Raw genomic sequence first — 44,489 nt, 5'->3', positions numbered from 1 at the left:
GATACGTGTGGTCTGGAATTTTCAATGGCCGTATCGACATGCCTGGCCACGACGCTATGCTCGAAGTCGTGCCAATGCACCGTTTCGGCACGAATGACGAGATTGCCAGCACGGTACTCTTCCTCGCCAGCGACGCCTCCTCGTACGTTACTGGCACTGATATTCGCGTAGATGGCGGCTACAGCGTCTTCTAACCTCTAACAACCATCTAGCACGTTGAGGCCGGCCGTGGCTCACAGCCCTCCGACCGACCTCAACAGGCGCCTATTCGCGCTTTATATCGGCACGAAGTCCGAAGAACCGTAAGAAGCAATCACGTCGGCATCAATTCGCCAGTAGCCCGACAGCATTTGACGTTTCCGTTGTTGTCGGATGCCGATCTGACTGTGCATCGTTTGTATGGTGCGTATGGTGAGAAGAAATTATACGGCAAGGTCTATGAGGGTGTGATTCGTTCGACTTTCGTGATCGATGGTGATGGAGTGATTCGTGTGGCCCGAATCCATCCTCGCTACAGCAATCACGAACGCTTCTTGGGAATCCTTGTACAAGCCGGTTCCCACGGCGGAGCACATCGCGCCGCCAAGGCCGCCGAACTCGTTTACTGCGACGTTTTCGACAGGGATGCCCAGCACGTCGGCAAAGACAAAACATCATCACCTCGATGTGCATTGTCCTCATCTCGCTTATGCATGGCAGATTCGCGGACTTGTACGGAGGCATCTCAGCTATGCCACAAGTCATCGCTCAACCTCTTTCCAACCATGATTGCGGCCAAGAGAACGCCCACTTGGCCGCAATCACAAAACCTACACATCGAGAAAACCCGAAGAATGATACGAGCTGTCATCCGCAACCGGAACATCATCCTGTTCTTATCCTGCAACAACAATCACTGCTATGTTGCCGAAGCCTACGACTACAGACCAAGCAAACGGTTTCCGGAATCACTCCCATCTTGCTGATACGACGCTTCTCACACGCGTACCCCGCCTGTGGATGCTCTCGGAAAGAACACTCTCATTCACAAGAGATGCAGGAATGTAATCACCCGTCCGCTCATCTTTCTTGTTCACCTGTTCCGACAAGCCCAACGCCACCGCTCATCACCAGCAAATAAAATCAAGCCACTTTTCGCAGATTCCACCACATAGGCAGCACTCGCCACATGGTTGAAGGCCTCACCTGCTATATCCAGTTTTGATTTTGCATGACTCCGCCGCTTTTCGTATGACGTGTTCCTGTCGCTATGTCTATGGGTGTAGTCCACGCGCTTCGCCGTAAAATTCCTTCGTATGATGTCGTCATAGAAATCCGACTGCCGGGCACGACGTCCCTTATGGAAGTCCATGTAGTATTCAAACCCACATAGATGGGCAAAACGCCTTTAGTAAACCTGATGGCAACTTCGCTACCGTCATCACATTGAAGAATCAACCGTCCCGAGGAAAGCAACCGGGCATATGCGGGACGGATTTCGTCCCTTACTTTCCGAAGCCACTCCGCCTTCTCTTTGCTGTGGTCAGCCATCATTGCCCTCCGAATAAAAAGAAGGGAACAGATCTTTTCGGATCTGTTCCCTTGACGGGTCTGACGCCCACTGCTTGGGAGGTTCGCCACGCTCTCGCGGGACGTTTCGCTCACCCTTCCGCTTTCCAACGGTTTCGCACGGGTGGTATGCTACGCCTCCCTTACGGTTTCCACGTCTCCGACGTGGCGGAGGTATCCGGCAGTAACCTCTCGCAAGCCTTCCGCCGCCCCGACCGACGGCAAGCCGGTTTGGGGAATGGCACAAAACTTGTCATCCCAATAATAGCCCATGCACAAACAAAACCGTTCCGCTCACATCGAAATATTCGATACCGCGCTTGCTTTGGAACGAGAAAAATAGATCGTCGCGCAACGAGTCAAGCAAGCCGCGCGCACGTAAGGCGGGTATGATGACGCCTGTTCGCGCTTTGTATCGGCACGAAGTCCGAAGAACGGTAAGGAGCAATCATGTCCGACATCAATTCGCCAGCGACCCCAACAGCGCAGGACTCCCCCGCATCCGCACGACTCGAAGCGGGATTAACGGCCCCGAACTTCACACTTCCCAGCGACAACGGCGATAGCATTACGCTCTCCGCATTGCGCGGTCAGAATATCGTCTTGTACTTCTACCCTGCCGCGATGACTCCTGGATGCACTACTGAGGCCTGTGACTTCCGGGACAACCTCGCGCGCCTGCGCTCCCGCGGATTCACTGTGCTCGGCATATCAAAGGATCCGATGGACAAGCTCGTCCGGTTCCGCGAGCGCGATCATTTGACGTTTCCTTTGTTGTCGGATGCCGATCTGACTGTGCATCGTTTGTACGGCGCGTATGGTGAGAAGAAGTTGTATGGCAAGGTCTATGAGGGTGTAATTCGTTCGACTTTTGTGATCGATGGTGATGGGGTGATTCGTATTGCCCGATATAACGTGCGTGCGAAGGGTCATGTTGATTCTTTGCTGCGTGCGCTTGACAAGCTAGATGGTTCAGTTTTCTAGTCTGGAATGCTTTGTTGTTTTGTTTGTGGATTAGCTTTTCTATGTGAAGGATGCAAGCTGACTCATGCGCAGAGCGAGAAGTGCTCAGATCGGAAATGCTCTATCTCGTAGAAGAACCGAAAATCTCGTCGCTCCCCTTGCGGAGGCGGTCATGAATTCTCCAAAAGGCGTAGCGTATTCCAGTAACGGTTTTCGATCAATGACACCATTACCAAGGTCGCGGGAACCGGTGTCACGATGATTATCGTGACACATGAAATTCGATTCGCCAAAAACGTATCCGATCGCGTCGTTTTCGTGGACAAAGGTGCAATCCTGGAGCAAGGTACGCCCCAGGAAGTGATTGACCATCCCCAGACGGCACGAGTCCAGGAATTCCCCAGCAAGATGGCGCTGAAATAACAGTTACCATCTATTCCACAACCTTGTCCGGTACGAAGAGCCGCCCTTTCGATGGACGGCTCTTCACATATAGCGTTTTTTATAAAATTCTTATTTGCTGAAATGCCCGAGAAGTAAAAAAGACGACTCAATCTAAAGATTATCCCCTCTGGCGCAGTAGACTTTTCCTATCAACATTCTACAAAGATGTCCGGGAGATTCGAAATGGTAGACTGCACACCTGATCCAAACCTTTTGGAATCGATGCGGTCCGTCGGATACAGCCTGAACACCGCGGTGGCGGATATCATAGACAACTCAATCGCCGCCCACGCCAAAACCATCAGCATCCGCTACTTCGACCACGGCGAAGATCCGTATGTGGCAATCATTGATGACGGTGACGGCATGGACTATGAGACGGCCGTGAACGCGATGAAACTCGCCGGAACCAACCCGAACGCCAAGCGCAATGCCAACGATCTAGGCCGTTTCGGACTCGGTTTGAAGACCGCATCCCTTTCACAGGCACGTTCCGTCATGCTTTCCACCGTTCAGCACGGACGTCAGAATACGCTCCGATGGGATCTGGACCACGTCGCACGAACACGCGAATGGGATCTCGAGACCTTGGATGAAGAGCAGACCAATCTTGAATTGCCTCGAAAGGTGCGGGATCTCATGCCCAGCACGCATGGCACATGCGTGCTATGGCGTAACCTGGATCGTCTGGGAAACGTCGCGGGCGATTCCCTGCAGGATATAGACCAAGCCATGCTCGAACTGTCCGGGTATCTGGGTCTCGTGTTCCACAGGTTCCTCCACCCATATCCTGAGGATGAAATCGAACGCATCTCGATAACCGTGAACGATGAGCCCGTGCCGGAACGCGATCCTTTTCTCGTGAACAACCTTGCCACGCAGCGGCAACGGATGCAGCGCATCCCCGGCACCGACGCCACGTTGTGCGGATATACGCTCCCCTATCAGAACAAACTGACCATGGAAGACAGAGGTCTTCTTGATCTGAAACAGGAAAAAGGACACACGCTGTTCGATACCCAAGGTTTCTATATCTACCGCGCGTACCGGCTAATCACCTGGGGCAGCTGGTTCCGCCTTCTCACCCGCAAGGAAGCAACGAAACTATCCCGCGTGCAAGTCGATATCCCGAACAACATGGATGACGAGTGGACGCTTGACATCAAAAAGTCGCAGGCCACACCTCCGAAGACCATACGAGACGCGATGAAACGCTACGTGGAGAAATTAGCCGCTCCCAGCCGCCGCACGCAGCAGTTCCGTGGACGCAAGACGTCGAACGATCCGGAAGCCCGCATCTGGGACGTCATCAGTGACAGGGACGGCTCTTTTCGATATGAGATCAACACGGACAATCCATATGTGAAAGGATTCATCGACAACCTTTCCAGGGAGCAGCGCCGCGATTTCAGCGGGATGATAAAAGTATTCGCAGCAGCGTTCCCGTACAACGACGTACAATCACGACTCTCAGTGGACGAGCATGGAGCGGAGAACGGTCTGACCGATGATGAGATACGCGAATGCGCCCAAGACATGTGGATGCTTGCAAACCAGTTAAAGCACATGAGCGCTTCAGCTTTTGTCGAGAAATACAAATCCAAAGAGCCGTTTTCCTTATGCCAGAACGCCGAAGAAATCCTAATGGAGGTATCACATGCGTAATAAATGGGAAAAAGTCAAGGCTAAGGTGAAGCTTGTTCTGATGGTGGATGACGATGATGACCAAGCTCCTTCCGAACAGGATATTGAGGATGCATTAAAAATACTCGTCTCTCGAAAACCTGAACTACTAGAAGATTCCGAGGGATACAACCGCACTTTCCGCGAATTACGTAACGAGTTAGTTCCGAAAATAGACGAAGGTATAACTCTCACTGACCAAAACTCGGCATGGAAACCATGGCTGTCAGATATGCAGTCATCTGATACTTGGGAAACCCCTCGATCAGATTCGTACTATCAGTACCTCGTCATGGATAAGAATTCCAGCTATTCGACTCTCGACTATACCGCCAATGAGATAGTCAAACTGTTGGCAGATCCACGTCGCGATCAACCGGCAGTTTCCAGAAAAGGTTTGATTCTAGGAGACGTGCAGTCCGGAAAGACCCGTACCTATATCGCTCTGATGAACAAGGCCGCTGACTGTGGATACCGTCTCATCATCGTATTGACCAGTGATAATGAGAATCTGAGACAGCAAACACAGGAACGTATCGATACTGATTTCATCGGCTGGCAGGATGGAATACGAGTGGGCATCGGAAAGTACCAGCAGAACATTGCGCACCCCAGCCAGCTCACTAACGAAAATGACTTCGTGGCAGCCTACGATAAGGCATTCCATAGCTTTCCACGCCCAACATGGAACAGCGCCGCCCCCTGCGTGGCGGTGATAAAGAAAAACGCGTCAATTCTCTCCAAGTTCAATAAGTGGTTCGACAGTCCCGAATTCGACAAGGATCTGCCCGTGCTCATCATTGATGATGAAAGCGACTACGCATCTGTCAATTCCGCCAAACTGGATGATTCTCCCACACGAATCAATTCGCTGATTCGCGACCTGTGTCAAATCAGTTCCCGAACTTCTTACGTTGCCGTTACGGCAACGCCTTTTGCGAATATCTTCATCGACGATGCGGATGAAAGTGATCTGTTCCCACAGGATTTCATTCACATACTTAAATCCCCCGACGCGTACATCGGAGCAAAGAAGTTGTTCGGCGACATGGATAGCGTTCCCGAAGATTCGAGTTGCGTGAGAGAGATTGATGAGGGTGAACTAGAAAGTTGGCTACCCGTATCGCACGGAAAGAACTACGACATCGTAGATCCCGAATTGGATGACCAAGTCAAGCATGCCGTCTGCACCTTCATTAATGCGTGCGCTCTCCGTCCCAACGCGGAAGACGAACAGCAATCCATGCTCATCCATATGTCACGATTCACCGATGTCCAGCGTCAGATTGCTGATCGGGTCAGTGGTTATTTAAGGCAGGTTGAGAATGCCGTACGATTCCATGCTGATGGAGATCCGAGAATCGATGACCTGCAAGAGGCCTTTGAAAGCGAGTATTACACGAGCACGGACATTTCCTGGGGAATGATGTTCCTACGGATAAGGCGTCTTGTCCAATCCAGCAGACTTCGTGTCAGACTGGTCAACTCTGATTCCGATGACTGGAGCCTCAGAAACGATGTCCCGCCCGATCTGACTTCCAACGAATGCACCATATTCATCGGAGGAAACCAGCTTTCCCGAGGTATGACGCTCAGTGGTCTGATTTGCAGTGTGTTCTACCGGAGAGTGACAGCTTCCGATACTCTCCTGCAGATGGGCCGGTGGTTTGGATATCGTCCGAATTACGCGAATCTGCAACGTATCTGGTTACTGCCGGAATCCGTACTTGATTACCGCTACTCATGTTCCATCGTGGAAGAACTCAAGGAATCCGCAAGCAGGATGAAGCATCTTGGCATGACGCCCAAACAGTTCGGACTTGCCATCAGAAAGAACCCGAACAAGGGTGTACGCATCACCAATGCCAGCAAGATGCGCAACGCTGTGGAAGGGATCGGCTACCAAGAATTTGACATGGCCGGTGAAATCATCGAGTCAATCAAACTCGACGTTGATATGAAACGTCGAAATCAGAATGATGAAGCATTCATGAAGCTGCTCGGCGTCTGCAACGCACCGCAAGTCATCTCATCTGTATCACCCTTGGTTGAGACACAAGTCTTTCAGAATGTTCCCGCCAAGGCCGTCGTGGATTTCCTTTCCCAATACCGATCGGGCTATAGAGATACATTCTTCGGTCCCACTCTCATGACCTATCGCGATCAGGAAATCGAGATGAACACAAGCATGGCCGAACAGTACGCATGCACCCAGCTGTCAGAAAATCCCGATATGACTTGGAATATTGGTTTCATCAACGGTAACGGAAACGAAGTGGAAGGCGTCAATTTTCATTGGACCCAGGTCAAGCGTAAATGCACATTCAGGGACAATAGACAGTTCCAAATCAATGGCGATAAAATGCGACTTGGCTCCAAGAACGATGCGCTCAAGATTGCAGCCTGTACATATCAGCTTCCCATTGACCAGAAAAATAGTTCGGAGCGTCAATACTATCTGACCAAGTACTTCGGCGATCATCCGAGCCTTCTCTTCTATCGCATATGTGTGAAGAATTTTGATGGACATCAAGGATTGTCCCCACAAGAAGGTCCCGGCATGCTCGGGGTGAAGCTCATCGTCCCGGTTGATGAGGTGAATGTGAACAAGCATCTCGGCAAAACGGTCTATATGTATAACACCGTCGCTCAGCGACGTGAATTCGCCGAATTGAGTAGGAAAGCTGAAGAATACGGTGATGATTAAATGAGTCTTTCCATAAATGAAATAATCTCCCTCTGGCGGGATGAGGCTCGACGTCCGGGTCGTACTAATCATGAGTTGGACACGTCTCTTCGACTACCCATCGTTCTTGGATGCACGGTCGATGGACTCCCCTATATCATGCTGCTTACCGAACGACAGCCCAAGACCTTAAATCGGTTGGAGGCCATCGACGTTCGTGTCAGTATGCGAGGGAACGCCAGACCTCGCGAGAAATGGGCGCTCACGTTCACCCTCCAGGATTGGAGTCTGATCCATGCCTTCGGGGAGATCTGCTTGGCTTTTGCTAATCGGATCGCGGATGCGCCCTCCGAGGATGCGGCATTGCGGCAAATATATGCGACAGTTGATCAATGGCAGAGGCTGCTGAAGATATCCCGCAATTCCGACATGGCGAAACTGCTCCGCGGCACATTCGGGGAATTGGTCGCGGCGATGGAAATCACACGACAGACTGGAAAGACCATCGAAGAGGTATGCGTCGCATGGCAGGGCCCATACGCGGCACCGCAGGATTTTCAATTCCCGGATGAGAAAACAGCTTGGGAGGTGAAGACCATCCATAAAACGGCGGAAAGCATCACCATATCATCTCCCGAGCAACTTGATACCAGCGACAGAAGCATCAAGCTCATGGTCCTCGAGATACAGGAAACGAAGGATATGGAACATGGACTGACCCTTCCCCAGCTAGTCGACAGGCTACGCGAGAAGGCAGCAGACCCCTCCACCGTCACGGAATACGTGGATGACGGTCTGGCGAGCTTGGGACTGAACCTGTATTCGGGGCTTGTCTCCCAGACTGCATTCCGCATTGGAACAATATCCACTTACCGTGTCGAAGACGGATTTCCGAGGATCGAAACCGGGACGATACCGGCTGGCGTTTCGAATCTCACGTACCATATCAGCAGAAGCAACCTGACGCCATATCTGCAGTCGGAGAGCACATCGGCCATGGTGGAGGAATAATGGAAGAAATCGAGGAATACCGGCACGATCTGTGGAACGAGGTCCTTGAGCTGGCGCGCGACCGAGACATATACGATCAGGAGGCGTTTTTTGAGACCGCGTGCGAAATCCTGCGGGACAGCGAGGCGATCACCGCCTATCATCCTGCCTACTGCCGTTATCTTATGGGCACAAACAAAGCGCTAGCCATTGATGGATATGACCAAGACGCCTTCGAACTGGACGAGTCCATCGTGGTTATCGTCTGTGATGACAAACTGACCATGAACGACCAAAACGCGCCGCAGACCATACAAGCTGCGGAGTGCAAAAAATACTTCAATGCAATGCAACGGTTCTTTGTTGCCGCATGGAACGGCAGTTATCAAGCGCAAGCCGAGGAGAGTAGCGAAACCTACGAATTCGCTCAATTCATCAAACAAAATCGCGCCGGCATTCGTCGTGCACGATTCTACTTCATTACCGATCGCGAGTACACCGGCCGTAGTGACCCAGAGGCTATCCAAATTGACCAGTACAAAAAGGAAAAGGAACGACAGCATATTAGCTGGGAATACCACACTTGGGACATCCGAAGGCTTATGGAAGCTTCGCACGCCACCGGATTGGCCGAGCACATGTCGATCGAACTGCCCGGCGGCATCGCCACGGTCAAAGCTCCTGACGATATGGAAGATATGGACACCTATCTTCTGTTCGTCACTGGAGACGTTCTTTCCGGATGGTACAAGAAGTATGGCTCGAAACTGATGGAAGCCAACGTGCGGTCGTTCCTGTCAATGCGTGGCAAAGTCAACAAAGGAATCCGTACCACCATCTGCAATCAGCCTGATAGATTCGTGGCCTACAACAACGGTCTCACTGCCACTGCCACGCATGTGGAAACAGACGGACAGGGACGGATCATCAGGCTTGATGACCTCCAGATTGTCAATGGAGGGCAAACCACCGCATCCATCTTCTACACAGGGCAAAAGGACAAAACCGATCTGAGCAGGGTCATCGTCCCTGTCAAACTCGTCGTCGTTCATGAGGATATGGCGCGAGAACTCGTTCCCTATATCTCCCGGTACACGAATTCCCAGAACAAGGTCGCGGAGGCCGACTTCTCTTCCAACAGCGAGTATCAGATAAAGCTTGAGCAGTTGTCCAAGCAGGCATTGACCCCGCCTCTGCCGGGCACGATCCAGACACATTGGTATTACGAACGTGCCCGTGGCCAATACGACAGCGAGAAGAACCGTCGGGATGCCGCTTCACGTAAGGCCTTTGAGAAGGCCAACCCAAGCAAACAACGCATTAAAATGGTTGACGCCCCCAAATATCTTGTTTGCTGGGACGGGCAACCTCAAGTCGCCAGTCTTGGAGCCCAGAAGTGCTTCGCTAAATTCGTCAACCAGCAGTCGGCGAACAAGAGCGCGGCGGATGAGTTGAACGTCGATTTTTACAAGCAACTCGTTTGCAAGCGAATCATCTTTGATACCGTCTACAAACACATCAAGAAGGCCGAATGGTTCTTGGGAGCATACCAGGCGAACGTTGCCGAGTATGCCGTCGCCAAGTATTCCTTGGATCTGCGGCGTGCCGGTCTGTCCTGTGATTTCGACGCCATCTGGCGAAGGCAGTCCATCGACGCGCATATGCTCGGGTGCCTTCTGAAAGCGGGAGAACAGGCTTCCGAGGTGCTTAACGATCCACGTCGTCCCGTGCAGAACGTGAGCGAATGGGCGAAAAAGGATCAATGCTGGAACAATCTAAAAGGGAAGATGACCTGTCTCGATGCCGCTGACGTCGAAATCGTCATGGAAAAACCCAAACATGCCGCCACCAAACGAGTAGTGAAAGAGGATGAAGTATCGGCCGCTCCGGAACCGCGACACAAGGCATCCAACGAAGCCGTGGAAGAACTACCCACCGACAATGTTCTAGTATCCGACTGGCATGCGTTGACTCCCAAATCTCTTGAGAGACTCATCGCTTTCGCGACTCCCAAACACTATTTGAGTCCAAAGTCAAAGAGCTCCTTGGAGACGCTCATTTCCGGCGATGACCTTCCCATTAATGAGAACGCTTTGAACAATCTGCTCAAACGATGCTTGGATGCAGGCTTCCCGCTACGCGAACTGCAGGCAAAACCGCAGGTTCCGTTAAGGCCAGGAATAGATATCACTTCTGAAGACGCCAGCGTCGATGATAGACGTGATTTTCTCATGTCCATTCCAGAGCAGAACTGGCAGACCATAATTCAATGGGGGCAGAAACGCTACATGATCAACCAAGAAATGATGGCGGCGTTGGCGAGACTTTCCGAAGGACTTCAGCTGACCGACCGGCAGACCGTTCTGCTATGGCGTTTGGGCAATGACATGGTAAAGCGCGGTTTCCCCGCCTCCCTGTTCAAGCCCCGGGATCAACGGTAATATCCGACAGATGGCTCATCTATCCAATCGGCAACGACCTGCGCCATTTGCTGCGCCAGCAACGGTGGCACAGCGTTGCCGACCTGCCTGTATTGGTCAGTGCGGTTGCCCATGAAGAAGTAGTCATCCGGGAATGTCTGCAAACGCGCAGCCTCACGCACGGTCAGACTACGGCACTGAGACGGATCGGGGTGGATGAAGTAATGCCCGTCCTTGCTGATGTGAGACGTGACCGTGGTTGACGGCTGATCGGACAACTGTACATGGAACCGGTCCGCGAATACTACCTCTTTGCCCTCGACCGCGCCTTCGGCGTTCTTGTGGTTCGGCAACAGATACTTCGGGAAATCGTACAGCTTCGCACAAGTCTTATGTTCCTGCGCGTAAGCCGCGCAGAACAAATATCTATCCAGATCGGAATCCATGTGGTTGCGTGCAACATGCTCGGGCAACACACCGCTGCCTGCAAGATGGCCTCGATACCAGTCGGATAATGGATTCCGATCTTCAGCACCGATGCCATCGGCATGCTGTGCGGAAGGCAGATGCTTGCCCTCCATCACGGGTTCCAAGCTCGGCCCCAATGCGGATCCCTCCGGAGTGAGCATGAGTTTTTCCGCAGCCTTGCGGACGTATTCCTTCCAGTCAAGCTTGTCATGAACTCTGGAGGAGAATCCAGAACGGATGCGCGGCATCTCCCCTAATACTTGGTCGACCGTAATAACTGGGCGTGGAGTCATCACTCCGGGAGCGCCCTGGCCGCACCCGCTCCTGGTACCGAACAGGATGACCCTATGACGGGCCTGGGGGACGCCGAATTCGTCGGCGCGAACAATGAAATCATGAGGCCGCTCTGGATCTTTCACGACCATAGAATGCAGCTCGTATCCCAACGCCTCCATATCAGCACGGATATGTCCGAACACGCCTTCGCCGTAATTGCGCGCGGACAGCAGTCCTTTCACGTTCTCCATGACAAACGCCGTAGGCCTGAGCACTTCGATGAACCGCAGATAGCACTTGTAGAGCGTCTGCTTGACGTCCTTTTCGAGCCTGTCCTTATCATGGGTACGACGAGCGCGCCCGACGAGCGAATACGCTTGGCATGGCGGACCACCGATCAGCACGAGAGGACCGTCATACCCTTGCAAACGTTTCTTTGCCATCTCGACGAACTCATCATCACCCTCTTTGAGGGTTCCTTGGATTGCCTCGGCTTCGGCTGCAGCCCACTCTTCTGGATGAGAATCCTTCAATCTTTCGAGATTCTCACTGGAAGGAGTTCCGAGATAGTCGATGTAATCTTGGGGCAGCCGTCCATCCGCATCCATAAGACGGCGAGCGAACGCGCGCAACCTCAATGTGGCATGCGCAGTACGCTCCATCTCTATAGACATGATGGAGCGGAACACCGGCTCATCGTTTTCATCACGCAGGGAAGAGAATCCTTCGCTCATACCGCCTGGTCCCGCAAACAGGTCTATGACCGGTATTGGATCCATGGGCATAGTGAAAACTCCTTGAATTGAATGTCAACGGCTGCTCAAACCCAGGATACCAGGTAAATCGAAGTAAACTCGCGAGCATCGCAGGATACATACAAAAAGTCGCCCATACCGTATTTGGCGTACGTCACCACAACGCACACGATTTTCTACCCCGTATGGGGCGCACAATAGCGGATACACCATTCGAAAAAGAACAGAGGGATGTCATGGGCGACAGTAACATCCCCGAAGACTGCGGCTAAAACACAGCTCTACATAGGCGCGCTACCTCGCGCCGAACAGCCGCTTAATCCTCGCAAACAGACCACCTTTCGAGGTCTTTTTCTTTTCAACCTCCTCATTGAGAGATTTGAATCTTTCCTGAGTGACACCTGGCTTGGGCGCTTCTTCCACGTCCCAAGGATCCTCAGCTTCCCATGGATCCATGGCCGCCCAAGGATCGCTTGCAGGCTTCGAAACAGGCATCGCCGTCTCACCCTTGATGAAGGCAAGCACCTGCGGCAGGTCCTGAGGCTGCACCAACACCTCACGGGCCTTGCACCCTTCGGAAGGCCCCACAACGCCACGCGACTCCAGCAAATCCATAAGACGACCAGCCTTGGCGAATCCGACACACAGCTTGCGCTGCAGCATGGATGTCGAACCGAACTGCGAGGTGACGATCAGTTCCGCCGACTGCAGAAGCAAGTCCATATCATCGCCAATGTCTTCCAGCTCAACATCGTCCGGAACGGTACCCCAGCGGATATCGAAATCATCCATATTGCCGTCGATGTTTTTATCCGGTGTAATATCCTTCTTGTTAGATACTCGGCGTGTAGCATGTCGAGTCTGAACAGTCTTCGCCCTCCGACCATCATCCGTTTTTCTTTTTCCGTTGAGGAAATCAAGCACTTCTTTGGAAGTAACCAAGAAGTTATCGTTTATGTGATGAGCAAGATACAGTCCGTGAATACCCGTCAGTCGCGATAGAGCCGTGTACAACTGGCCGAAATCCCAGCAATCCGGATAGATAATCGCCCTATCGAATGTTTGCCCCTGCGACTTATGAATGGTAATTGCCCAAGCCAATTTAAGAGGTATCTGTTCGAATGTTCCCACAACCTCTTTTTCAATGCGTCCATTAATGAGAACAGGCTTCGTGATTTTCCACTCAAAGCTCTGCACAAAAGTAGCCTCTATTCCGTCAAACCGAACTAGGGCACCTGGACCGTCACAGTTTATGACCGTTCCCAATGCGCCGTTCATGAATGTATCTTCGGAGTTGTTGACAAGAGCCATGACTCGCGCGCCAGGTTTCAGCGAAAGCTCCTCATCAGTCGGCATATCCGACTTAAGAACCTCACCGGTCACATGCGCCACGAATGTCATTTCCTCATCTTTTAAAGCATTGAGCCTCTGCATGTTTTCATCCCGCGCCTGCGCATTGGTACTGCAAAGAATGATGGAGTCAGGCAGCGGATTGACGAGAGCATGCTGCTCTATCCAACGCGCACCATTCTTGTCGCCGAATCTGCAAGCATTAAGAGCCGCAACAAAGTGCGCATCCCTTTGCCTGATCGCCTCGCAGAGTTCCACTTCCTCGAAGTTCCAGAACGCCCATTCGCTGCTTTGAAACGCAAACGCCTCTCCAACGTCGTAGCCATATTTTTCTTCCAAAAACCGCCTCTCTTCATTAGTGATGACGGGCGGAAGCTGGCAAAAATCACCAACGACCAATAATTGGCAAAGACCCTTGCCCTTCTGTTTACGTATTTTGCCGGCAATCTTCAACACTGCGGAAAGATAATCGAATAAATCCATACGGCACATGGACACTTCATCAAGAATCAACAGATCACAGTCCGGAAGCGGAGAATCCGTAGGCACAAAAGGATGCGGGTCTTTCTCCAAGGTCCGTCCCGGACGAATGCAAAGGACGCGGTGCACCGTCGAACCACCCACGTTAAGCGCGGCTATACCTGTCGGAGCACATGTAATGACGTTCAAACCCGACGTTTGAGCCCATTCAATAATCCGCTCGACAATATAGGACTTGCCTGTACCAGCGAGACCCGTAAGATAAACGTTCTTGCCTTCTTTGACTAGATCAAAAGCTTTTTTCTGACCATCAGTCAAACCATGGAAATCTCTGCCAACGCTCCTTGCCGTGGACCAAATCCGCTTATATTCTTCTTGCTTCTCGGAAAGTGTTTCAAGCGCATCCGCATTGGTCTTCTCAAGCGCATCCAGAAAGGCCTTCTCCGAAACAATCTCGATGGTGGGATTATCCGCAAGTTTTAATTCCATGGCATGCTCTTGACCTTCGTTCCATAACTGCCGAAAGCCCAAGCTGCGTTACCTCTATCGCCAACGATCACATAATTGATCCTTTTTGAAGGTCCGGTCTTCGTAACACTGCCGCCAGCCTCCTCAATCATTTCAGCGGCGGTCGATTTACCGCCATACATTTCAAAATCTCCAGAAAGCACAAATCTTTTACCACTAAAAACCGGAGTCATGCAGTTCGATACCGGGTTTTTGAGCATCCTGGCGGCCCACAGGAATCTTGCCCCTTTCTCTTCGCCAACAACAGCATCATCGGAAATCCCACCAAGGAGCTTTGCAATCTGATTTACTAGAGTGTCTCCCAAGTAAGCGTACTGCTCCTCATAAAGTTTAAGCAACTGTTTAGCATCCGCCACCGCAAAGCGAGGATTATCGCCAGCGTCGGAGATGAGCTTAATGAATTCTCCCACTTGAGCGGTCTTCTCACTTACCTGCCCGTATTCGTAAGATATCGCATATCACCTCGCCAAGCATCAACCATGCAACAGAAGCTGAAAAGCCACCCTCCTATGGACGACCTCCCCATCATCCTACCAGTTTCACACTAGCGAACACATCCCCAGAAAACCGACATCCGCGAACGCGTGCTGCGCGTCGGCGGGTGGTTTTACATGTTGGGCCTACGAATTCTGGTAAGATTCATGATGCGTTGCAGACGTTGGAGCGTGCTCATTCTGATGTGCATTGCGCTCCGTTGCGGTGGTTGATGAGGCGCAGATGTTGGCGGTGCGTTGGCTGAGGAGCGTGAACGTTTGGAGTTGAAGGCGATTGAAATGCTGAAGGGACCGAAGCGTCTTGTGCAGCCGGAGCCGGTGGATCATGCTTGGTGGGATGATGGTTCCGGCGTATACAGCATCGGCTGAGGGAGCCGGTAGGCTGGGTGTGTAAATCCAGCAGAGAGGAACGTGCCATGGTGACGCGTCGTAATGATGAGCGGACGGTTGCGGGAAGGCATCGCATGATGAGGCGTGCCGACCGTGAGGTAACCGAACCGCAGCAGGTCGAGGCGATTATCGCAACATGCAAGATCGTGAGTCTTGCATACACCGATGCGGAAGGCATCACCATCGTGCCGTTGAATTTCGGATACGTGTTCGACACGGAATCCAATCATCTCACCTTGTATTTCCATGGTTCTGCGACCGGACGTAAGATGGACGCTGTCAAGGCCGCGGGCAACGCGCTTCCTGTAGCATTCGAAATGGCGACTGACTGCGAGGTGGTCGAGGGACGCACGCTGTGCAATTGGGGCGAGGCGTTCAAGTCGATCGTTGGCAATGGTACCGCGTCCATCATCGACAATCTTGACGAAGCGCGCCAGGGGCTCGCACTGCTGATGAAGCAGCAGGCCGGCATGGAACATGTGGAGTTCACCGACCAGCAGGTACACGCCGTCACCGTATGGAAGGTGGAAGCGGACTACCTCACCGCCAAAGTGCGCGAAAAGCCCCAGCCGCATATGCACTGAACCCCGAGGCGGTGGTGCTATCATCCCCGGCAAAAGGGCTAATCTGGTAATGGTAAATCCCAACCGTCAGGTTGTTGTCGATGCGAATGCGTTGTTGGGACGCAATCCCATTAGTGCGTTCGATGGTACCAAACTGGATGGCGCGATTTCCCGCACGATCATTGGCGGCAGACCGTAGATTTCGACATGCCCGGCAATCCGGAGAATTTGATCAGTCACACATGATTGCTCATAGATGGTCGCGCCGCAAACGACGTGTTGAACGACGGCATCGCCATAGCACGAGAATGTCACCATAATCCCGATACAGATGGCCCGCATGTGGTCACCAGTCCGATTGCCGTACCGGAAGCCCACCCAGGTGATCTGCTGGCAATCACTCCGACCGCGTTGGCGCCGCGCTTCCCTACGGTGTGATCTCCACCCGCCACGCGCGTGGAGTGCTGGCAGGATCCGAGGATTTCGACGGCAACTACGGCCAGTTCTGCCGAGCGGATGTTGAAACCGAAACGGCATGGTTTCCAGTTCAAACGACACACACCACAAACACAAGCAGTGAGACGGTATCGACGATACGTTTCCCGATGCATCCATTTCTGGGAATCATGGACGTGACCACCGCCAGTAATCAGCGTCCAAGCTCCATTCCACCTGCAGATTATGGTGGCAATATCGATTTACGCAATCTCACCGTTGAATCCACGCTATTTCTGCCAGTACAGATTGAAGGCGCAGGATTATACATCGGCAATCCGCATTTTACCCAAGGCAATGGCGAAGTGTCGCTCACCGCATTGGAAGCGTCGCTCAGAGCTACACTTCGCGTGCAGGTAGTGCCAACAGCCGAAGCCAAACGACTGTTCGGACGCACGGATCTGCCATTTGCGATCAGTCATGGCACACTGATTCCAATGGGTTTCAGCAGTACGCTGGATGACGCATTATCGCAAAGCGTCGAACACGCCATCGATATGATTACCGCCATGTTCGAGATGCCACGTCAACAAGTGTACCTGCTGCTGTCGGCCGCCATCGACTTCGACGCGACGCAAGCCGTTGACATCACCAAAGGCGTTCACGGTCTGATTGATCTGTCGATGTTTCAACAACTGCCCGATTATGAACGGACGATACGCGACATTGGAAACAGCAGATGGACTGCCATGCGGCGCATGCCTTATTGGCCCAGCAGGCTCAGACAAGTCACTGATTGGTCTAGCCAAAGAACTCTATAAGGGAATGGAATAACAGATGGTTTCCTCAACAAACAATCATGCAGCAAGATAGCAACACCACCCAGGCGACGGATCGCACCAAAAGGGACGCTCTCTCCTTTGGCGCGAAGCAAATCGCAATCATGACTGAAGTGGAACTCATCGCCGGTTCCCTACATTGCCTATGTTGACGATCATGTCGTTGGCATGGCTGATCTACCTGTGTTTCCGCCGTATCATCCATCCGACTCGCATATAACCGTCCATACGGGAATCCGCGAACGCAAGTAAATGTCGATTCCGTCAATCGCCGACCGCAAGAGGCGTTCATGGAGCGGCGGATTTCCTTATATTCCAACAGAACCCGTACTGTTATGCGACACGCAATAACAGTACGGGTTTTCTGTGTTACTATTATATATAACAGCTAAACAGCTTGCATCTTACTGTTCGGCTGGGAGATATATCACCTACGAAACATACAGAAAAAGAGGCACAGATTGAAGCTAATCATCTCATCCGTGTCCGGAGAACCGATTTACGAACAGATCAAGAACCAAATCAGGTCCGCGATCATGTCGGGTGAGCTTATGGCAGGCGAGGCGCTTCCCTCACTGCGCAAGCTCGCCAAGGAACTGCGCGTCAGCGTGCTCACCGTGACCAGAGCGTATAACGAACTGGCCGACGAGGGGCTCGTGGAGAATGTGCAGGGCAAAGGCACATTCGTGATGGAACGAGGCAACGAACTCATGAAGGAACGTGCGCGTGAACGCATCATGGACAAGCTCCGTGAAGTTTCCATCGAGGCCAAAGCCGCCGACATCAGCCTGCTTGATCTGCTTGGCATGTTCGAGAAAGCATACAGGGAACAATCATGAACGATTCCTCGCTCCCCAAGGGACACGGCCAACCTTGGCCTTGAGCGTAACCGGATTGACGAAGCATTATGATTCCGGCTTCACATTGGATGACGTGACCTTCGACCTGCCGTCCGGCTACATCATGGGTCTGGTCGGTCCGAACGGCGCCGGCATCACCATGCACGAGCCAGTTAAAGTGACGGATGCGATCGGTTTCGCCGCGATGACCGTGCTGACCCTCGTGCTACTCAACACCATCGTGCAGCCGTTCCTGTACCGGTTCTCCCCTTATCGTGCCATGGCCGCCATTATTCTGAGCATCGGCGTGATCGTGGGCACGGTCATCGGACTGCGCAAGGCATTGCCGGAATTCGAAAAGACCGTCGAACAGCTGGCCAGGCGATCAGCCGGCACCAAGCCATTGCATTAGCGGCATTCTTGATCATCGACGTACTCGCCTTAGCGTTCTCCAGCAAGATATCACTGCATATTTACGGTAGCAAGGACATCTGAACCGAGCCAACCGGTAGACTCTTATGGAGAACGGATTTGGGGTCTTCCGAATCAACGGAAAGCCCCAAATGCATATATCCCGTACGACAACGGTTCCTACAATGCGGCAGGCGCGTCGTGGAAGTCGAACATGACGCCGTCGGCCAGATCGCAGATCTCAGGCCAGTCGGCGTCGGAGGAATCGTCGTGCATGGCCCACACATGCATGCCGACCGACTTGGCCGAGCGCATGCCGACCAGCAGATCCTCGAATACGGTGCAGTCGCTTGGTTTGATGCCGAGACGCGACGCGGCCAGCAGATATACGTCCGGCTCAGTTTTGCCGACGTCGCCAGCATCGTCGACGCTGACCACGTCATCGAAATAGTCGAAAATGCCGACGTGCTTCATGGCCGGTTCGCGCAGCATCGGCGGCAATGACGTGGCCACGGCCAGTTTCGCGCCGCTCGCCTTCAACGATTCCAGATATTCGCGCGCATACGGTTTGGCTTCAACCACCGTGGCGTACATGACGCGCGCCATATGATCCCACTCCTCCATCAACGCTTCGGGAGTGTCCGACAGGCCGAATCGTGCGATTGTGTATTCGGCGATCTGGCGGAATTGCATGGCCGCGACCTTCTGCATGTAGTCGTCCGGCACCTCGATGCCGCGTTTGGCAAGGAAGTCGACGTCCACCTGATCCCACACGCCCATGGAGTCGAGTAGCGTGCCGTCAAGGTCGAAGATGGCGCCTTTGCCTTGGTTCGCCTTGGTTTCCTGTGTCATATCGGCTCCTTTGTTTTGCAATTACCGCTTTTACGATTTGCGATTACTTTTTACGATTGAATCCGCCGTCAGTCAAGCACCGACGATTTGAGCAGTTCCTCGGCATGTTCCAGAGATGTTTCGCTTTCGCTGCCGGAAAGCATGCGGGCGATTTCATGCACGCGCTCATCCCCGCGCACCTGGCTGATGGTGGTGGCGATGGAACCATCCTTGGTTTCGCCTTTGGCGACCACATATTGTTCGTCCGCCCAGGATGCGACCTGTGGTAGGTGCGTGACGACCAGAACCTGCGCGGATTGGGCGAGTTTGGCCAAGCGGGCACCCAGCTCCACAGCGGCCTTGCCTCCCACGCCGGCGTCGACCTCATCGAAGATGAACGTCATCGGCGGCACGGTTCCTCCGGCCACGACATGCTTTTCGGCGGCGACCAGTTCAAGCGCGAGCATCAGACGGCTCAATTCGCCGCCGGATGCGCTTTTGCCCATCGGCAGTTGCGGGGAGCCGGGGAACGGGGTGAAGAGGAATTCGATGTCGTCCGCTCCGGTGGCGTCCAACTGTTCGCGTTCGGCCACGCGGATCTCCAGTTTCGAAGTGCCCATGGCCAGCGAATCAAGTTCCGCGGTGACTTTGGACGCGAGTTCCTTCGCCGCGGCTCTACGCCGTTTGCTCACAGCCTGCGCGGCTTTTTTCGCAGCCTCAAGCAGTTGGGCGCGTTCGGCTTCCAGCTGTTCGACCTTTTCCGGCGAGGCGTCCAAATCCTCCAAATCGTATACGGCCTTGTCTCGCCATGCGATCACGTCGGACAATTCCGGCCCCCATCGGCGGGTCAGCTCGTCCAGCTCGTGGATGCGCCCGTTGATGGCGTCCAAATCCTCCATACTCGCTTCGTTGTCCACTTCTCCCGACAGGCTGAACACCACGTCGGACAAATCGGTGCTGATGGAGTCGAGCCGGTCGGCGAGTTCGGAGAACACGCCTTCCACATGGATGGCGCGCAACGCCTGCGAAGCATGGTCGATCAAATCGGCCGCGCTGGACGATTCGACATCGTCCACCACCTGCGAGGCGTCCAACGCGCCCAACGCTCGCGTCACGCCTTCGGCGATCTCGGCCGCGTTTTCGATGCGGTCGCGGCGCGCACGCAATTCGTCCATCTCCCCCGGCTGCGGGTCGACACGGTTGATGCGTTCGATTGATTCGCGCAGATAATCCGCCTGCTGTCGCATGGACGATTCCTGGCTGTTGAGCCGTTCCAACCGCTCGTCCATCGCGCGCAACGCGCTCCACGACTTGCCGTAGGCGGCCAAAGCCACTTCGTCTCCCGCATAGCGGTCAAGGAATTCGCGCTGACGTGAGGTAGTCGCTATGCGCAATTGGTCGGCCTGTCCGTGAATCGTCACCAGTTCGGCGGCGACGGAGGCGAGTACGGAACGCGGCACGCTACGTCCCGACAGCATGCTGCGGGATCGCCCGGAAGCGGGCACTTTACGCGACAGAAACAGCTCGCCATCCTCCGGTTCGAAGCCGGCTTCCCGTGCCGCGGCCACCGCGGCCGGCGACGAGGCGACTTCGAACACACCCTGCGCCCACGCCTCCTGAGCGCCCACCGAAACGCGGCCTCCATCGGACGGACCGCCGGAAATCAGTCGGATCGCACTGAGCAGCATCGATTTGCCGGCTCCCGTCTCACCGGTGATCGCCGTCATACCACCTGCCGGGGCGATCAGAGCGGAACGAATCGGACCGAGATTGTGAATCTCAAGCTCTTCCAGCATGCCCGGTCACTTCCCGCTTTCCGGTTTGCCGGTTCTAGGGAACGATTGCCCATGATGTATGCCACCGGTTTTGCGCGCCTGCTCGCGCCAGCCGACGACAGGCAAATCAAATTTGGTGACGAGCCGGTTCGTGAACGGCACGCCAGACAAACGAGCCAATCGCAAAGTGCATTTCGATTCACGCACTTCGACACGTGTGCCTTTGGGCAGTGCGCGTTGACGACGGCCGTCGCAGCAGATCCAGCCATCCGACGTGGAATCCTCGAGAATGTCGATGGCGAACGTGGAGCCGGAACCGATGATGAGCGGACGTGCGAACAACGCATGCGCCGCCAACGGCACCAATTGCAAGGCTTTCACATTCGGCCACATGATCGGCCCGCCCGCGGAAAACGCGTAGGCGGTGGAACCGGTCGGCGTGGATACGATCACGCCATCGCAACCGAATGAGCTCATCTCCACGTCGTCGACACGGATGGACAATTCCACCATCTTGCCACGGTCCGCACGTTCCAAAGTGATGTCGTTCAACGCCCAGTCCTCGATGGGTTCCGTCGCGCCCGGCAGCCATACGTCGACGTGGGCGATCATACGTTCGTCGATGGAATAGTCGTGGTCGGCGATCCGACGGATCGCCTCGCTCATCTGGAAGCTTTCAAATTCGGCAAGAAAGCCGACATGCCCTAGGTTCACGCCGAGGATGGGCACTTCAGTGCAATGAACCAGTTCGGCCGCGCGCAGAATGGTACCGTCCCCGCCAAGCACGACCACGATTTCCGTGTTTTTCGGCACTACTGGCGTCTTGCTGCCGAAATCGGGCGCTTCGATATTGTCGATGATCGTCACTTCGAAATCGGCGCGCCGCAGCTGTTCGACGGCTTCTTCGACCACCGTGCCGCTTTCACGCAGACGTGTATGCGTCACTACCACCGCATGCCGGGTACCGTGCATCGCAAGCCCTTTCCGAGAACTCTCGTACATACCACGTCCTCGACGGACGCCGATGCCTACCATTGTAATCGAACAAATGAACGAATGGCGGTAGCGGGTGTCCGGACACGCCGCAGACGTTTCCGTTCGTTCACGAGCCACGTACATCCCACCCGCAAAACCTGTTCGTCGTTTTCCCACGAATCCGCCGAACAGGCCGAATGGTATGTCTCTGCACCGTTCGTCACACTACCGTCTACAATAGCTCAAGGAAACGAAGACCGTTTATACAGACAAGGAGCGAGGAACAGCATGTCCAACCTCGTCTTCGACGAGTCCTCCTCCAATCGCGAGGCCTCACATGGCTATGCCTGGTGGTTCTCCGGGGACACGTTCGAGAAGGCCATGGCGGAGGAGCGCAAGCCGCGCAAGCGCAGCCTAATGCACAGACTCACCACACATCCCGGACGTCTGACCATCCTGTACTTCATGATGTTGGGCGCATTGTCCACGCTGCTCCTGCTCACGCCCACCGCCACGCCGAAAGGCGAGCAAACGACATTCACCACCGCGTTCTTCACCGCGATCTCCGCGATTTCGACGTGTGGCATCTCCATCGTCAATTCGACGACGCATTGGTCCGCTTTCGGCCAGGCCGTGCTCATCTTCTCCGTGCAGATGGGCGGCTTGGGTGTCATGACGTTCGCTTCACTCATCGCCTTGGCCGTGAACCACCATCTCAAGGCCACGCAAAAGCTGCTGACGGCCAACGAGCTGGGCACCACGAAACTCGGCGAGATCAAGGGCGTGCTCACCGTGGTCATCGCCACCGCGTTCACCATCGAAGGCATCACGTTCGTGGCGCTGTTCCCCGGCCTGTACAAAGTCAATCATGGCAGTGTGCGGCACACGCTGTGGGAATCGTTGTTCTTCGCGGTCATGGCATACAACAACGCCGGCTTCACCCCTGACGGCGCCGGCCTGCATGTCAACAATTGGGCTGTTGGCCTGCCTATCCTCGTCAGCGCGTTCTGCGGCACGCTCGGCTTTCCCGTCCTGCTTAACCTCATGCGCTCATGGCGCAACCATCGTCCGCCGAAGCGTTGGAGCCTGCATACCAAGCTCACGCTGACCACCACGTTCTGCATCGTGCTCGCCTCGTTCACCTGGTTCCTCCTCATGGAATGGAACAACAAACTGCTGTTCGCCACCGAAGGCGTGGAACCGCGGTTGTGGCATGCGATGGTGGCGGCCGTCATGCCCCGCAGCTCCGGCTTCGACCTGTCATGGATGCCGGGCGTGAGCGATGCGACGAAGGTGTTCCTGTCCATCGTCATGTTCATCGGCGGCGGCAGCACTTCGACCGCAGGCGGCATCCGCGTCACCACATTCGCCGTGATTCTGTTGACCTGCCGCGCCGCGTTCACCGGACGCCATGACGTCAACGCATTCCATCGTCGCATCCATTCGCAAGCCGTCATGACGGCCGTGGCCGTCACCACCTCATGTCTGGCACTCGTCACCATAGTGTCCATGACATTGATGGCCATCACCGGATGCTCGCTGAGCAACGCGCTGTTCGACACCTGCTCGGCGTTCGGTCTGGGAGGCTATTCGGTCGGCGTGGCCAGCGCTTCTAGTCCAGCGGTCCTGTACATTCTCGCCGCGACCATGTTCATCGGCAGGCTCGGTCCGCTCACCATCGCCTACGCGATCTCCAGGCCGCGCAATGTGGAGCCGGTCCGCTACCCCACCGAGCAGATCGTGGTCGGCTGAGCGGATTCGTCGATACGGTTTCTATACCCGCAACTTCCTATACTTGAATCCGGAACAGAACATCGAAAGGTACGCGAACAATCATGGCTAACAACACCAGAAGCGTTCTTGTGGTAGGACTCGGCCGTTTCGGCAGTTCCGTAGCCACCACATTGGATACGATGGGACAGGATGTGCTCGCCGTCGACAAGGACGGCGAACTGGTGAACCGCTGGTCGTCGCAGATCCCCACCGTGCAGGCCGACATGACCGACGTGATGGCGTTGGAGCAGATCAACGCCTCCGATTTCGACACGGCGGTCGTAGCCATCGGCGACAGCGTCGAAGCGTCCGTCATCACCGCCGGCAATCTGCTGGACGCGGGCATCTCCGACATTTGGGCGAAGTCGGTGTCCAAGGAGCATGCGCGCATTCTGCAGCGTATCGGCGCACGGCACATCATCAACGCGGAGACCGATGCCGGCAAACGCGTAGGGCACTTGGTGTCCGGCAACTATCTGGACTACATCGAGCTTGAAGGCGCGTACAGCGTGGTGAAGATCCACACTCCCCCGCATGTCGTCGGTTACTCCATCGAGGATGCGCGCGTACATGAACGGTTCGGCATCACCGTGGTCGGTGTCAAATCGCCGGGCAAGGAATTCGAATACGGTTCGAAAGAGCTGATTATGCACCGTAACGACGAGCTCATCATCATGGGCAAGCAGGATCAGATCGACAAGTTTTTGAGGGGCTAGGCCCACGGAACATGCAAAAGGCCGGCGGTCCATATGGGATTTTTCATATGGGCCGCCGGCCTTTCATTTTTACGCTATCGATTGGCGGAGAACGGTTTACGCCACTGCATACAGCAGATACTCGATGTTGCCGTGCGTGCCTTCGATCGGTGAGACCGCCGTGGCGCGTACATCCAGTCCGTTGGCTTTCGCGCAGGCGGTGACGGTGTCGAGCGCCTGTTTGCGTAAGGTTTCGCTTTCCACGATGCCGTTTTTGCCGAGGTTGCCTTTGCCGACTTCGAACTGCGGTTTGACCAGCAGCACGACGTGTGCGCCGGGCGCGGCGATGCGCGCGATGACGGGAATCACGTATGTCAACGAGATGAATGACACGTCGGATACGATCATGCTTGGCCGGTACGGCAGATCATCCGCTTCGACGTCGCGGATGTTGACGCCGCTCATTTCGATGATGCGCTCGTTGCCTGCGATGCGCGGGTCAAGCTGGCCGTGCCCCACGTCGAGCGCGATCACATGCGCGGCACCGCGTCGCAGAAGCACGTCGCAGAAACCGCCGGTGGACGCGCCGATGTCGAGGCAATCGAGTCCTTCCGCGGAACGCAGGCCCGTCTGGGAGAACATGTCGAGCGCGCCGACCAGCTTGTAGGCTCCACGGGAGACGTAATCGTCTCCCAGATCGGCATCAAGCGTGTCGGCGGCCGTGACTTTGAGCGACGCTTTGGATGCGACGGTGCCGTTCACCCGGACCTTGCCGGATTCGATCAGCCGTTGTGCTTTGGAGCGACTATCCGTGACGCCACGCTCCACCAGCGCGATGTCGAGTCGGACGACGGCACCGGAATCGTCATTCATGTTGCGCATACGCACGTGCGGCAATCAGGCGATTCGGAATTCCGGCACGATCATGCCGTCGACGCTGTGTCCGCGATCCGCCGCATCCCACATGGCGGCGCAGGCCGCACGAAGACCGTCGACGCTGGTGATGTCGGTGACGTAAAGACGATCGCCGTCGACGCGCGCCTGCACGTCGCGGCAGCTCCAAGCGCCAGCCTCATGCACGACTTCGGGGGCCGGCTCGTTAAGTCCGGTCAGGTCCTTGGCGATGTAGGTCGGACGCAGATGCTCCGGAGCGAACATCAGCTCATGCGGATTGGTGACGCCGGTCAGCACGGCCAGGGAATCATAGCCGCCACGGTTGCCGGCTTCGATATCGGTATCGAGGCGGTCGCCGATGGCGAGGCATGCTTCCTTGGCCACTGGTTCGGCACCATCATGCGCGGCAAGCAGTCGGGCTTCGTCGTACATGGCGGATTCCGGCTTGCCTGCGGACGAAACCGGTTCCACACCAGTGGCGTTGATGACGGCCATGATCATGGAACCGCAACCGGGGGCGATGCCCAGCTCACGCGGAATGGTCAGGTCGCGGTTGGTCACGAAATACGTGGCGCCCTGTTCTACGGCGTAGGCGATTTGCGCCATCTGGTTCCAAGACATGTCCGGGTACCAGCCTTGGATGGCCGCGACCGGCTTGTCTTCGGCGGAATCAACCACCTCAAGACCCTGCTTGGCGACTTCCTCACGCAGATGCTGTGCGCCGAGCACGAACACTTTCGCACCTTGCGGCACCGCACGGGCCACCATGCGGGCAGCCACCACGGACGAGGTGATGACCTGCCATGGTTCGACGTCAAGGTCGAAGCCTTTAAGCTGGTCGGCCACCACGGATTGCAGTCGGGAGGAATTGTTGGTGGTGTATTCCACCGTCATGCCGAGGCCTTCGGCCTTGCGGATGCTCTCTGCAGCATGTTCCACCGGATTCTTGCCACGGTAGACCACGCCGTCAAGATCAAGCAGCGCCAGCTGGTAGGCTTCGCTCAGCGGACGGGTTGTGGATTTCAGCATTGTTTTGCCGCACCTCACTCGTTGTCGGAATCGGCTGCGGATTCGACCTCATCCTCAGTCTGGTCGTCTTCGGAGTCGCCCGCGTTTTCGCCGTCACCGGCAGGCTCGTCGTCGGACTCGGCGCCTTCCTTGGCCGCTTCGGCATCAAGCTGGGTCTCATCGTTGGTCTCGCCGTTCTCGTCGACGGCCTCGGAATCGTCCTCATCCTCGTCTTCCGGCGCATACTGGGCGTCATCTTCGGAAATGCCGAGCTTGTCCATAAGCTCGTCGTTCAATTCCTGCATGTCGTATTCAATGACCAGATCGTCGGAGGTCTCGTCCTCTTCGGCATCGGCGTACTGCAGCTCAAGCTTGTCAAGCAGCTGGTCGAGAGCCACGGCCTCATCGGAGCGTCCGGCCTGCTCGAGGAAGTACTGTTCGGCCTGCACCGCACGCATGCGGTATTCGCCGGCCAAGCCCTTGGAACGGCCCAACGTATGCACGATCTCAATGGCCTTATTCCACAGCTCGAGGTCGCCCAGCGCGCCCGCGTACACGAGGAACATCTCGGCCTTGGATTCGCCGCGCAGATACTTCGCGTCATCGCTCATGGCGGTTTCGATGGCCTTCTTCGGCTCGCCCATGCCACGCTCGCAGTCGGCGATGAACGGCAGATAGTCAAGGAAACCGTTCATGCGGAACGCGGTGCGGAACTCACGCAGGGCCAGCTTGTAATCGCCCTGACGGTAGGCCACGAACGCAAGGGTCTCACGCGCGAAATCAATACGGGAAGCCTGATGCGCCACCCACTTGGCATGTTCGAGCGCCAGCTCCGGATCCCTTTCCTCAAGCGTGTAGGCGGCAAGGATGTGCAGGCCGATGTTCTCCGCATGTTCCTTGGACAGGCCACGCAGACGCTCACGGTCATCAGTGGACAGCATGCTCCACTCGATGCCCTTCGGCATCTTCGGCTCGCCCGGGCGACGATGCGTGTACGGGTTTTGCGACGGGAAGCTCATCGTGCCGTCGGAATTGCGACGCGGCTTCGACAGATACTCGCCACGCTTCGCCTCGCGGTACTCCATCTTCTCTTCACGGGTGAATTCGCGGCGCTCCTCGCCTTCCGGACGCTGATTGCGATCCTTGTGGAAATCACGACGCTGGTTGTCACGGCGGAAATCCCTGCGATCGCCGTCACGACGATCATCACGACGGAAATTACGACGCTCGCCATCACGGCGCTCCCCGCGGCGGTCATCGCGGCGGAAGTCCCTGCGATCGCCGTCCTTGTGGAAATTGCGGCCGCCACGACGCTCACCATCGTCACGGCGGAAGTCACGACGGTCACCGTCATGACGGAAATTGCGACGCTCGCCATCACCATGGCGGTCGTCACGATGGAAATCCCTGCGATCGCCGTCACGACGGTCATTATGACGGAAGCCGGAACGCTCGCCATCACGCTGGTAGCGCGGATTGTCGCCGCGATTGCCACGATAGCCGCCGCGGCGGTCGTCACGACGCTCGCCATCGCGGTTGAACTTGCGCGGACCGTTGTGGAAACGACGCTCCTGACCTTCGCCTTCGCCATCGCGATGGAAATCGCGGTCGCCACGACGGTATCCGCCGCCATTGCCCTTGCGATATCCGCCCTTACGGTCATCGTTGTGGAAGCCGCCGGACTTGTGTCCGTAGGACTTGCCGCCGTTGCCGCGCGGCTTGAATCCCTTGCCACCGCGGTTACCCGGCCTGCCCGAGCCGTAGGACTTGTGGTTGCCGTAGGACTTGCCGCGCGATCCGCGCTGTTCTTCTGCCATGCTGTTCCTTATTGGTCTTGAGATACTTGCGATTATTTACTTACGATTGCCTATGCGTCTCACGCCTGTTCGACGACGCCGAGCGCCTTCTTGCCGCGGCGGATGAGCACGAAACGACCATGCAGGAAGTCACCTTCCTGCAACGTCTGTTCCTCATCCTCCACGCGCGTGTTGTTGAGGTACACGCCACCGGACTTGATGGTCTTGCGCGCCTCGGAAATCGACTTGAACAGGCCTGCCTTCATACCAGCCTCGGCCACACGGTCGCCGGCTGCGACCTTGGCGAATTCCCCATCGACCTTCATGCCGTCGATAGCGGCCTCAAGCGTGGACTCATCGATGTCCGCCAGATCGACGCCACGTCCGAACAACGCGCCGGCAGCTTCGATGGCCTGGCGAGTGGCTTCCTCGCCATGCACGAAGCTGGTGACCTCCCATGCGAGGGTGCGCTGCGCCTCACGCGCGCCCGGATTGGTCTTGCTTCCCTCGATAAGCCGTTCGATTTCGGCCTTTGGCAGGAAGGTGAACGCCTTGAGCAGGTTCTCCATCTCGCTGTCGGGACGGTTGAACCAGAACTGGTAGAACTTGTAGGGGCTGAGCATCGTGCCATCCAACCAGACGGCGTTGCCTTCGGACTTGCCGAACTTCTTGCCCTGCGCGTCGGTGATGATCGGGCTGGTGAACACGTTCACGTCCACGCCGCGCACCTTGTGGATCAGATCCAGACCGGAGGTGAGGTTGCCCCACTGGTCGGAGCCGCCGATCTCCAGCACGCAATGGTACTCGTCGAACAGGTGCAGGAAGTCGTTGCCCTGCAGCACCTGATAGCTGAACTCAGTGAAGGAGATGCCTTCCTCGGAGTTGAGGCGACGGGCCACGGTGTCCTTGGCGAGCATGGTGCCCATACGGAAATTCTTGCCGACGTCACGCAGGAAGTCGATGACGTTCATCGAAGCGGTCCAATCGTAGTTGGACACGAAACGTACCGGATTGCTGCCTTCGGTCTCGAGGATGCCGCCGATCTGCTTCTTCAGACGATCGGCCCAGCCGGCCACGACGTCCTTCGGGTTGAGCGTACGTTCGCCCGACTGGCGCGGATCTCCGATCAGGCCGGTGGCGCCGCCGACCAACGCGATCGGATGGTGTCCTGCGGCCTGCAGGTGGCGCATGTTGATGAGCTGAACGAGGTTGCCGATGTGCAGGGAGGCGGCGGTCGGATCGAAGCCGCAATAATAGGTGATGGGCTCTCCGTTCAACGCTTCGGCGAGTCGATCCCTGTCAGTGGACTGGGAAATCAACCCGCGCCATTCCAGTTCATCGAGGACGGAATCGAAACCGGCCTCCTTGAAATCGATGACGTGAGCCATAACTGTGCTTTCTCCCTATCGAATTGTGGACATTACCGCGTTTTACGCACCCTACAGTTTCGCAGAAGACACAGACAGCCGCGTGTGCCGTTTTCCATGTTTTTATCAAAGCGATCACGGAACATGCCGGTTAAAATCGAAAACGGAATCTCATTGACGAGAAGAAGGGAGGCCTGCATGGATCGCAAAGGCATGAAGGCCAATGCAAGGAAAGCCTATAAGAGACACTATTGGATGATAGTCGTCATCTGCCTGTTCGCTTCGGTGTTCGGTGTCGCCTACAGTTCGTCGACATGGTCGGTGAACGCCAGTTCCCCGTCCGCAACCGTGCAGGAGGATGGCACAGCGCAATCCGACAACGTGTCGAAAGTGTTGGAGAACCTGCTTGTCGGCGATGAAAGCCAGGCACGCAGGCAAGTGGAGCACAATCAGGAGCAGATCGTGCAAAACGACACCAATGCCATGATGGGGCGTAAACGCGGCGTGTTCGCGTCTCTGCTCAACTCGTTCTCATCGGGTTCGGTCATTCTGTCGATGGCCGATGCGGCCAATTCCATCGTGCATAATGACGGCGTCGCCGTGGCCGTACCGATCGTCGTATCCCTGGCCGTTTACCTTTTCGTATGGCTGTTCGTCCAGCAGACATACCGGGTGGTCATGATGCGCATGCTGCTTGAGGGACGGACCTACGACAAACTTCCCGTGAGCCGTTTCCTCTACCCGATCACCACGCGGAAATGGTTGTCGATGGCGAAGGTGATGCTGCTCGAGAACGTGTTCCTGTTCCTGTGGACGTTCACCATCATCGGCGCGTTCATCAAACCGTATTCCTACCGTATGGTGCCCTACATCGTCGCCGAAAATCCGAATATCGGGGCACGGGAGGCCATCAGCCTGTCCAGGCGCATGATGAAGGGTCACAAGTGGGAGTGTTTCGTGGCCGACCTGTCGTTCCTTGGCTGGTGGCTGCTCAATCTGTTCACGCTCGGCTTGAGCGGCATCTTCTATTCCAACGGCTATAACGCGGCGTTTTTCGTCGAATATTACGTGCATGTGCGCGGATTGTCCAAGGATTCGGGATTGGAGGGAAGCGAGCTGCTCAGCGACGAATACCTGTACAGCAAGGCCTCCGCTGAGACATTGCATGCCGCGTATGGTGATGTTGCCGAAACGGTGGAGCAGTTGTCCAGCAATCTTGTTCCGGTGGACAAGCCGAACGGTTTCGTCGGGTTCCTGTCCGAATGGTTGGGCGTGCGTATCCTGCATGCGCGGTCGGTGACCAAGTATGAGGAGTATCGCGAGCAACTGCATCAGATCGATACCGGCAGGGAGATTCTGAACGGCGCTATCTATCCTGGTCGTCTGGCTCCGGCGCCGATGGCGTTCCGGTTCCGCGAATCCCGCACCGTCAGCTCCGATCGCAGCTATTCGTTGGTCAATCTGGTCATGATGTTCTTCATCTTCTGTTTCGTGGGATGGGTATGGGAGGTGAGCCTCGCCTTCATTTCCGAAGGAACGTTCGTGAATCGTGGCACGCTGCATGGGCCATGGCTGCCGATCTATGGCACCGGCGGAGTGATTATCCTTATTCTGCTGAAGAAGTTGAGGAAGAAGCCCTTGTTCGAGTTCCTGGCCGCCATGGTCTTGTGTGGCGGGTTGGAGTACTTCTCGTCCTGGTATCTGGAGAAGACCCACGGAGGACAACGCTGGTGGGATTACACCGGTTATTTTCTCAATCTCAATGGTCGTATCTGTGCCGAGGGTCTGCTGACGTTTGGTTTGGGCGGTTTGGCGATCGTGTATCTGCTGGCTCCTGCATTGGACAACTTGCTGAGTCGTATCGATACAAGAAAGCTCACCGTTGTGGCCGTCGTGCTTCTGGCGTTCTACTGTGTGGACCAGGCGTATTCGGCGCAGCATCCGAACATTGGTGCCGGCATCACCGATTACAAGGGGTCGGCCACATCGCAAGTGTCGTAGCCCCTATCCGATGTGATGCATAAAGGGATTTGCCCCGTCAGCGTGCGCAACGCAGGTTGGCGGGGCAAATCGTTTTTTGGACACATGCTATACGACACGTGTGGCCGGTGGAAACTTACTTTCGGCGCAGCATCTCACGCACGGTTTCCATGATCTTGCTGTATTTGGTGGAGTCCGTGGAACGCATGCGTGGGAAGGAGCGGATCATACGACGTTGCTGCCAATTCAACGCGGAAGAGACAAGCTGACGCATATTGGCGACACGTTCCTGCGACGATTCCGACAAATCATGCATCTTCTCGCGGAATTCCTCTTTGCCCCACTGCCAGGATTCTCCGGCCTTCTCCGCACGATCCTGCACCGCTTCGCTGAATTTGGCGAGACGCTCGGACAGGCCGACGATGCCCACCACGGTGACGATGGTGTCGATGATAACGACGATGGCGGCGACCGCGCATATCACGTGCACGGCAAGCAGCGGAATCATGGCGGTGAGCCGTTCGACCTGTGGCTGGACCACATCGATGATCAATACTCCGCCGAATCCGAATACGATTGCGCCGAGCAGACAGATGCGGCCTTGGATGTTGAATCGGTAATGGCTGTAATCCCACCATCTGGCGTGGAACAGCTTTTCCATGCCCCAAGAGGTGATGTATTCGAGTATGCTCGCGCCGAATGAGGAGATAAGGAAAATCTCGATGGGATTCGTGAAGTCATGCAACAGCACGATCGCAAGCACCGCGCCGCATCCGTAAATTGGGCACAACGGCCCGTTAAGGAAACCACGGTTGACCCATCGACGTTCCGAAACGGACACGAGAACCGACTCGTACACCCATCCGATGAAGGCGTACAACAGGAACCAAAGGAACAAATATTCGAGTGTGAGCGCCACAGCCATCAGCTCCTGTCCGTCGGTTGTCCGGATGCGGGTTTGTCGAAACGATCGAAAGAGAGCGTTTCCTTCGTGGCGCTGATTTTGTCGGCCGCGGTGACAAGGTATCCTTCGATGTACTTCGGCGGATAGGGAGTCAATGGGAACATGTGATGTTCGATGCTGTCCCGTTCGATCTGGTTGAGTTTGAAATCCCGTATGGCGTTGCGCATGGCCGTTTCACCATGTGTGAATCCGTGTAGCCGGTGGGTGCCGTTGTCCCAGTCATGCCAATCGTAAAGGAAGTAATCATGGAGCAAAGCGGCGCGAATCAACGAACGTAGATCAACCCTATTCCACAGGTGCAGTCTGTCTGCCAGCCAGACGGACAGACAAGCCACACGAATGGAATGGGCGAATGTGGTGACCACGCCATGCTGGTAGCAGACCCTTTCGATGGCCATGTGGTCATGTTCCAGGATCTCCCGGCCGTGCGCGTAGACCAGCCGTCGTATCTGCGTGCGCGTCAACAGCACCGCTTTTTGCTCCTTGCTTAATAGGGATTACTTGAGCAGGGATTCGGGCGACTTGTATGCGGAACCGTCGGACACGGAGTTGGCGAAGGCGCGTAGCTGCTCGATGGTGGTCTTGGCGGAAACGATCTGTTCGCGCACGCGCAGCGGGGAGGTGCCTCCCTTGCCGTTGCGGGCGGAGACGGAGCCTTCGGTGGACAGCACTTCACGCACCTGCGGGGCCTTGTCCGCCGGCAGGAAGTCCTTGAACACGTTGATGAAATCCTCGTCGGTCAAATCCCACAGCTCCTGACCACGGTCTTCGGCAATCTTGACGCAGGCGCCGGAAAGCTCGTGCGCGTGACGGAACGGCACACCGTTCTTGACGAGCCATTCGGCGATGTCGGTGGCAAGGGCGAAACCGGTCGGGGCTTCGGCTTCGAGGCGTTCCTTGTCGAAGACCATGGTGGCGACCATGCCGGTGAACGCCGGCAGCAGCACTTCAAGCGTGTCCACTTGGTCGAATACGGCTTCCTTGTCTTCCTGCAGGTCGCGCGCATAGGCTGTCGGCAGGCCTTTCAAGGTGGCGAGCAGGCCGGTCAGGTCGCCGATGAGTCGTCCGGACTTGCCGCGAGTGAGTTCGGCGATGTCCGGATTCTTCTTCTGCGGCATGATGGACGAGCCGGTGGAGTAGGCGTCATCAAGACGCACGAACGCGAATTCCTGGGTGTTCCAGATGATGATCTCTTCGGACAGGCGGCTCAGATCGACACCGGTCATGGCGGCGATGAAGGCGAATTCGGCGACCAGATCACGGCTGGCGGTGCCGTCGATGGAGTTGGCGGTCACCTTGGAGAAGCCCAGCTCACGGGCCACAGCCACCGGTTCGAGTCCAAGGGTGTTGCCGGCGAGGGCACCGGAGCCGTACGGGCTGGCGTCGATGCGCTTATCCCAATCGGCGAGACGTTCCACGTCACGCAGCAGCGGCCACACGTGGGCCATGAGCTGGTGGGCAAGCAGAACCGGTTGGGCGTGCTGCATATGCGTACGTCCCGGCATGACGGTGCGACCGGCTTTTTCGGACTGCTCGATCAGTGTTGCGGCGAGACCGAGCAGCATTTTGGCGATGATGCGGCTGTGGCGGCGCAGCCACATGCGGATGAGCGCGGCGATCTGATCGTTGCGGGAACGGCCGGCGCGGAGCTTGCCGCCGAGTTCGTCACCAGCGATCTGGAGTAGACCGCGTTCGAGTGCAGTGGCCTCGTCCTCGTCATCCTCGATCGGAGCGAACGCTCCGGAATCCACGCGGCGCTGCAGCTCGTCAAGGGCGTCTTCCATGCGCTGCAGCTCATCGGCGGTCAGCAGTCCGGCGCGGCCCAATGCACGGGCATGGGCGCGCGAACCGGCGATATCGTCATCGGCGAGTCGCCAGTCGAATTGGGTGGACTTGCTCAGCCGTGCGAGTTCCGGCGACGGACCAGACTTGAAACGGCCGCCCCACAGGGCAAGATGCTCACCATTAGTAGTGCTCTCGGTCATTGTTTTTCCAAATCTCCTTGCAGATATGACTGAGGGAGAGCTTACCAGTCAGGATGGTCCCGACGGTACGCTCTCCCCCATTATCAAGACGATTCACAACGTGAATCCGGATGATGCTTACTCGACGCTGTTCTCCGGAACCTCGATGCCGTTGCCGAACTTGACGTCGCGGGCTGCGGCCACACGGCTCGGCAGACCATAGATGTCGATGAAGCCGTTGGAGGACTTCTGGTCGAAGCTGTCGCCGGAATCGTAGGTGGCCAGGTTGTAGTCGTACAACGAGCTGTCGGAGCGACGGCCGGTCACGACGGCGCGGCCACCGTGCAGAACCATGCGAATCTCGCCGGAGACGTACTTCTGGGTGTCTTCGATGAAGGCGTTCAGGGACTGGGTTGCCGGGGAGAACCACTGCGCATCGTAGACCAGTTCCGCCCAACGCTTGTCGATGTCGCGCTTGATGCGGTGCTGCTCGCGTTCGAGGCAGCAGTTCTCGAGCTCCTGGTGGGCGGTGATCAGCGACACTGCGCCCGGAGCCTCGTACAGCTCGCGGGACTTGATGCCTACCAGACGATCCTCGATCAGATCGATGCGGCCGATGCCCTGCACGCCTGCACGACGGTTCATCTCTTCGATGGCCTGCAGCGGAGTGACGTCATGGCCGTCGATCTTGACCGGGACGCCCTGCTTGAATTCGATGACGACCTCATCCTCGACCGGTGGGAACGCCGGATCGTCGGTGTAGGAATAGCAATCCTTGGTCGGACCGTTCCACGGATCCTCAAGGAAACCGGTCTCGATGGCACGGCCCCACACGTTCTGGTCGATGGAGAACGGGCTCTTCTCGGTCTGCACGATCGGCAGCTTGTGTTCCTTGGCGAAGGCGATCTCGACGTCGCGGGTCAGAGACAGGTCGCGAATCGGGCTGATGGCCTTCAGCGTCGGGTCGATGGAGGCGATGGAGACCTCGAAACGAACCTGGTCGTTGCCCTTGCCGGTGCAGCCGTGGGAAATGGTGTCAGCGCCGAACTGGTGGGCGGCTCGCACAAGGTGCTTGGAAATCAGCGGACGGGAGATGGCGGAGACCAGCGGGTACACGCCTTCGTACATGGCGTTGGCCTTCAGGGCCTTCATGCAGTATTCGTTGGCGAATTCATCACGGGCATCGACCACGTAGGCTTCGACCGCACCGCATGCCAACGCGCGCTGCTTGATGGTTTCGAGGCTTTCGCCGCCCTGGCCAACGTCGAGGGACACGGCCACAACATCCTTGCCGGTGCGTTCCTTCAGATACGAAATGGCGACGGAGGTGTCAAGACCACCGGAGTACGCCAGGACGAGACGATTCTGATCGCTCATGGTTTCCCTTTCTAACATCCAACGTTATTCATCAGTATATGCACAGCTCTGTATATTTATGCATATTTGGTGCGTCGTGTCCACTATATGGCTATTCACGCTTTGGAAGCGACATCAAGCAGCCATTGCGCACGCCGTTTGGCGACATCATCCTCGGAGCAGATAACCATGACCGTGTCATCTCCGGCGATGGTGCCAAGCACGCCTTCGATGGGCTGCTTATCGATGACGCTGGCCACATATTGCGCGGCGCCGGATGGCGTGTGCACGACCACGAGATTACGTGCCGCGGCCACGGATGTGACCAGTCCGGACAGTACCCGGCTAATCTGCTGCTCGGTTTTGGCGTCCGGGTTAGAAGCCGGATGTTCATCAATGTTCTGTTTGCCGACGGCGTAGGCCACGGTTCCGTCGGCAAGACGGGTCTTCGTGGCGTGAATCTCATCGAGATCACGGCTCAGCGTGGCCTGCGTCACCTCGATGCCCTGGTCGGCGAGAATCTGCGACAGTTGCGATTGCGAGGTGACGATGCGCGTCAGCAGCGCCTGCTCAATGGCGCTCAGTCGAGCGGTTCGTGTGGCAGGACGCTGCAACGCGGGAGTGTGGTCAGTCATCAGACCAGCAGGCTTTCATCGCCACGGGCCTTGCCGGCCAACCAGGTCAGCAACGCCTTCTGGGCGTGCAGACGGTTGCCTGCCTCATCCCAAACCACGGACTGAGGACCATCGATAACCTCGGCGGTGACCTCCTTGCCGCGATATGCAGGCAGGCAGTGCTGGAAGATGGCGTCGTCCTTGGCCTTGGCCATGAGTTCGGCGTTCACCTGGTAATCCCAGAACGGCTTGGAACGGACAGCGTATTCCGCTTCCTCGCCCATGGAGACCCACGTGTCGGTGAAGACGCAATCGGCTCCGGCAACAGCCTCATTCGGATCAGTAGTGACGAGGATGGAGCCGCCGGTCTCAGAGGCAATCGCTTCGGCATCGGCAACGATCTGCGGATCCGGCAGGTATCCGTACGGTCCTGCCACACGCACGTTCATGCCCGCCACAGCGCCGCCGAGCAGGTAGGAGTTGGACATGTTGTTGGCCGCGTCGCCAAGATAGGCGATGGTCTGGTTCTTGAGGTTGTCTACACCGCCGCGATGTTCCGCGATGGTCTGGAAGTCAGCAAGAATCTGGCACGGATGGAATTCGTCGGTCAGTGCGTTCACCACCGGATGGGTGGAGTACTTGGCCATTTCCTCAACACGGTCCTGACCAAAGGTGCGCCACACCACGCCGTAGGCCATACGGTCAAGCACGCGAGCCGTGTCGGCCACCGGTTCGCCACGGCCCAGCTGGGAGCCGGACTTGTCAATGACCAGCGGATAGCCACCGAGTTCGGCCACGCCAATGGAGAAGCTGGAGCGGGTACGGGTACTGGGCTTGTCGAAAAACACGGCGATGCCCTGCGGGCCAGCGAACGGCTGGTGATAGAAACGGTTCTTGTGGAACTTGATGGCCAGTTCCAGCACCTGCTTCTGTTCTTCGTGGTTCAGATCGTCATCGCGCAGCATATGGCGCAGTTCAGGGGTTGCCATTGGTATAGAGGCTCCTTTCAAATTCTTCGGGTTCGTCCGAGATCAGTCGTTAGGCAGGTCGGACGGAATCTTGGCGAGGATGGACACCGCTTGATCGACGTCCTGAGCAGTGATGACCAGCGGCGGGGCGAGACGCAACGCATTCGGAGCAACCGCATTGACGATGAGACCGTGTTCCAAAGCCCAGTTCATGGCCGCATGCGAGCAGGGGTGGGCAAGTTCGATGGCGTCGAGCAGGCCACGGCCACGCACGGAGACGAACAGCGGATTGCCGCAGGAGGCGATACCGTCGCGCAGCTGCTTGCCGCGTTCTTCGGCGTTGTCCACGAGGTTGTCCTCTTCGATGACTCCCAGCGTTGCCAATGCCGCCGAAGCGCCCAATGGATTGCCTGCGAAAGTGGAGCCGTGGGAACCCGGGGTGAACAGCGCGGACAGTTCGGCGCCGAAGGAAATCATGCCGCCCATCGGGAAACCACCGCCAACGCCCTTGGCGAAAGTGACGATGTCCGGGGGCACACCGCCGGAAAGATCCTCACGCTGGAAGGCGAACCATGCTCCGGTGCGTCCGATGCCGGTCTGCACTTCGTCGATGATGAGGAGCGCCTTATGTTCGTCGCATAGTTTGCGGGCGGCCTTCACATAGTCCGCTCCGAGCGGCATCACACCGGCCTCGCCCTGGATAAGCTCCATGATGACGGCCGCGACCGGCCCTTTGCCGTACTTGCCTTGGCCGGTTTCGGCGAAAGCGTCGTGCAAGGCTTCGACGTTGCCGGCTTCGACGAATTCGATGTTCGGTACCAGCGGCTCGAATTTCTCACGGATGGCGGGCTTCCACGTTGCGGACAGCGCGCCCATGGTGCGGCCGTGGAAGCCGTGGGTCATGGAGATGATGCGTGCCGGTTTGCCGCCGATCTCAGGCAACGCGCCCGGCAGGGTGCGCCCGTAGAGCTTGGCGAGCTTCAGCGCCGCCTCGTTACCTTCCGCGCCGGAATTGCCGAAGTAGACGCGGGAACCTTCCGGAGCGCCCGCGAGCTTGACGAGTTTGGCGGCGAGCTTGATCTGCGGTTCGGTGGCGAAGTAGTTGCTCACATGCGCGGCCTTGGCGGCCTGTTCGCTGACGGCCTTCACCCACTTCGGATGGGCGTATCCGAGCGCGTTGACGGCGATGCCTGCAAGGAAATCGAGATATTCATTGCCGTCGACATCCCAGATGTGGGCGCCCTCACCGTGGTCCATCACGCGCAGGGGCGTGCCAAACACGTTCATATGCACCTGGGAGTACTCTCCCAGCCACTTGGCATCTTCAGTGCCGAGTGTTTCCAGTTGTTCAGTTGCCATAGGAACTCCTCATTTCAATACCGTCCTCGGGCACGACCATGGTGCCGATGCCGTCGGTGGTGAAGATCTCGTTCAGGATGGAATGCGGTTTGCGACCGTCGATGATATGGGCCCGCGGAACGCCTCCGTCGATGGCGCGCACGCAGGCTTCCATCTTCGGACGCATGCCGCTTTCCAGGTCGGGGAGCATATCGCGCAGATTCTCCACGCCGATGCGGCCAATCAGGGAGTCACGGTCCGGCCAATCGGCATACAAACCGTCGACGTCGGTCAACACGACCAGCTTGCTGGCTCCAAGGGCCGCGGCAAGGGCGGCCGCGGCGGAGTCGGCGTTCACGTTGAGCACTTCAGTGGCATCGTCTTCATTCGGAGCCACGGAGGAAACCACCGGAATACGTCCGGCGTTGATTAGATCCTCCACGGCGGACGCGTCGACGCTCACCACGTCGCCGACCAAGCCGATATCGGTGGGCTTGCCGTCAATGACCGGTTTGCGCTGCATGGCCGAGAACAGGGCGCCGTCCTCGCCGGACAGGCCGACCGCGAATGGACCGTGCGCGTTGATCAGGCCAACGAGTTCACGGGACACCTTGCCGGTCAGCACCATGCGGACCACATCCATGGCTTCCGGAGTGGTGACACGCAATCCGCCCTTGAATTCGGACTTGATACCCAGGGCCTTAAGCATTTGGGATATCTGCGGACCGCCACCGTGCACCACGACCGGGTGCAGTCCCACCTGGCGCAGGAACACCATGTCTTCGGCGAAGCAGGCTTTCAGATGATCGTCGATCATCGCGTTGCCGCCATATTTGATGACGATGCGTTGTCCGGCGAATTCCTCCAGCCACGGCAGCGCTTCGATAAGCACTTCCGCCTTCTGGTCGGCGCGCAGGTCGGTGTGCACGTCGAAGTGGAATCCAGGTCCTTTGAGTTCTTTGGCCATTCCTATTCGATCAGCTTTCGTAGTCAGCGTTGATGTGTACGTATTCGTGGGTCAGATCGTCGGTCCAGACGGTCGCTTCCGCTTCTCCGGCGTTCAGGTCGATGTCGATGTGCACCTCGCGTGGGGTCATGTCCACTTCGGAGCGGTCGCGTCCGGCTCCGCCGTTTTCGCAGATGCGTACGCCGTTGACGTCCACCGTGACCTTTTCGGAATCGTATGGTGCGACGTCGGGCGGCACGGTGCCGAGGGAGCTGACGATGCGGCCCCAGTTCGGATCGTTGCCGGAGATGGCGCATTTGAGCAGATTGGACGCTGCGACCGCGCGACCGCATGCCAGAGCGGCTTCTTCGGTGGTCGCGCCGGTAACTTTGACACGGATGTCATGGCTTGCGCCTTCGCCGTCGCCGATGATCTGGCGGGCGAGCGAGGCGGTGGCCTTGGCCACAAGCTCTTTGAACTCGTCCGGGTCCGGTTCGATGCCGGACGCGCCGGAAGCCAGCAGCAACACGGTGTCGTTGGTGGACATGCAGCCGTCCACGTCGATGCGGTTGAACGACATTTCGACTCCGGCGTTCAAGGCGGCTTGAAGCTGTCCGGCGGTCACGACGGCATCGGTGGTGATGACGCACAGCATGGTGGCCAGCTGCGGGGCGATCATGCCGGAACCCTTGACCATGCCACCGATACGGAAGCCGTTGGAACCTTCCAGCTCGACGGTTTTCGGCTTGGTGTCGGTGGTCATGATGGCGTGCGACGCATCGGCTCCGGCTTCGGCGGTATCGGCAAGGGTTTCAAATGCCTTGTCCGCGCCGGACAGCACGTTGTCGAGCGGCAGCAATTCGCCGATGAGACCAGTGGAACATACGGCCACGTCTTCGGCTTTGGCGCCGATGAGGCCGGCGACCTTTTCAGCGGTGGCCTTGGACTGCTCGTATCCTGGCTTGCCGGTGCATGCGTTGGCGCCGCCGGAGTTCAGAATCACGGCCTTCACATGGCCGTCGGATACGATGTTCCTCGACCACTGCACAGGGGCCGCGCAGAAACGGTTCGAGGTGAACACGCCGGCAGCGGCGTCAAGCGGTCCATTGTTGACCACGAGAGCCAGATCCTTCTTGCCTTCGACCGCGGAAATGCCAGCTGCCACGCCAGCTGCGGAAAAACCTTGTGCGAACGTTACGCTCACGGTGCCACTCCAATCTTCGTCAATCCTGCATCCTCAGGAAGTCCCAATGCCACATTCAGCGACTGCACGGCCTGCCCGGCGGTTCCTCGGTTGAGGTTGTCGATGGCCGCGAATGCCAGCAGGCGGCCGGCATGATGGTCGACGACCACTTGAATGTGGGCCGCGTTAGAACCGATGATGTTGGCGGTGGCCGGCATCACGCCTTCAGGCAGCACCACCATGAAATCCTGGCCTTCGTATGCATCCAGCCAGACCTGGCGGATCTCGGCATCCGTCATGCCAAGCGCTTTGTCGGTAAGTTTGGCGGAAACGGTGGCGAGAATGCCGCGCGCCATCGGCGCGAGAATCGGCGTGAAGGCGAGGGTGTAATCGTCCGCCTCCGCAGCACTCTTGCCGGCCGCGTGCGCGAAGTTCTGCAGGATCTCCGGAATGTGGCGGTGCGTACCGCCTACCGAATACGGCAGAGCGGAACCAAACGCCTCAGCCGCAAGCAGATTGGTGCGCTTGAGGTTCTTGCCGGCGCCGGAATAACCGACCACCAAATCAGCCACGATGTCTTTCGATTCGACAAGACCCTGCGCAATGCCCGGTTGCAAAGCCAGCGTGGTCGCAGTGACGTTGCAGCCCGGTCCCGCAATGCGCTTGGTGCCGGGAAGCGCTTCACGCTGACGGCTGTAGGAGCCGTCAGCCGCGACGCCGGTGATGAGTTCCGGCATGCCGTAGGTCCAATGCTGGTAGAAGTCACCGCCGTAGAACGCGTCCCACGCGCTCTTCTCCTCAAGACGGTGGTCTGCGCCCAAATCCACCACCACGGCATTCGGGTCAAGCTGGGAGGCCAATGCTCCGGAAGCGCCATGAGGCAATGCCAGGATGATCACGTCATGGCCGTTGAGCACTTCCGGCGTGGTGTCCTCGACCACGAGGTCCGCCAACTGCGGAATGTGCGGCATATGCTTGCCAAGCTTGTCCCCCACCGAAGAATGTCCGGCGACGCAGGTCACTTCGAAATTCGGGTGTGCCGCGAGTATGCGCAGCGCCTCACCACCCGCGTATCCAGTCGCGCCGGCCACGGCTACCGTGTATTTGGCCATGTCACGTCTCTTTTCCTTGACTCGTTGAAACACATTCAGCATACACTTTATGCACTACATTGCATAATTATGCAGTTCAATCGTGTCGGATAGTGGTCACCGCCCATAACGGGACCGTTCAGACGAACATAAAAAGATTGGTTTCAGGCGGAAATCGAGCTGGAATCACCACTTTGTCCACTGCCACCGAACATGTACTGCATCATCTGGTTATACAAATCGGCTGTGGAAATGCCGTGAACCGTCATCCAAATCACCGCAATGGTGTACAGCACGTTGATAATCAGCGCTGCCACGCCAAGCGCGTAGCCTTTCATATGCAGTTTTTTGGTACGCCACATGGCGATGGCGCCCATCACCGCAGGGATGACCGGTACCGGCAGGAATAGTGCGAACACGAACGAGATGATCGCATAGCTATCCCAATGGCCGTACAGGGGGTTCTGGCTGGGATCATTCGGGTTGATGGGATATATGCCGGGCTGTTGGTATGGATTCGGCCCATACTGGTTTGGCCCGTATTGATTTGGTCCATACTGATAGCCATTGGGCTGGCCTGATTGCTGCCGTCCCGATGCATCATATGGATTCGCCGGATACCCGTTCTGCATATACGGATTCGTCTGCGGCCGCTGCGCCGTTTGTTGTGCATCGTCCGCCGGCTTGGGCTGGTCGGGAGCCCCATACATGTATGGATTGTAGTTCGCCGGATACTGGTTGGACATCGCGCCATATTCAGGCTGGTTGTACTGTCCGAATTCCGGCTGTGCCGACTGGTCCGACGGCGAAGACGACGAAACCGGAGCAGCCCCGGCCGCCTCCTGCCCTTCGTCGGGGTTGATCGGCTGGTTCTGCTCCGGTTCGTTCATGTCGTCCTCTTTATCTTTTTGGTTACTTCGATGGACTTGACGTGTCAGGCACGCAGTTGCGCGCCCAGCTTCGCGGCCGCATCCACGATGCGCTTGCGAATGGCTTCGCTGTCCTCGGAGGTCAGCGTCTTGTCCTCAGCGCGGAACGTGACGGCGTATGCGAGGGACTTCAATCCCTCACCCAGCTGGTCGCCGGTGTACACGTCGAACAGGTCGATGCTCTCCAAGCTGTTGCCGGCGGCTTCGACGATGGTCTTCTCGAGTTCGGCGGCGGTGACGTCCGTCGACACAGTGAAGGCCAGATCCTGCTTGACCGGCGGGAAGGTGGAAATCGGCTTGGCCTGCACCGGCTTGCCGCTCAAGGTGGCGAACAGCGCGGTCAGGTTCAGTTCGAACGCGGCGGAATGGGCCGGGAAGCCCAACGCTTCGTTGACATGCGGGTGAAGCTCGCCGACCATGCCGACGAACGTGTCACCTGCCATCACACGTGCCGCACGGCCCGGATGCCACTGCGCGGGTACGTCCTCAGCCTTCGGCTGGTCCAACGTGAGCTTTGCGCCGATGCGGTCGGAAATACGCTGCACGGCTTCGACTGCGTCGGACCAGTCCACGGCGCGGCGATCGCCCATCCAGCCGGAGTCGACGGCGTTGCCGGTCAGAATGCCGGCGACGTGCATCGGCTGGTCCGGCAGACCTGCGTCAAGCGCGGCCAACTGCTCGTCGGTCGGCTTGACGGCACCCGGCAATGCCGGAATCGCCGGAGCGTTCGGATCCCACAGGTAGACGTGTCCGATTTCGTACAGCGACACGTTTTCCACGCCACGGCGCAGGTTACGCTGCACGGTCTGCGCGAGGGTCGGGATGATGTCGCGACGCAGGAACGGGCGATCGCCGGCCAGTGGGTTGGCAATTTCGACGCTGACCTTCTTGGTGGCGTCGGCGTCAAGTGCGAAGTTCTTGTAATCTTCGTCGCCCACGAACGGATAGCTCAGGGTCTCCACCATGCCGTATTCGGCGAGTTCGTCGGCCACCTGGCGCTTGCGCAGCTGTTCGGCGGTCAGTCCGACCTTGCCTTCGACCGGTGCCGGCGGCACGGTGACCGGAATCTCATCGTAGCCGACCAGACGGGCCACTTCCTCCACCAGATCGCACGGTTCGTTGAGGTCCGGACGCCAGCTCGGCGGAGTCACGGAGAACTCACCGTTGCCACCGCCGGCCACAGTGCAGCCGATATCGGTGAGAATGTCGCTGATGGTGTTCACGTCAGTGTCCAGTCCCGCCACGCGGGCCACTTCGGACGCCTTGAACAGAATCGGACGACGATTGCAGACGGTGTTGTAATCAGTCGGGTGCTCGCTCGGCTCGCCGTTGCCGTACTTGACCAGAAGCTCGGCGGCCATCTGGGCGGCAGCCGGCTGCAGCTGATCATCCACGCCACGCTCGAAACGACGGGACGCTTCGGACGGAATCTTGTGACGACGTGCGGAACGCGCGATCGATACTTGGTCGAAATGAGCGG

33 protein-coding genes and 4 pseudogenes (1 of these 37 only partly in view) are annotated in these 44,489 nt (G+C 57.0%); 14 read left to right on the top strand and 23 right to left on the bottom strand.

All coding sequences use genetic code 11. From position 1 onward, the window contains the following. The 7 genes and pseudogenes from Q5H33_RS03260 to Q5H33_RS03230 form a co-directional block, all read left to right on the top strand. The coding region (locus tag Q5H33_RS03260) for an SDR family oxidoreductase (RefSeq protein ID WP_302423006.1) at positions 1-194 on the top strand (194 nt) is incomplete at its 5' end. Positions 195-341: 147 nt separating this feature from the next. Further along, positions 342-512 (top strand): annotated as a pseudogene (locus Q5H33_RS03255) (redoxin domain-containing protein); the annotation flags it as partial. A gap of 1,486 nt (positions 513-1,998) precedes the next feature. Then, entirely contained in the window at positions 1,999-2,532 is a 534-nt protein-coding gene (bcp, locus tag Q5H33_RS03250; RefSeq protein WP_038444532.1) for a thioredoxin-dependent thiol peroxidase, read from the top strand. Between the two features lie 645 nt (positions 2,533-3,177). Next, positions 3,178-4,620: an ATP-binding protein gene (locus Q5H33_RS03245; protein WP_038444533.1), complete on the top strand. Its 1,443-nt coding sequence runs from the start codon at positions 3,178-3,180 to the stop codon at positions 4,618-4,620. Beyond that, positions 4,613-7,345 carry a Z1 domain-containing protein gene (locus Q5H33_RS03240; protein ID WP_003810247.1) on the top strand — a complete coding sequence of 911 codons (2,733 nt, stop codon included), beginning with the start codon at positions 4,613-4,615 and terminating at the stop codon, positions 7,343-7,345. The genes Q5H33_RS03245 and Q5H33_RS03240 overlap by 8 nt, the downstream gene beginning before the upstream one ends. Then, on the top strand, positions 7,346-8,335 hold the full coding sequence (locus tag Q5H33_RS03235; protein WP_003810248.1) for a PD-(D/E)XK motif protein: 990 nt from the start codon (positions 7,346-7,348) through the stop codon (positions 8,333-8,335). After that, entirely contained in the window at positions 8,335-10,755 is a 2,421-nt protein-coding gene (locus Q5H33_RS03230; protein ID WP_003810250.1) for an AIPR family protein, read from the top strand. The genes Q5H33_RS03235 and Q5H33_RS03230 overlap by 1 nt, the downstream gene beginning before the upstream one ends. On the opposite strand, the gene Q5H33_RS03225 is transcribed toward Q5H33_RS03230, so the two are convergent. The 4 genes and pseudogenes from Q5H33_RS03225 to Q5H33_RS03210 form a co-directional block, all read right to left on the bottom strand. Next, entirely contained in the window at positions 10,746-12,263 is a 1,518-nt protein-coding gene (locus Q5H33_RS03225) for a DNA cytosine methyltransferase (protein WP_003810252.1), read from the bottom strand. The two genes, Q5H33_RS03230 and Q5H33_RS03225, sit on opposite strands and share 10 nt — an antisense overlap. A gap of 465 nt (positions 12,264-12,728) precedes the next feature. After that, positions 12,729-12,974 (bottom strand): annotated as a pseudogene (locus tag Q5H33_RS03220) (DNA translocase FtsK); the annotation flags it as partial. Positions 12,975-13,931: 957 nt separating this feature from the next. Next, positions 13,932-14,552 (bottom strand): annotated as a pseudogene (locus Q5H33_RS03215) (AAA family ATPase); the annotation flags it as partial. Then, a complete protein-coding gene (locus Q5H33_RS03210) occupies positions 14,543-15,001 on the bottom strand; it encodes a BRCT domain-containing protein (RefSeq protein WP_038444535.1) in 459 nt (152 codons plus the stop codon). The pseudogene Q5H33_RS03215 and the gene Q5H33_RS03210, both read right to left, overlap by 10 nt. Before the next feature lie 500 nt (positions 15,002-15,501). Between Q5H33_RS03210 and Q5H33_RS03205 the strand changes: the two genes are divergently transcribed. The 4 genes and pseudogenes from Q5H33_RS03205 to Q5H33_RS03190 all read left to right on the top strand — a co-directional run. Next, on the top strand, positions 15,502-16,059 hold the full coding sequence (locus tag Q5H33_RS03205; RefSeq protein WP_034984593.1) for a pyridoxamine 5'-phosphate oxidase family protein: 558 nt from the start codon (positions 15,502-15,504) through the stop codon (positions 16,057-16,059). Between the two features lie 440 nt (positions 16,060-16,499). After that, entirely contained in the window at positions 16,500-17,294 is a 795-nt protein-coding gene (locus Q5H33_RS03200) for an acetamidase/formamidase family protein (RefSeq protein WP_124917214.1), read from the top strand. Positions 17,295-17,773: 479 nt separating this feature from the next. Further along, positions 17,774-18,151 (top strand): GntR family transcriptional regulator, encoded by a 378-nt coding sequence (locus Q5H33_RS03195; protein ID WP_021913087.1) that lies wholly within the window; start codon positions 17,774-17,776, stop codon positions 18,149-18,151. Beyond that, positions 18,148-18,305: pseudogene (locus Q5H33_RS03190) on the top strand (ABC transporter ATP-binding protein); the annotation flags it as partial. The gene Q5H33_RS03195 and the pseudogene Q5H33_RS03190, both read left to right, overlap by 4 nt. A gap of 437 nt (positions 18,306-18,742) precedes the next feature. Here Q5H33_RS03190 and Q5H33_RS03185 read toward each other — a convergent pair. The 3 genes from Q5H33_RS03185 to Q5H33_RS03175 form a co-directional block, all read right to left on the bottom strand. Then, positions 18,743-19,414, bottom strand: coding sequence for an HAD family phosphatase (locus tag Q5H33_RS03185; protein WP_124917215.1), 672 nt, complete (start codon positions 19,412-19,414; stop codon positions 18,743-18,745). A 68-nt stretch (positions 19,415-19,482) separates the two neighbouring features. Next, entirely contained in the window at positions 19,483-21,189 is a 1,707-nt protein-coding gene (gene recN / locus Q5H33_RS03180) for a DNA repair protein RecN (RefSeq protein WP_270443456.1), read from the bottom strand. A 6-nt stretch (positions 21,190-21,195) separates the two neighbouring features. Continuing rightward, positions 21,196-22,140: an NAD kinase gene (locus Q5H33_RS03175; RefSeq protein ID WP_033500282.1), complete on the bottom strand. Its 945-nt coding sequence runs from the start codon at positions 22,138-22,140 to the stop codon at positions 21,196-21,198. Positions 22,141-22,431: 291 nt separating this feature from the next. On the opposite strand from Q5H33_RS03175, the gene Q5H33_RS03170 reads away from it, so the two are divergent. Continuing rightward, positions 22,432-23,895: a potassium transporter TrkG gene (locus tag Q5H33_RS03170; protein WP_302422998.1), complete on the top strand. Its 1,464-nt coding sequence runs from the start codon at positions 22,432-22,434 to the stop codon at positions 23,893-23,895. 83 nt (positions 23,896-23,978) lie between these two features. Beyond that, complete coding sequence (locus Q5H33_RS03165) at positions 23,979-24,632, top strand: TrkA family potassium uptake protein (protein ID WP_021913094.1); 654 nt, start codon at positions 23,979-23,981, stop codon at positions 24,630-24,632. Positions 24,633-24,728: 96 nt separating this feature from the next. Here the strand turns inward: Q5H33_RS03165 and Q5H33_RS03160 are convergent, their stop codons facing one another. The 4 genes from Q5H33_RS03160 to tyrS are packed head-to-tail and all read right to left on the bottom strand — an operon-like array spanning position 24,729 to position 29,697. After that, entirely contained in the window at positions 24,729-25,493 is a 765-nt protein-coding gene (locus tag Q5H33_RS03160; RefSeq protein WP_033500313.1) for a TlyA family RNA methyltransferase, read from the bottom strand. 15 nt (positions 25,494-25,508) lie between these two features. Continuing rightward, positions 25,509-26,534 (bottom strand): HAD-IIA family hydrolase, encoded by a 1,026-nt coding sequence (locus Q5H33_RS03155; protein WP_033500280.1) that lies wholly within the window; start codon positions 26,532-26,534, stop codon positions 25,509-25,511. 14 nt (positions 26,535-26,548) lie between these two features. Next, on the bottom strand, positions 26,549-28,330 hold the full coding sequence (locus tag Q5H33_RS03150) for a lipopolysaccharide assembly protein LapB (protein ID WP_302422995.1): 1,782 nt from the start codon (positions 28,328-28,330) through the stop codon (positions 26,549-26,551). A gap of 59 nt (positions 28,331-28,389) precedes the next feature. Continuing rightward, positions 28,390-29,697, bottom strand: a complete 1,308-nt coding sequence (tyrS, locus tag Q5H33_RS03145; protein ID WP_302422993.1) for a tyrosine--tRNA ligase — start codon at positions 29,695-29,697, stop codon at positions 28,390-28,392. A 177-nt stretch (positions 29,698-29,874) separates the two neighbouring features. Between tyrS and Q5H33_RS03140 the strand changes: the two genes are divergently transcribed. Then, positions 29,875-31,677 (top strand): DUF975 family protein, encoded by a 1,803-nt coding sequence (locus Q5H33_RS03140; protein ID WP_055680722.1) that lies wholly within the window; start codon positions 29,875-29,877, stop codon positions 31,675-31,677. 115 nt (positions 31,678-31,792) lie between these two features. Here Q5H33_RS03140 and Q5H33_RS03135 read toward each other — a convergent pair whose 3' ends face one another. From Q5H33_RS03135 to pheT, 12 genes are all read right to left on the bottom strand, one after another. Further along, positions 31,793-32,581 carry a putative ABC transporter permease gene (locus tag Q5H33_RS03135; protein ID WP_195526755.1) on the bottom strand — a complete coding sequence of 263 codons (789 nt, stop codon included), beginning with the start codon at positions 32,579-32,581 and terminating at the stop codon, positions 31,793-31,795. Continuing rightward, complete coding sequence (locus tag Q5H33_RS03130) at positions 32,581-33,087, bottom strand: HD domain-containing protein (RefSeq protein ID WP_039776210.1); 507 nt, start codon at positions 33,085-33,087, stop codon at positions 32,581-32,583. The genes Q5H33_RS03135 and Q5H33_RS03130 overlap by 1 nt, the downstream gene beginning before the upstream one ends. A gap of 30 nt (positions 33,088-33,117) precedes the next feature. After that, the gene (gene argH / locus Q5H33_RS03125) at positions 33,118-34,605 is read right to left on the bottom strand and encodes an argininosuccinate lyase (protein ID WP_035010903.1); all 1,488 of its coding nucleotides are present in this window, start codon (positions 34,603-34,605) and stop codon (positions 33,118-33,120) included. Positions 34,606-34,722: 117 nt separating this feature from the next. Then, positions 34,723-35,979 carry an argininosuccinate synthase gene (locus tag Q5H33_RS03120; RefSeq protein ID WP_302422990.1) on the bottom strand — a complete coding sequence of 419 codons (1,257 nt, stop codon included), beginning with the start codon at positions 35,977-35,979 and terminating at the stop codon, positions 34,723-34,725. A 77-nt stretch (positions 35,980-36,056) separates the two neighbouring features. Beyond that, positions 36,057-36,575, bottom strand: coding sequence for an arginine repressor (locus tag Q5H33_RS03115; protein WP_003810288.1), 519 nt, complete (start codon positions 36,573-36,575; stop codon positions 36,057-36,059). Further along, positions 36,575-37,543 carry an ornithine carbamoyltransferase gene (gene argF, locus Q5H33_RS03110; protein WP_302422989.1) on the bottom strand — a complete coding sequence of 323 codons (969 nt, stop codon included), beginning with the start codon at positions 37,541-37,543 and terminating at the stop codon, positions 36,575-36,577. The genes Q5H33_RS03115 and argF overlap by 1 nt, the downstream gene beginning before the upstream one ends. A 42-nt stretch (positions 37,544-37,585) precedes the next feature. Next, complete coding sequence (locus Q5H33_RS03105) at positions 37,586-38,881, bottom strand: acetylornithine transaminase (protein WP_302422988.1); 1,296 nt, start codon at positions 38,879-38,881, stop codon at positions 37,586-37,588. Next, positions 38,871-39,827 carry an acetylglutamate kinase gene (gene argB, locus Q5H33_RS03100; RefSeq protein WP_003810291.1) on the bottom strand — a complete coding sequence of 319 codons (957 nt, stop codon included), beginning with the start codon at positions 39,825-39,827 and terminating at the stop codon, positions 38,871-38,873. The genes Q5H33_RS03105 and argB overlap by 11 nt, the downstream gene beginning before the upstream one ends. A 10-nt stretch (positions 39,828-39,837) precedes the next feature. After that, positions 39,838-41,010, bottom strand: a complete 1,173-nt coding sequence (gene argJ, locus Q5H33_RS03095; protein ID WP_033499815.1) for a bifunctional glutamate N-acetyltransferase/amino-acid acetyltransferase ArgJ — start codon at positions 41,008-41,010, stop codon at positions 39,838-39,840. Next, the gene (gene argC, locus Q5H33_RS03090) at positions 41,007-42,101 is read right to left on the bottom strand and encodes an N-acetyl-gamma-glutamyl-phosphate reductase (protein ID WP_026645968.1); all 1,095 of its coding nucleotides are present in this window, start codon (positions 42,099-42,101) and stop codon (positions 41,007-41,009) included. Before argC ends, argJ begins: the two co-directional genes overlap by 4 nt. Before the next feature lie 143 nt (positions 42,102-42,244). Then, positions 42,245-42,970, bottom strand: coding sequence for a DUF4190 domain-containing protein (locus Q5H33_RS03085; RefSeq protein WP_035010899.1), 726 nt, complete (start codon positions 42,968-42,970; stop codon positions 42,245-42,247). 44 nt (positions 42,971-43,014) lie between these two features. Then, positions 43,015-44,489 carry the 3' portion of a phenylalanine--tRNA ligase subunit beta gene (pheT, locus tag Q5H33_RS03080; RefSeq protein ID WP_117760230.1) on the bottom strand. 1,135 nt of this gene lie beyond the right edge of the window, so 1,475 of the gene's 2,610 nt are visible here — the last part of the coding sequence; its start codon lies off the right edge, out of view; its stop codon occupies positions 43,015-43,017.

Origin of the sequence: uncultured Bifidobacterium sp., assembly GCF_959020145.1 — a bacterium.
Classification (GTDB): Bacteria; Actinomycetota; Actinomycetes; order Actinomycetales; family Bifidobacteriaceae; genus Bifidobacterium.
This window is presented reverse-complemented; position numbering and strand designations above follow the sequence as displayed.

Bases quoted from the DNA above. Each gene is read 5' to 3' on its own strand.
- bcp (WP_038444532.1), top strand. From the start codon at position 1,999: ATGTCCGACATCAATTCGCCAGCGACCCCAACAGCGCAGGACTCCCCC.
- Q5H33_RS03245 (WP_038444533.1), top strand. From the start codon at position 3,178: ATGCGGTCCGTCGGATACAGCCTGAACACCGCGGTGGCGGATATCATA.
- Q5H33_RS03240 (WP_003810247.1), top strand. From the start codon at position 4,613: ATGCGTAATAAATGGGAAAAAGTCAAGGCTAAGGTGAAGCTTGTTCTG.
- Q5H33_RS03235 (WP_003810248.1), top strand. From the start codon at position 7,346: ATGAGTCTTTCCATAAATGAAATAATCTCCCTCTGGCGGGATGAGGCT.
- Q5H33_RS03230 (WP_003810250.1), top strand. From the start codon at position 8,335: ATGGAAGAAATCGAGGAATACCGGCACGATCTGTGGAACGAGGTCCTT.
- Q5H33_RS03225 (WP_003810252.1), bottom strand. From the start codon at position 12,263: ATGCCCATGGATCCAATACCGGTCATAGACCTGTTTGCGGGACCAGGC.
- Q5H33_RS03205 (WP_034984593.1), top strand. From the start codon at position 15,502: ATGGTGACGCGTCGTAATGATGAGCGGACGGTTGCGGGAAGGCATCGC.
- Q5H33_RS03185 (WP_124917215.1), bottom strand. From the start codon at position 19,414: ATGACACAGGAAACCAAGGCGAACCAAGGCAAAGGCGCCATCTTCGAC.
- recN (WP_270443456.1), bottom strand. From the start codon at position 21,189: ATGCTGGAAGAGCTTGAGATTCACAATCTCGGTCCGATTCGTTCCGCT.
- Q5H33_RS03175 (WP_033500282.1), bottom strand. From the start codon at position 22,140: ATGCACGGTACCCGGCATGCGGTGGTAGTGACGCATACACGTCTGCGT.
- Q5H33_RS03170 (WP_302422998.1), top strand. From the start codon at position 22,432: ATGTCCAACCTCGTCTTCGACGAGTCCTCCTCCAATCGCGAGGCCTCA.
- Q5H33_RS03165 (WP_021913094.1), top strand. From the start codon at position 23,979: ATGGCTAACAACACCAGAAGCGTTCTTGTGGTAGGACTCGGCCGTTTC.
- Q5H33_RS03160 (WP_033500313.1), bottom strand. From the start codon at position 25,493: ATGCGCAACATGAATGACGATTCCGGTGCCGTCGTCCGACTCGACATC.
- Q5H33_RS03155 (WP_033500280.1), bottom strand. From the start codon at position 26,534: ATGCTGAAATCCACAACCCGTCCGCTGAGCGAAGCCTACCAGCTGGCG.
- Q5H33_RS03150 (WP_302422995.1), bottom strand. From the start codon at position 28,330: ATGGCAGAAGAACAGCGCGGATCGCGCGGCAAGTCCTACGGCAACCAC.
- tyrS (WP_302422993.1), bottom strand. From the start codon at position 29,697: ATGGCTCACGTCATCGATTTCAAGGAGGCCGGTTTCGATTCCGTCCTC.
- Q5H33_RS03140 (WP_055680722.1), top strand. From the start codon at position 29,875: ATGGATCGCAAAGGCATGAAGGCCAATGCAAGGAAAGCCTATAAGAGA.
- Q5H33_RS03135 (WP_195526755.1), bottom strand. From the start codon at position 32,581: ATGGCTGTGGCGCTCACACTCGAATATTTGTTCCTTTGGTTCCTGTTG.
- argH (WP_035010903.1), bottom strand. From the start codon at position 34,605: ATGACCGAGAGCACTACTAATGGTGAGCATCTTGCCCTGTGGGGCGGC.
- Q5H33_RS03120 (WP_302422990.1), bottom strand. From the start codon at position 35,979: ATGTTAGAAAGGGAAACCATGAGCGATCAGAATCGTCTCGTCCTGGCG.
- Q5H33_RS03115 (WP_003810288.1), bottom strand. From the start codon at position 36,575: ATGACTGACCACACTCCCGCGTTGCAGCGTCCTGCCACACGAACCGCT.
- argF (WP_302422989.1), bottom strand. From the start codon at position 37,543: ATGGCAACCCCTGAACTGCGCCATATGCTGCGCGATGACGATCTGAAC.
- Q5H33_RS03105 (WP_302422988.1), bottom strand. From the start codon at position 38,881: ATGGCAACTGAACAACTGGAAACACTCGGCACTGAAGATGCCAAGTGG.
- argB (WP_003810291.1), bottom strand. From the start codon at position 39,827: ATGGCCAAAGAACTCAAAGGACCTGGATTCCACTTCGACGTGCACACC.
- argC (WP_026645968.1), bottom strand. From the start codon at position 42,101: ATGGCCAAATACACGGTAGCCGTGGCCGGCGCGACTGGATACGCGGGT.
- Q5H33_RS03085 (WP_035010899.1), bottom strand. From the start codon at position 42,970: ATGAACGAACCGGAGCAGAACCAGCCGATCAACCCCGACGAAGGGCAG.